This is a genomic window from Bradyrhizobium sp. 179, assembly GCF_023073535.1.
Classification (GTDB): Bacteria; Pseudomonadota; Alphaproteobacteria; order Rhizobiales; family Xanthobacteraceae; genus Bradyrhizobium.
Genome location: NZ_JADPJR010000097.1, coordinates 1 through 56,237 on the forward strand (window position 1 = coordinate 1; position 56,237 = coordinate 56,237).

General features: G+C 62.4%; 55 protein-coding genes and 4 pseudogenes (1 of these 59 running past the window's edge). 33 read left to right on the top strand and 26 right to left on the bottom strand.

Annotated elements, in window-relative coordinates:
- Positions 1–843, bottom strand: an 843-nt coding sequence (locus IVB12_RS21915) for a transposase (protein ID WP_247301763.1), incomplete at its 3' end; no start/stop codon positions are given.
- A 447-nt stretch (positions 844–1,290) separates the two neighbouring features.
- Between IVB12_RS21915 and IVB12_RS21920 the strand changes: the two genes are divergently transcribed.
- Positions 1,291–2,595, top strand: a complete 1,305-nt coding sequence (locus tag IVB12_RS21920; protein ID WP_247301766.1) for a glycosyltransferase family 39 protein — start codon at positions 1,291–1,293, stop codon at positions 2,593–2,595.
- A gap of 183 nt (positions 2,596–2,778) precedes the next feature.
- On the opposite strand, the pseudogene IVB12_RS21925 reads toward IVB12_RS21920, so the two are convergent.
- From IVB12_RS21925 to IVB12_RS21935, 3 genes and pseudogenes are all read right to left on the bottom strand, one after another.
- Positions 2,779–3,101, bottom strand: a pseudogene (locus IVB12_RS21925) (transposase); the annotation flags it as partial.
- 202 nt (positions 3,102–3,303) lie between these two features.
- Positions 3,304–3,456 (bottom strand): hypothetical protein, encoded by a 153-nt coding sequence (locus IVB12_RS21930; RefSeq protein WP_247301768.1) that lies wholly within the window; start codon positions 3,454–3,456, stop codon positions 3,304–3,306.
- 234 nt (positions 3,457–3,690) lie between these two features.
- A complete protein-coding gene (locus IVB12_RS21935) occupies positions 3,691–3,867 on the bottom strand; it encodes a hypothetical protein (protein ID WP_247301772.1) in 177 nt (58 codons plus the stop codon).
- An 843-nt stretch (positions 3,868–4,710) separates the two neighbouring features.
- On the opposite strand from IVB12_RS21935, the gene IVB12_RS21940 reads away from it, so the two are divergent.
- The 3 genes and pseudogenes from IVB12_RS21940 to IVB12_RS21950 all read left to right on the top strand — a co-directional run.
- The gene (locus tag IVB12_RS21940) at positions 4,711–7,842 is read left to right on the top strand and encodes a GAF domain-containing protein (RefSeq protein WP_247301788.1); all 3,132 of its coding nucleotides are present in this window, start codon (positions 4,711–4,713) and stop codon (positions 7,840–7,842) included.
- A gap of 13 nt (positions 7,843–7,855) precedes the next feature.
- Positions 7,856–8,077 (top strand): hypothetical protein, encoded by a 222-nt coding sequence (locus IVB12_RS21945; protein WP_247301790.1) that lies wholly within the window; start codon positions 7,856–7,858, stop codon positions 8,075–8,077.
- A 660-nt stretch (positions 8,078–8,737) separates the two neighbouring features.
- Positions 8,738–8,989: pseudogene (locus IVB12_RS21950) on the top strand (NYN domain-containing protein); the annotation flags it as partial.
- On the opposite strand, the pseudogene IVB12_RS21955 reads toward IVB12_RS21950, so the two are convergent.
- Positions 8,966–9,293: pseudogene (locus tag IVB12_RS21955) on the bottom strand (low affinity iron permease family protein); the annotation flags it as partial. The pseudogenes IVB12_RS21950 and IVB12_RS21955 sit on opposite strands and share 24 nt — an antisense overlap.
- A 1,070-nt stretch (positions 9,294–10,363) precedes the next feature.
- Here IVB12_RS21955 and IVB12_RS21960 point away from each other — a divergent pair.
- Positions 10,364–10,690, top strand: coding sequence for a nuclear transport factor 2 family protein (locus tag IVB12_RS21960; protein ID WP_247301792.1), 327 nt, complete (start codon positions 10,364–10,366; stop codon positions 10,688–10,690).
- A 175-nt stretch (positions 10,691–10,865) separates the two neighbouring features.
- Here the strand turns inward: IVB12_RS21960 and IVB12_RS21965 are convergent, their stop codons facing one another.
- Together IVB12_RS21965 and IVB12_RS21970 are read right to left on the bottom strand one after the other, a co-directional pair.
- Positions 10,866–11,279: a hypothetical protein gene (locus tag IVB12_RS21965; RefSeq protein WP_247301795.1), complete on the bottom strand. Its 414-nt coding sequence runs from the start codon at positions 11,277–11,279 to the stop codon at positions 10,866–10,868.
- Between the two features lie 270 nt (positions 11,280–11,549).
- Positions 11,550–11,696, bottom strand: a complete 147-nt coding sequence (locus tag IVB12_RS21970; protein WP_247301798.1) for a hypothetical protein — start codon at positions 11,694–11,696, stop codon at positions 11,550–11,552.
- A 522-nt stretch (positions 11,697–12,218) separates the two neighbouring features.
- Here IVB12_RS21970 and IVB12_RS21975 point away from each other — a divergent pair.
- The 4 genes from IVB12_RS21975 (at position 12,219) to IVB12_RS21990 (ending at position 15,081) form a co-directional block, all read left to right on the top strand.
- Positions 12,219–12,533: a hypothetical protein gene (locus tag IVB12_RS21975; RefSeq protein WP_247280577.1), complete on the top strand. Its 315-nt coding sequence runs from the start codon at positions 12,219–12,221 to the stop codon at positions 12,531–12,533.
- A gap of 12 nt (positions 12,534–12,545) precedes the next feature.
- Positions 12,546–13,172 (top strand): hypothetical protein, encoded by a 627-nt coding sequence (locus IVB12_RS21980; RefSeq protein ID WP_247301801.1) that lies wholly within the window; start codon positions 12,546–12,548, stop codon positions 13,170–13,172.
- 232 nt (positions 13,173–13,404) lie between these two features.
- Positions 13,405–13,590 (top strand): hypothetical protein, encoded by a 186-nt coding sequence (locus IVB12_RS21985; protein ID WP_247301804.1) that lies wholly within the window; start codon positions 13,405–13,407, stop codon positions 13,588–13,590.
- Positions 13,591–13,794: 204 nt separating this feature from the next.
- Positions 13,795–15,081: a divalent metal cation transporter gene (locus IVB12_RS21990; protein WP_247280574.1), complete on the top strand. Its 1,287-nt coding sequence runs from the start codon at positions 13,795–13,797 to the stop codon at positions 15,079–15,081.
- Positions 15,082–15,148: 67 nt separating this feature from the next.
- On the opposite strand, the gene IVB12_RS21995 is transcribed toward IVB12_RS21990, so the two are convergent.
- Together IVB12_RS21995 and rocF are read right to left on the bottom strand one after the other, a co-directional pair.
- The gene (locus IVB12_RS21995; RefSeq protein ID WP_247301807.1) at positions 15,149–15,433 is read right to left on the bottom strand and encodes a hypothetical protein; all 285 of its coding nucleotides are present in this window, start codon (positions 15,431–15,433) and stop codon (positions 15,149–15,151) included.
- Positions 15,434–15,548: 115 nt separating this feature from the next.
- Positions 15,549–16,526: an arginase gene (gene rocF / locus IVB12_RS22000; protein ID WP_247301809.1), complete on the bottom strand. Its 978-nt coding sequence runs from the start codon at positions 16,524–16,526 to the stop codon at positions 15,549–15,551.
- Between the two features lie 258 nt (positions 16,527–16,784).
- On the opposite strand from rocF, the gene IVB12_RS22005 reads away from it, so the two are divergent.
- A complete protein-coding gene (locus IVB12_RS22005; RefSeq protein ID WP_247301811.1) occupies positions 16,785–17,045 on the top strand; it encodes a hypothetical protein in 261 nt (86 codons plus the stop codon).
- A 153-nt stretch (positions 17,046–17,198) separates the two neighbouring features.
- Here IVB12_RS22005 and IVB12_RS22010 read toward each other — a convergent pair.
- Positions 17,199–17,575 (bottom strand): annotated as a pseudogene (locus tag IVB12_RS22010) (EAL domain-containing protein); the annotation flags it as partial.
- A 229-nt stretch (positions 17,576–17,804) separates the two neighbouring features.
- On the opposite strand from IVB12_RS22010, the gene IVB12_RS22015 reads away from it, so the two are divergent.
- On the top strand, positions 17,805–18,635 hold the full coding sequence (locus IVB12_RS22015) for an alpha/beta hydrolase (RefSeq protein ID WP_247301813.1): 831 nt from the start codon (positions 17,805–17,807) through the stop codon (positions 18,633–18,635).
- Between the two features lie 459 nt (positions 18,636–19,094).
- On the opposite strand, the gene IVB12_RS22020 is transcribed toward IVB12_RS22015, so the two are convergent.
- The 4 genes from IVB12_RS22020 to IVB12_RS22035 all read right to left on the bottom strand — a co-directional run bounded on the left by IVB12_RS22020 (position 19,095) and on the right by IVB12_RS22035 (position 21,420).
- On the bottom strand, positions 19,095–19,436 hold the full coding sequence (locus IVB12_RS22020; RefSeq protein WP_247301816.1) for a phasin: 342 nt from the start codon (positions 19,434–19,436) through the stop codon (positions 19,095–19,097).
- A gap of 139 nt (positions 19,437–19,575) precedes the next feature.
- Complete coding sequence (locus tag IVB12_RS22025) at positions 19,576–19,761, bottom strand: hypothetical protein (protein ID WP_247280633.1); 186 nt, start codon at positions 19,759–19,761, stop codon at positions 19,576–19,578.
- Between the two features lie 503 nt (positions 19,762–20,264).
- The gene (locus IVB12_RS22030) at positions 20,265–20,840 is read right to left on the bottom strand and encodes a hypothetical protein (protein WP_247301817.1); all 576 of its coding nucleotides are present in this window, start codon (positions 20,838–20,840) and stop codon (positions 20,265–20,267) included.
- Between the two features lie 46 nt (positions 20,841–20,886).
- The gene (locus tag IVB12_RS22035; RefSeq protein WP_247301820.1) at positions 20,887–21,420 is read right to left on the bottom strand and encodes a GcrA family cell cycle regulator; all 534 of its coding nucleotides are present in this window, start codon (positions 21,418–21,420) and stop codon (positions 20,887–20,889) included.
- Between the two features lie 168 nt (positions 21,421–21,588).
- Here IVB12_RS22035 and IVB12_RS22040 point away from each other — a divergent pair, with 168 nt between their 5' ends.
- Positions 21,589–22,197, top strand: coding sequence for a S24 family peptidase (locus IVB12_RS22040; protein WP_247280567.1), 609 nt, complete (start codon positions 21,589–21,591; stop codon positions 22,195–22,197).
- Positions 22,198–22,299: 102 nt separating this feature from the next.
- Positions 22,300–22,563, top strand: coding sequence for a hypothetical protein (locus tag IVB12_RS22045; RefSeq protein WP_247302294.1), 264 nt, complete (start codon positions 22,300–22,302; stop codon positions 22,561–22,563).
- A gap of 39 nt (positions 22,564–22,602) precedes the next feature.
- Here the strand turns inward: IVB12_RS22045 and IVB12_RS22050 are convergent, their stop codons facing one another.
- Positions 22,603–23,577, bottom strand: a complete 975-nt coding sequence (locus tag IVB12_RS22050; protein ID WP_247301822.1) for a quinone oxidoreductase — start codon at positions 23,575–23,577, stop codon at positions 22,603–22,605.
- A 224-nt stretch (positions 23,578–23,801) separates the two neighbouring features.
- Here IVB12_RS22050 and IVB12_RS22055 point away from each other — a divergent pair, with 224 nt between their 5' ends.
- From IVB12_RS22055 to IVB12_RS22065, 3 genes are all read left to right on the top strand, one after another.
- Positions 23,802–24,002: a hypothetical protein gene (locus tag IVB12_RS22055; RefSeq protein WP_247301825.1), complete on the top strand. Its 201-nt coding sequence runs from the start codon at positions 23,802–23,804 to the stop codon at positions 24,000–24,002.
- Between the two features lie 146 nt (positions 24,003–24,148).
- Positions 24,149–25,096: a MoxR family ATPase gene (locus IVB12_RS22060; protein WP_247301828.1), complete on the top strand. Its 948-nt coding sequence runs from the start codon at positions 24,149–24,151 to the stop codon at positions 25,094–25,096.
- Between the two features lie 5 nt (positions 25,097–25,101).
- Positions 25,102–26,478: a VWA domain-containing protein gene (locus IVB12_RS22065; RefSeq protein ID WP_247301841.1), complete on the top strand. Its 1,377-nt coding sequence runs from the start codon at positions 25,102–25,104 to the stop codon at positions 26,476–26,478.
- A gap of 25 nt (positions 26,479–26,503) precedes the next feature.
- Here IVB12_RS22065 and IVB12_RS22070 read toward each other — a convergent pair whose 3' ends face one another.
- On the bottom strand, positions 26,504–26,686 hold the full coding sequence (locus IVB12_RS22070; protein ID WP_247301844.1) for a hypothetical protein: 183 nt from the start codon (positions 26,684–26,686) through the stop codon (positions 26,504–26,506).
- 346 nt (positions 26,687–27,032) lie between these two features.
- Between IVB12_RS22070 and IVB12_RS22075 the strand changes: the two genes are divergently transcribed.
- A complete protein-coding gene (locus tag IVB12_RS22075; protein ID WP_247301846.1) occupies positions 27,033–27,254 on the top strand; it encodes a hypothetical protein in 222 nt (73 codons plus the stop codon).
- Positions 27,255–27,378: 124 nt separating this feature from the next.
- Here the strand turns inward: IVB12_RS22075 and IVB12_RS22080 are convergent, their stop codons facing one another.
- The gene (locus IVB12_RS22080) at positions 27,379–28,749 is read right to left on the bottom strand and encodes a hypothetical protein (RefSeq protein WP_247301849.1); all 1,371 of its coding nucleotides are present in this window, start codon (positions 28,747–28,749) and stop codon (positions 27,379–27,381) included.
- Between the two features lie 73 nt (positions 28,750–28,822).
- Positions 28,823–30,106, bottom strand: a complete 1,284-nt coding sequence (locus IVB12_RS22085; RefSeq protein WP_247301851.1) for an allantoate amidohydrolase — start codon at positions 30,104–30,106, stop codon at positions 28,823–28,825.
- Between the two features lie 403 nt (positions 30,107–30,509).
- Here IVB12_RS22085 and IVB12_RS22090 point away from each other — a divergent pair, with 403 nt between their 5' ends.
- Genes IVB12_RS22090 through IVB12_RS22115 form a run of 6 tightly spaced genes read left to right on the top strand, consistent with a single transcriptional unit; the run spans position 30,510 to position 36,382 of the window.
- Positions 30,510–31,622: a BMP family ABC transporter substrate-binding protein gene (locus tag IVB12_RS22090; protein WP_247301853.1), complete on the top strand. Its 1,113-nt coding sequence runs from the start codon at positions 30,510–30,512 to the stop codon at positions 31,620–31,622.
- A complete protein-coding gene (locus tag IVB12_RS22095; RefSeq protein ID WP_247301856.1) occupies positions 31,619–32,731 on the top strand; it encodes an ABC transporter permease in 1,113 nt (370 codons plus the stop codon). The genes IVB12_RS22090 and IVB12_RS22095 overlap by 4 nt, the downstream gene beginning before the upstream one ends.
- Before the next feature lies 1 nt (position 32,732).
- On the top strand, positions 32,733–33,659 hold the full coding sequence (locus tag IVB12_RS22100) for an ABC transporter permease (RefSeq protein WP_247301859.1): 927 nt from the start codon (positions 32,733–32,735) through the stop codon (positions 33,657–33,659).
- Positions 33,660–33,670: 11 nt separating this feature from the next.
- A complete protein-coding gene (locus IVB12_RS22105; protein ID WP_247301862.1) occupies positions 33,671–34,354 on the top strand; it encodes an isochorismatase family cysteine hydrolase in 684 nt (227 codons plus the stop codon).
- A complete protein-coding gene (locus IVB12_RS22110; RefSeq protein ID WP_247301863.1) occupies positions 34,351–35,883 on the top strand; it encodes an ABC transporter ATP-binding protein in 1,533 nt (510 codons plus the stop codon). Before IVB12_RS22105 ends, IVB12_RS22110 begins: the two co-directional genes overlap by 4 nt.
- 13 nt (positions 35,884–35,896) lie before the next feature.
- A complete protein-coding gene (locus IVB12_RS22115) occupies positions 35,897–36,382 on the top strand; it encodes a nucleoside deaminase (protein ID WP_247301878.1) in 486 nt (161 codons plus the stop codon).
- Positions 36,383–36,459: 77 nt separating this feature from the next.
- On the opposite strand, the gene IVB12_RS22120 is transcribed toward IVB12_RS22115, so the two are convergent.
- Positions 36,460–37,563, bottom strand: a complete 1,104-nt coding sequence (locus tag IVB12_RS22120) for a hypothetical protein (RefSeq protein WP_247301881.1) — start codon at positions 37,561–37,563, stop codon at positions 36,460–36,462.
- 503 nt (positions 37,564–38,066) lie between these two features.
- Here IVB12_RS22120 and IVB12_RS22125 point away from each other — a divergent pair.
- From IVB12_RS22125 to IVB12_RS22140, 4 genes are all read left to right on the top strand, one after another.
- Positions 38,067–39,656 carry an ABC transporter ATP-binding protein gene (locus tag IVB12_RS22125; protein WP_247301884.1) on the top strand — a complete coding sequence of 530 codons (1,590 nt, stop codon included), beginning with the start codon at positions 38,067–38,069 and terminating at the stop codon, positions 39,654–39,656.
- Positions 39,640–40,731, top strand: coding sequence for an ABC transporter permease (locus IVB12_RS22130; RefSeq protein WP_247301887.1), 1,092 nt, complete (start codon positions 39,640–39,642; stop codon positions 40,729–40,731). The genes IVB12_RS22125 and IVB12_RS22130 overlap by 17 nt, the downstream gene beginning before the upstream one ends.
- The gene (locus IVB12_RS22135; RefSeq protein WP_247301890.1) at positions 40,718–41,635 is read left to right on the top strand and encodes an ABC transporter permease; all 918 of its coding nucleotides are present in this window, start codon (positions 40,718–40,720) and stop codon (positions 41,633–41,635) included. Before IVB12_RS22130 ends, IVB12_RS22135 begins: the two co-directional genes overlap by 14 nt.
- 78 nt (positions 41,636–41,713) lie before the next feature.
- Positions 41,714–42,790: a BMP family ABC transporter substrate-binding protein gene (locus IVB12_RS22140; protein WP_247301892.1), complete on the top strand. Its 1,077-nt coding sequence runs from the start codon at positions 41,714–41,716 to the stop codon at positions 42,788–42,790.
- A 94-nt stretch (positions 42,791–42,884) separates the two neighbouring features.
- On the opposite strand, the gene IVB12_RS22145 is transcribed toward IVB12_RS22140, so the two are convergent.
- Positions 42,885–44,234 (bottom strand): 8-oxoguanine deaminase, encoded by a 1,350-nt coding sequence (locus IVB12_RS22145; RefSeq protein ID WP_247301909.1) that lies wholly within the window; start codon positions 44,232–44,234, stop codon positions 42,885–42,887.
- Between the two features lie 152 nt (positions 44,235–44,386).
- On the opposite strand from IVB12_RS22145, the gene IVB12_RS22150 reads away from it, so the two are divergent.
- Positions 44,387–45,214 carry an FAD binding domain-containing protein gene (locus IVB12_RS22150; RefSeq protein ID WP_247301912.1) on the top strand — a complete coding sequence of 276 codons (828 nt, stop codon included), beginning with the start codon at positions 44,387–44,389 and terminating at the stop codon, positions 45,212–45,214.
- Complete coding sequence (locus IVB12_RS22155; protein ID WP_247301914.1) at positions 45,211–47,937, top strand: molybdopterin cofactor-binding domain-containing protein; 2,727 nt, start codon at positions 45,211–45,213, stop codon at positions 47,935–47,937. Before IVB12_RS22150 ends, IVB12_RS22155 begins: the two co-directional genes overlap by 4 nt.
- A 179-nt stretch (positions 47,938–48,116) precedes the next feature.
- Here the strand turns inward: IVB12_RS22155 and uraD are convergent, their stop codons facing one another.
- From uraD to IVB12_RS22175, 4 genes are all read right to left on the bottom strand, one after another.
- The gene (gene uraD / locus IVB12_RS22160) at positions 48,117–49,004 is read right to left on the bottom strand and encodes a 2-oxo-4-hydroxy-4-carboxy-5-ureidoimidazoline decarboxylase (protein WP_247301917.1); all 888 of its coding nucleotides are present in this window, start codon (positions 49,002–49,004) and stop codon (positions 48,117–48,119) included.
- Between the two features lie 7 nt (positions 49,005–49,011).
- Positions 49,012–49,947 (bottom strand): allantoinase PuuE, encoded by a 936-nt coding sequence (gene puuE, locus IVB12_RS22165; protein ID WP_247301920.1) that lies wholly within the window; start codon positions 49,945–49,947, stop codon positions 49,012–49,014.
- Positions 49,948–50,361, bottom strand: a complete 414-nt coding sequence (locus IVB12_RS22170) for a DUF3830 family protein (RefSeq protein WP_247301922.1) — start codon at positions 50,359–50,361, stop codon at positions 49,948–49,950.
- An 88-nt stretch (positions 50,362–50,449) separates the two neighbouring features.
- Complete coding sequence (locus tag IVB12_RS22175) at positions 50,450–50,719, bottom strand: hypothetical protein (RefSeq protein ID WP_247301924.1); 270 nt, start codon at positions 50,717–50,719, stop codon at positions 50,450–50,452.
- 460 nt (positions 50,720–51,179) lie between these two features.
- Between IVB12_RS22175 and IVB12_RS22180 the strand changes: the two genes are divergently transcribed.
- Complete coding sequence (locus tag IVB12_RS22180; protein ID WP_247301926.1) at positions 51,180–52,355, top strand: site-specific integrase; 1,176 nt, start codon at positions 51,180–51,182, stop codon at positions 52,353–52,355.
- Between the two features lie 2 nt (positions 52,356–52,357).
- On the opposite strand, the gene IVB12_RS22185 is transcribed toward IVB12_RS22180, so the two are convergent.
- The gene (locus IVB12_RS22185) at positions 52,358–52,957 is read right to left on the bottom strand and encodes a hypothetical protein (RefSeq protein WP_247301929.1); all 600 of its coding nucleotides are present in this window, start codon (positions 52,955–52,957) and stop codon (positions 52,358–52,360) included.
- Here IVB12_RS22185 and IVB12_RS22190 point away from each other — a divergent pair.
- The 3 genes from IVB12_RS22190 to IVB12_RS22200 all read left to right on the top strand — a co-directional run bounded on the left by IVB12_RS22190 (position 52,956) and on the right by IVB12_RS22200 (position 54,529).
- The gene (locus tag IVB12_RS22190; protein ID WP_247301933.1) at positions 52,956–53,249 is read left to right on the top strand and encodes a hypothetical protein; all 294 of its coding nucleotides are present in this window, start codon (positions 52,956–52,958) and stop codon (positions 53,247–53,249) included. The genes IVB12_RS22185 and IVB12_RS22190 overlap by 2 nt on opposite strands.
- Positions 53,242–53,388, top strand: coding sequence for a hypothetical protein (locus IVB12_RS22195; RefSeq protein WP_247301936.1), 147 nt, complete (start codon positions 53,242–53,244; stop codon positions 53,386–53,388). The genes IVB12_RS22190 and IVB12_RS22195 overlap by 8 nt, the downstream gene beginning before the upstream one ends.
- 175 nt (positions 53,389–53,563) lie before the next feature.
- Entirely contained in the window at positions 53,564–54,529 is a 966-nt protein-coding gene (locus IVB12_RS22200; RefSeq protein ID WP_247301938.1) for a cytochrome C-binding protein, read from the top strand.
- 509 nt (positions 54,530–55,038) lie between these two features.
- Here the strand turns inward: IVB12_RS22200 and IVB12_RS22205 are convergent.
- On the bottom strand, positions 55,039–56,237 hold the 3' portion of the coding sequence (locus IVB12_RS22205) for an OpgC domain-containing protein (RefSeq protein ID WP_247301941.1). Its footprint extends 394 nt past the window's final position; 1,199 of the gene's 1,593 nt are visible here — the last part of the coding sequence; the start codon falls outside the window, past its right edge; it ends in the stop codon at positions 55,039–55,041.

Here is a 56,237-nt window from a genome sequence, read left to right on the forward strand (position 1 = left end):
GTGCTCATAGACCAGCCAGGCGAGCATCTCGGCCGAGCCATAGCCGCTGTCACCGAGCAGCCGGCTCGGATAGAGATCAAACCGCTCCAGCGAGCGCTCAATCATGCGCTTGGCGGCCAATACCTCCGCCTGCCGGATTGCCGTCGTTGCCTCAACATCGACGATGATCGCGTTCTCGATGTCGACCAGATAGTTCGTCGAATAGGCGAAAAACGCTTGGCCGCCGTGCGCGCCGGTCCAGCGCGCCGCCGGGTCGGAGGGCGATACGAACTTCGGGGTAACCTCGGTCGCAGCTCCGAAAGCGGCATCATCAAGGACAGCCAGATACTCATCGATTGCTCGGCTGGCAGCCTCCGGCGGAAGTCCCTTATCGCCTTCGATCCCCTTCTGCCGATTGGCATCGGCCTTGATTAGGCTCGCATCGACTGCAAATCCCTCACCGCCGACCACTCGTTCCTCGATGCAGCGCCGCAGCACGCTCTCGAACACGCGAGGGAAGAGGTCGCTCTGCCGGAAGCGGCCATGCCTGTTCTTGGAGAATGTCAAATGATCGGGCACCACCCCGTCCAGACCGAGCCGGCAAAACCACCGGTAGGCCAAATTGAGGTGAACCTCATCGCACAGGCGCCGTTCCGATCGGATGCCGAAGCAGTAACCGATCAGGAGCATCCGGATCATCAGTTCAGGATCGATCGAAGGTCGGCCGATGCTGCTGTAGAAAGGCGCCAGGTCCCGCCGGACCTGTTCAAGATCGACAAACCTGTCAATCAACCGCAGCAAGTGATCAGTCGGGATATGTCTTTCGAGCGAGAACTCATAGAACAACGCGGCCTGCCCCATCATGATCTTCAGTCCTGCCAATTAGACAGACTGAATCACTACTATCCTTGAGTCGCAACTACCGCCTTTAACAACAAAATCGGCCAGTAGCAGACTTGGCGGCGCTTTCATGACCGACCGACACGGCGAGCTGGCTAGCTCGCGCCTCTCTTTCCAAAAGCAAGTGAACTCGTATTCATCCGAAATGACAACGGCCTTTGTTGTCGAGCGGCTTTATCGTAGGGTTTGCCGAGATCGTATTCAACAGCTGCAAAGTTGCAGTGTGAATTCCCGATGAGCCGGTTGCGGAATGTCCTGCGCCTGCCCAGGACGCTTCGAATCACAAGGGAGGTTCGTGTGCTCGGAACCACGGAAGCAACCCAGAGGACGCACGGGGCAACGTTCGCAGCAATTGCTGTAGTTCTCACCGTGGCTGGCTGGCTCCGCTTTCACAGTCTTGGAAGCGAAAGTTTGTGGTTAGACGAAGTAGTATCATGGACGCAAGCCAAGGACGGGCTTGCCGCGTTGATACAACGCACCTCTCAGGATAATTATCCCCCTCTCAACAACCTGGCGCTTTTCGTCGCGATTAAGCTTCTGGGTACTGACGAATGGAGTATCCGCTTTCCATCGGCGATCTTCGGCCTCGCAAACATAGGTGTCCTGTATTGGTTAGGCACAATGACGCTCGGCCGAAAAGCGGCGCTAGTAGGTGCGGCTATGTTAGCCCTTTCACCGTTCAGTATAATTTATTCCCAGGAAGCAAGGATGTATTCGTTATTGGCCCTTGCCGCGACCCTTTATGCAGCTACTTGCTTTTACTATCTGCGGGCACCGTCCATGCTGCGGGGTGCCTGGATATCGCTTTCAGGACTGTCTCTGGTTTACTCGCACCCTTACGGACTACTCGACTGGGTTGTGATCGCATTGGCTTTCGCCGCGCTTTTTCTGCTGCCCATTTGGTTCTCGCGGAGGACCATCCTGGTCTGGGTGGCATCGAACACTATAGTCGCCATCGGGTTTATGCCCTGGGCATTGATACTCGCTGGGCATGCTCGGACAATTGATGCTGGCGGATTCTGGATACCGCCACTTACCACTGCTTTTTTGAGCAAAGAGCTAGGAGCCCTTGCGGGAGGAAGATTGTTTTTTGGCATCACACTGATCGGTGCAGTTGTCGGCGTGGTGGGGGCACGGCGCCGAGATTTGGCCTTCCTATGCGCCTGGGTCGTCGTCCCACTGGTAGTCGGAATTGTCGTTTCGATCCTATGGCAACCCATGTTCCTAGCACGGTACGTAATAGGCTCTCATCCGCCTCTGCTACTACTGTCCGGGTTCGGCTGGACAAAGTATGCCAAGGATTGGCGAAGTGGGATCTTTTCAATTGTGTGTGTCGCCGCCATTGCTTTGGCAAGCCTGCCCTTCTTGCGCCGACCTGTGTACGCCTACCCGAAAGACGATTGGCGCAGTGTGGCATCATTCTTGGACACGCGGATGCAACCAACGGATTGTGTGCTTGTCGTTCCAGCCTACGGAGCGATCCCGCTCCGTTACTACAAGAGGCCTCTATCCTGCGAATTGGGTGCTAAGAAGATCGGTGATCTGCCAGTTACAATGCCGGCTTCCGCTCTGTTTGGCGTATTTGGCCTTCATGATGAGCAACCCACCGAGCTGTCCCGGGTGGTTGACTTCACCGACGAACTGCGACGGCGTGGCTGGCACGAACTTTACCGAACCGATTTTCAAGGCATTCGAGTAGTTTCGTATGCGCGGTGACCCGGTGGTACCCTCTTCCCGGCCGAAGCACTTTGAGTATGAGTCGCCTATGCTCGTGACAATCTCAATCAGAAATTCCATAAACAGCTCAGGTTCCGCTCAGGATCGATTCTGTTGAAAAAGGCCGGCAGTATTTAGTTGTAATAGCTCCGCCGCGACATGGCCCGAACTGCTCAACCGCCTCTATGCGAGCCTCGGCCTGGGCATCGGGATCAGCTTGGCCATGTTTCGAAGGTTTTGGGCGGTGGCTGCGAGGATGAACTCGTCACGCGCGCCGTTTGGACCTCGTAAACGCAAACAGTCGAGCTTGAGAATGCGCTTGAGTTGCGCGAACAACATCTCGATTTTCTTGCGGAGCCGGCGCGAGGTGCCTCCCTCCCACGATGTCGCGATCTGGCGCGCCATGTCGCGAGCGCCCTCTAGATCGAGCGCGCTACTCTCCGTGAAGCCTGCCTGGGGCAACATCGAGCCTTCAATGCGCATCGATCACAATCGCGCTTGCTGGCGCAACCTGCAGGCGGCGCATGGCCCCCTCCTTGAGGGAGCCAAATGCTATGCCTGATTTTCCCGGCCGTCCCCGTTGTCCGTATTTGCACGGAGGCTGAAATCGTTGGGATGGCTAACGTGAAGCGCGCCGATTTGGTCTGCTGCCCTCGCGAAAGGTCGTGATTGAACTCGTCAAAAGAGTGCCGATTCTTCGGATATGATTCACGACGCCTCATCCAACTCGCGCAATCGCCGCATCTGCTTTTCAAGGCTCGGGGGCAACTCGGGTTTTTCTTGCAGCAATGCTCGCAGTCGCTCACCAATCTCGCGAACGATTGCGAAGCTGTGTGACCGGTCGATGTCGATGTTGCGCATGGCTTGGTCCCGCGAGCCAGGTCAAAGCGATCATTACGGACCCTGCCCATGCCTCATTCTCAAAAGGAAGAGGCCGAGACCGCCGCCTTTGGCTATCTACGCGGGTCTTGAAACAGCGGGTCCAGTGACCTTTGGCTATCCCGCGACGTGCGCCGTCTGATCGGTACGGCGAGCGGCGGTCTCAAATGTTAATGCGGGGACCGAGATGTCGTTCCCGGGACCCGGCTTCCATTCTCAAGCGGCGGATGGGATGCTTTGCGGATAGGCGTTCACTTCGATTTCGACCATGTCCTTCGATCGACGTCGAAGCCGGTAAAATGTAAATTCTTGATCCAGCATTGGGCAGTGGAAGCTAACGATCGCCGTATCCGGCAATCGGCACAGTTCATCGATGAGGTCGCCGACGGTCATGACCGGGGGATCCGCGCCTGTCCGACCTTACTCATGGCGGTACTCCTCCTTTCCCTAACCACAGCCTCAATGGTTCAGTTCCAAGCTGTGCGACGGTGGTGTGAAGGTGCTCGGCCTCAATGCTCGTTTTCGTGACCCAGGAGTCTCCGCGTCATTGGTTTGACGAAATGGGTCTTGGCCGCACGCCGGTCCGGCCTCTGCGGTAGTCGTGACTCCGGATCGATGTTTGAGCGGCTATCTCTCGGGCGCCTTCAAAGGACTTTCAAACCAGCCCCGAACAGCCGGATTTTTCATGGGATCAACTTCGTCGCAGCTGTTGCAGCGATGCCCAGCTTTCCCCGACGTTGAGGGAATAGCCTGCATCGGCTTGCCGCAGATAGGGGAGGCCCTTTGTCTTCGGTGCCCGAATGGCATTGTGTCCTTAGCCCGACAGCAATGGCACAGTAGTTCGAAAATGGTCAAGCGCGCTAACTTAGATCGGGGTTGAAGCAACGTACCAATACGGCATGAACAGCGCCCAAGTACGCGGGTAAGAATGTGATGCTGGTCAGACGCTCGGGGCTCGCCGAGCCCATGCCTATTCGCAGCGGTCGCCGGAATGAGTTCTGGTGTCGCCGACACCCCCTTTCGACGCCGTACTGGAACCGAAGGCCCACAATCCGGCGTGGGCAGAGCAGATGACCCGCAGTGTCCACACGGCGCAGGCTTAGTACCCGGATGCGAAGCGCTGATGTCCCTCTGGCTCGGAATGGAAGTGGCGCAGGCAAATTTGCTGCACTGCGAGGGCTTCCGGCTCGCGGGCTCGAGCGGTTAGGATACTTTGACTGGGCACAGAGGAAGACAATGACGCGGCGTCCAAGCGCGGGCTGCAAACCGGGTAAGGAGGCGCGCGACAAGGCGGCGACTCCCCAAGCGAAGCCAAGTGGTCGTTCGGCAACGATTGCTCAACAAAGGCGCTTAAAACGCGAGCGCGATGAAGCGCTGGAGCGGGAGAAAGCCACCGCCGAAGTGCTGCGGGTCATCAATTCATCGGCCGGCGATTTGGAGCCGGTATTCAATGCGATGGTCGAAAATGCGCTCCGGCTTTGTCAAGCCGAGTTCGGCAATTTGTTTCTCTACGATGGCAAGGAGTTCGCCACGGCCGCGCTGCATGGCGCGCCGCCGGCCTATGCTGAGGCGCGACGTCAAGGCGGAGTGGTCCTTCACCCCCATCCGGATGTTCCCTTAAACCGCGTCATCCGCACGAAAGAGGTTATTCATACTCCGGACGTCAGAAACGAACAAAGCTACATCGATCGCGATCCACGATTCTCCGAGCTAGTCGACATCGCCGGAGCGCGTACCCTTTTACTCGTACCAATGCTCAAGGATGACAAACTGATCGGTGCCTTCGCCATCTACCGCCGGGAGGTCCGGCCTTTCGGAAGCAAACAGATCGAACTGGTCCGGAATTTCTCCGCGCAAGCTGTCATTGCGATCGAGAACGCAAGGCTGCTGAAGGAATTGCACCAGCGCACGAATGATCTCAGCGAAGCCCTGCGGTACCAGACAGGCAGCGCCAACATACTCCGCGTGATCGCCTCCTCCCCCACCGATTTCGAGCCGGTCCTCAGCGCGATCGTTCAAAGTGCCTGCGAGTTCTGTGAAGCCTATGATGCCGTCGTAGTGTTGAGGGACGGCGACGAACTGCGCCTGGGCGCCCATCATGGTCCGATTCCGATGAGCCAGCAGTGCTGGTCCAACGACCGGGCGTCGATCTCGGGCCGTGCCATGGCCGATAGGCAACCGGTGCACGTCCACGACGTGCTTTCCGACGAAGGCACGGAATTTGCGATCGCTCGCGAAATGTCGCGGGTCGACGGCTGCCACACTCTCCTGGGTGCGCCGTTGCTACGTGATGGCGAAAGCATCGGCGCGATCGTGCTTCGTCGGGCGGAGGTCAATTCATTCAGTGAGAAGCAGATCGCCTTGCTGCAAACCTTCGCCGATCAGGCGGTGATCGCCATCGGCAATGTCCGCCTATTCGAGGAGGTGCAGGCGCGGACGCACGAGTTGACTGAATCGCTCGAGCAGCAGACCGCGACATCGGAAGTGCTGAGCGTCATCAGCCGATCGGCCGGCGATCTCGCGCCGGTGTTCGACGCGATGCTGAGCAAGGCTATGCAGCTCTGCAGCGCCAGCTTCGGCGTGCTCAACACCTACGATGGCGAGCAATTCCATACAGCGGCAACTTATGGCTTGCCCGCCGCTTACGATGAGTTCCGGCGCAAGCAACCCCTCAACTATGGTCCTGCCACCGCGCCCGCGCGCCTCTTGAAAGGTGAAGCGTTCATCGAAATCGCCGACCTGCTCGAGTCGGACGCCTATCGCAGCGGAGAGTCCAACCGTCGAGCGCTGGTCGACCTCGGCGGCGCACGCTGCCTACTAGCGGTGCCATTAGTCAAGGACGAGCGAGTGGTCGGCAACGTCATGATCTTCCGGCAGGAGAACCGGCGTTTTTCGAAAAAGCAGATCGCGCTACTGCAGCAATTTGCTGCCCAGGCGGTCATCGCCATCGAGAACACTAGGTTGCTCAGGGAATTGCGCGAGCGCACCGAGGATTTGAGCGAGTCGCTGCAACAGCAGACGGCGACCGCCGATGTGCTCAAAGTGATCAGTCGCTCGGCGTTCGACTTGCAGGCCGTGCTCAATACGCTGGTGGAATCGGCGGCACGACTATGCGAAGCCGATATGGCGGCGATCACCCGCAAGGCTGGCGATCTTTATTTCCGAGCGGGTTCGTACGGCTTTCCAGCCAAATTCGCCGAATATGTGAGAGACCTCCCGGTCGAACCCGACAAGCGCACGATCACGGGCCGGACTTTGCTCGGCGACAAGGTGGTCCACGTTACTGATGTGCTCGAAGACCCTGACTACTTCTTTGAAGGCCAGGAATTGAGCGGCAATCCGCGCAGCTTTCTCGGCGTACCGTTGCTGCGCGAAGGCAGCCCGGTCGGGGCCATTGTCCTCGCCCGTCGCGACGTCCGACCGTTCAGCGAAAAGCAGATCGAACTCGTTGCGAGCTTCGCCGACCAAGCAGTCATCGCGATCGAGAATGTACGCCTGTTCGACGAAGTGCAGTCCCGCACCCAAGAACTTGCCGCCTCACTCGACGACCTCCGCGCCGCGCAGGACCGGCTGATCCAGACCGAAAAGCTCGCCTCACTCGGCCAGCTCACGGCCGGCATCGCGCACGAGATCAAGAACCCGCTCAATTTCGTTAACAATTTCGCTGCACTCTCATCGGAACTGACGGGCGAGCTCAATGACATTCTGAAGTCCGCCAGTCTCACCAGAAATATCCGCGACGAAGTCGATGAACTGACGGGCCTCTTGAAGGACAATCTGCAGAAGGTGGTTCAGCACGGCAGGCGCGCAGATTCCATCGTCAAGAACATGCTACTGCATTCGCGCGAAGGCAGCGGCGACCACCGGCCGACCGACGTGAACACCCTGGTCGAAGAGAGCCTCAACCTCGCTTATCACGGTACCCGCGCCGAGAAGCCACAGTTCAACGTCACGCTGAAATGCGAGCTCGATCCCGCGGTCGGCATGGTCGAAGCATTTCCACAAGAGATCTCGCGCGTCCTCCTGAATGTGCTCAACAACGGCTTTTACGCGTTGACCAGGCGACAGGCAGAAGCAGGCGGCGAGGCCTTTGAGCCGGTTCTCACCGCTGCCACTAGGAATCTCGGGAAGACGATCGAAATCCGAATCCGAGACAACGGTACCGGCATCCCACCTGAGGTCCTAGAAAAGATCTTCAATCCTTTCTTCACCACTAAACCGACCGGGGAAGGAACAGGACTCGGCCTCTCGATGGCTCATGACATCATTGTAAAACAGCACGGCGGCAGGATTGACGTTCAGACCAAGCTCGGCGAGTTCACCGAGTTCGTCATTAACCTGCCGCGCGCCAAGGGCACGCCCTCCTAAGCCGAAGCGCGGAATGACTGCTTATGGGCCTATAGTCTACCGCGGCTACTGCTCTGGCAGCGCGCCCGATCGCGCCTTCGGCATTTCGGCTGCCGGACATGGCGACGGGACCGCAGGATGGCCGGATGGCGGCGAGTTCGACGTGATCCTGGTTTCGTCCGCCGGCGCGCAGACGCCCGCGGCTCTAAAGACCCAACTAGCTCCATCGGGACGACTTCTCGGCCAGCTGCCGTAGCGCCGCGCCGGGCGGTCCCGGTCGAAGGCGCCGTCTGACCGATTCCCGGGGGGAGGCCGCGACGAGGACGCCGTCGGCGCGGATGGCCAGTCCTTCAGCGGCATCAACGCGAGTTTGAACGAGCTAGGGCATCTTGCCGGTGAGCGGGTCCCGCTGCGCTCGACCGGCCGAGTGGCTCCGGCGCGAGACGTGGCGGCTCGGCTCCGGCTCGCCGCGCCGTACGGACCGATGGGCGGCCGACAGCAGCGTCAGCAGAAGCGCGCGATTGGATGGTACCTCGCGGCCCGCCTCCTGCTCTCAGCCCCCTGCATGACCACCTCGCCGTCAGTCGTGCACACGTACCATTTCCAGATGCGGCCACGCTTCTTGAGATGGGTCTCGAAAATGGGCAGCTGGTCGGGCATTGCCACCGTAGGATCGGCCAAAGGGACTTCCATTTGTGCTCTGTCTTCCCTCCGCGTGGCAGGTTCAAGCGCGGGAGGATCAAACCGATTGAAAGCCCAATCGATTAAAGCTACCTTCACACGCGTCGGAGCCGACGTGCCTCGCGTAGGCACTGCGAGTGAGCGGCAGCATCGAAGCCGCCCCAGCCCCGCCTTCAGCTACCAATAACCAGACCTCGTGCGGGAGCGCGTTGCTCCGCGTGGGGCAAGCCGAGATGTGCTCACGTCGCCCGTCCCTAGCAGGCTCGCTCTCTTCATCGACGGCGCCAACCTGCATGCCACTTCGAAGACCCTGGGCTTCGACATCGACTACAAGCGGCTGCTGATCGAATTCCAGAGCCGCGGGCCGCTCGTTCGGGCGTTCTACTACACCGCAATCATCGAGGATCAGGAGTTCTCCTCGCTCCGGCCTCTGGTCGACTGGCTGGACTACAATGGAGTCCGCGGAGAGATGCTCAATTCCGACAAATGAATTCTGGACGGCGCCGGTGCGGATGAGCTCGTCCAATTTAACCTGGATCGCCGCGCTGTCCCGGTTTTGCGAATTCTGGATCAGAAAGACCATCAGAAACGTGACGATGGTCGTGCCAGTGTTGATGACGAGTTGCCAGGTGTCAGAGACACTTGAACAGAGGTCCGGCGAACGCCCAAATGACGATCACCAAGCAAGCCAATAAAAACGTGGATGCGCGGCCGGCTGCCTGCGAGGCTTTGTTGGCAATGGACGCGAAGAATCGCGGGGTCGTCTCGCGGTGATGCTCATTTTGTTGCATATTGTTCTCCGTTCGTGTCTTCCTTGGGCCGGGTCGAGTTTGGCATACTTCCCACGGCACAAGTCCGGTCAGGGAGCCATGACTAAGTTCCCGTGATTCTTTGCTGTTGAGAGTAGGCTCGCCAGGTTCCAACAAAGATCGTGTGACAGCACCGCGTTCGGACGATCAGGGACGGGGCATCGCTGCCGCCACCCATCGCTCGGGTCCCGATGCTCGGCCGACGGTCACAGCCCCAAGCTTGGTGACTACGTCCGAGCATATGCGCTGCCCCGGCAACGCTTGAGCCTGGAGATCTGAGCGGGTGGTAGGGCTCAGGAGTTGCAGGTATCCGAGACAAGCAGTGCGCTGATCGGACTCTTTAAAGTTTACGCCCTGAAAGGCAGTTCAGCGGTTCTGGTTTCGCATCCACACCGGACATTGCGCGGATACGTGTGTCATCTCCTCGTTCCGACGGGCAAACATCGACGCTGTTGCTGAGCCCCGGCGCTTGGATCAACGGACGTCTCGCTGCGGGTTAGCTTCCGGATATGGTGGACCGAAGTCACTCTCTTCTTCTCTGCTCTTCTCTGCGCTCTTCGATTTTCTGGTCTAATTTGCGGTTGAGGTCACGGATTCTGTCCGCTCGCGTCACCTGCTCCGACTTCTCTCGCCGCGATGCGATCGTTCCCATGCTGAACTCTCCTGCTCGGGGGCCTCTGACGGTGGGCTTCTCACGAACAGCGCCAGCACCAACGCGACTTCTTCCTTCGAACCGACCTGGATCATGATTGTCTCCTTTTCGCAGGGTTGGTCAGAGGCGACGGCTGTGGAGTTCAGGACAATCGGGTTTGAGCATTGTTTCAGGCGCGTTTCGTCGGGGGCGCCGCCTGGCCACGCGACTTGTGTGCACAATTGAACACCGCAATGCGCGAAGCCGCCGGGCGCCGTCTGCACCCGGCATAGACTAATGCGGCAAGCTCCTGTTCACCCTTCCGACAGATAGGTGAACGGCCACCCGCCACGACTTTCACGTCGCATTCATTGTGCCTGTCCTAAACCGCCGGCCGACGAAACGGCACGTAGGTAGGACGATGTCCTTTGACCCGATGGCCGCTGCGGTCGACTGGCTTGATGCCTACCGCGCCGGCGATATTGAGACCATCCTGGGAATGTATGCCGATGACGCGGTGATTCACTGCGGCTGCGGCGGCATGAAGACGTGCTCCGGCAAGGATGGCCGACGCGCCTATTGGCGCGATCGTCTGCGGGACTATCCCGCCACAAGCCTGAACGACCTCAAGCCGTCGGGAGATACGACGGTCATTTCATATATCGCGAGCGGCGGCGTCGTCAGCGCAAGCCTGAGCTTCAACGCGCAGGGGCAGATCGCCTCGCACGTTTGCGGTCCTTCGAACTAAGGCCGTACTCATGAAAGCACCGTCGGCTCCTTGGTAAGTGATCGCCGTCGCCATGCGATCCTCCGCCTCCGTCAGCCCTCGCGCCATTCCGATGGTCTCGCCGATGCGCTCTGCAAGCGCTAAATAGAGGGGCCGCGCCGATGTAGCGCGGCCCCACGTCAACGCTGCGGAGTTTCTAAATCCCGTTTGGCGTACAGGCCATTAGCAACTTGGCCGTCTCAAGAAGATTTGTTCCGTTCACGCGTGAAGCTTTTGGAAGCACGAAGACCACATCTTCGTCAGTTTCCATCGTGTATCCACTATCGTGCTCGTCTTCCGAGATTATTACGGCCCGCATTAAACCGTATCCCGGTGCCGCTGCATTGATTGCCGCTGTGGCTTGCGCGACGGCATCTGCCGTGGCCATTCCTTTGTTCGGTCCGGCCGTGGTACGGTCCAGTATCTTGTCGAGGCTTGGATCGCCTTGCCATGCATTGACGATCACTTGCGCAATGCCGGGAACAGCACTTGCCGGCATCGCAAATTCCGGGACCGTCATCTCTCCGCCACCCTTCTTCTTTTTGATACCACCTGGTGCCGTTGGTGCCATTGTTAGGCCCTCCCTGATGAAAGCTGCCACGGCACCTGACCGCCTGGCCAGGTGCCTGGCATCATCTCACACCTGAGCCCGGAGAACCGCAAGGCCCAGCGAGGCGCGCCCCATTCACCAACTCCGCTTTGGGCAAAGCCTTATGTTCGGTGTGGCCCATCGGCGGCGTTCAACGATGTCGGCCGTTTGTGCCGCTGTCGAGGGATGAGCGGACATCATCTGGAGCGCTCAAGCTCAACGCATGATTTGTGAGTAGATGTCTAGCTGCGCTCACTTGCCGCGCTTGAGGCGCAGCGCAATGCCGTGCTGCCAGGCGCGTATCCTGACGGCCGCTTCACTGCGATTGAGCTCTTTCGCAATCTCGTCCGGTTGCCGGCCCGCTTCAGCCATGCCCTTTAATTGCTCATGCTCTTCCACTGTCCATTCTTCAACAACGGATAGCGGGATTGCATAGGTCGCCTTGGAGAGTCGAAGCGTTCGAGAAGGGCAACTTCCCTACCCAAGTTCCTACATCACTCCGTTCGAGCGCACGCAGGTGGTCCAGCAGCTCGGCCTCCAGCTCACGGATATGCTCGGCCGTGGGCCCGCTCGGAAAATCACGCGAGAGCTTCCGGCAGCGCTCCAGCAGTTCCTGAAGAATCCGCTTGTCTCTGTCTCGGTCCATGCTGACCTTGATTCAACAGAGCACAGACGGCTTCAAGGGAATGTCCAAAAGTGCACGCCGCCATGGGGCGCAATTGAACAGCGGTCGCGTGTTGAAGTGGCGGCCGGATCGAAAGGTCGGCCAACGGGACAAAGTGGCAGAAGTTCCTAACTTCAGCGCCTTCCCAAGCTCGGTCGCAGCAAGATCGTGCTGCGGCACTCCGTGCCTTCGATCGCAGGCAACCAATTCGAAGCTCGCTTGTTGTCGCCGGCACAATCCATAGCAGGAGACAAAACATGTCACGTCTGACTTTGCTGGCCGCAACCTTGTTGCTGCTCGCATCTGCGCCCGCGGGCGCCCAGCCCGCGCAAAGCGGACCGGGCAACAATGCCGTCAACAGCTCCGACCAGAACAATTCGAACGCGCCGGTCGCCGGCCGCAACAGCTTCACCGAGGGACAGGCGAAGTCGCGGATCGAGAACGCGGGATATTCCAACGTCTCCGGCCTGCAGAAGGACAACGAAGGCGTCTGGCGAGGCAAGGCCGATAAGGCCGGCACCAAGACCGATGTCAGCGTTGACTTCCAAGGCAACGTCAATCCCGCGAAGTAAGGAGGAAACAGCATGACCATCACCATTTCTCGTCTCTACGACAATTATTCCGATGCCGAGCAGGCCGTCACCCGGCTCCAGAGCGCCGGCGTGCCGCACTCCGACATCAGCATCGTCGCCAACAATTCCGACAATTGGTACGGCTCATCGCGCGGCAAGATCGATCGTGACCGCGACGGCGTCGACGATCGCGCCGAAGGCGCCGGCACGGGTGCCGGCATTGGCGCCGGCCTCGGCGGCGCAGCAGGCCTTCTCGCCGGTCTCGGCCTGCTCGCCATTCCCGGTCTCGGACCGGTCGTGGCTGCGGGATGGCTCGCCTCCACGGCTGCCGGCGCGGCCGCGGGCGAGGCCACGGGCGGCATCGTCGGCGCACTGACCCAAGCAGGCATCTCCAAGGAAGACGCCTCGCGCTACGCTGAAGGCGTCCGCCGCGGCGGCACGCTCGTCTCAGCGAGGGTCCCTGACCAGGATCGCGCACGGCTCGATGCGCTTCTCCATGACAGATCCGTCAACCTTCAGGAGCGCAGCTCTGCCTGGCAGAAAGCCGGATGGACCGACTTCGATGCCGCAAGCCCGCCTCTCGCTCCCGACGACATCCGCCGCGAGCGCGAGCTTTACGGCATGGGTGGGCGGCGATAGGTCCCGGCCGACCCGACAAGACAAAGGCCCCGCGCTGGTGGGGCCTTTTTTTGTTGGTGGAGCGGGTCTGCCTTACCGAAGCCGCGTCGGGAAAAACAGGAACCACGTGTCAAACTTTATCTAAAAGGCGCCGAATCGGTTTCGGCGAAATGAAAGCTTTTCGCGCCATGCTGGGCATGTCGATTTGCTCTCGTTGAAGAACGCAAACGGGACCGCTTTGGAGACACCACCGATGTACTTCGTCGCCGCTGCATTGCTGGGGCTGTCGGGACTGTTCTACTCCGCCAGCCGTCATGAGCTCGGCCAGTTCGGAGCAGACGTGTGCCGCTATGGCGGCGCGTTCTGCGACAATCCGGTGGTCCTCTTCACGGGCGCAGCGCTCGCCGCCGCCTGGGGCATGTTCGTTAGCGTCAAGTAGCATCGCGCTGGCCGAAAGACGATCTTGCGAAGCCGGCGAGGATCTAGATCGACGGCTCTTGCGATGGTCCGTTTCTAACACTGTTTTGCCCGACGATCAATCGAAATTCGCCTTATCCGAAGTGGCGGCCGGGAGCTCCACTGGGGAACTTCTGTTCCCCCATTAGCATTTGCTATGAAGTTCTCATAGCAAGGGCCTTCCTTCATGCGCGACAGCGCTCACGCTTCCAAGACGTCCGCGCCGTCGCTTTTGAAAAGGCTGGGGCCCGGTCTGATCACCGGCGCGGCCGACGACGATCCGTCGGGCATCGCCACCTACTCGCAAGCCGGCGCGCAATTCGGTTTCGCGCTGCTCTGGACGGTGTTTCTGACCACCCCGTTCATGATCGCCATTCAACTCGTCAGCGCCCGGATCGGCCGGGTCACCGGCAAGGGGCTCGCCGCCAACGTCATGCGGCTCGCGCCTCGCTGGGCGGTGCTCGCGCTCGTGTCCATGCTCGTCGTCGCGAACACGTTCAACATCGCGGCCGACATTGCCGCGATGGCGGAGGCGCTTGGGCTCGTGATCGGCGGGCTCCAGCACGAACATGCGCTGATCTTCGCCGCCGGCTCGACCCTGCTCCAGATCTTCCTGCCCTATCGCCGCTATTCGCCGGTGCTGAAATTCCTCACTCTTGCGCTGTTCGCCTATGTCGCCACCGCTTTCACCGTGCAGATTCCGTGGAGCACGGCGCTGCTCGCCGCAGTGTGGCCCAAGGCGAATGTCAGCGCCGACTATTTCCTGATGGTCGTCGCCGTGCTCGGCACCACCATCAGCCCTTACCTGTTCTTCTGGCAGGCCTCGCAGGAGGTCGAGGAGATGAACCAGGGCAAGCGCGACAAGCCGCTGCGCGATGTTCCGAGCGGCGGCAATCCGGAGCTCGCGCGCATCAGGGCCGACACTATCTCCGGCATGTTGCTGTCCAACGGCATCGCCTTCTTCATCATCCTGACCACCGCATCGGTGCTGAATGCCAACGGCGTGACCAAGATCAATTCGGCGACGGAGGCCGCCGAAGCGCTGCGGCCCCTCGCCGGCGACTTCACCTTCGCGCTGTTCGCGCTCGGCATCATCGGCACGGGTCTCTTGGCCATCCCGGTGCTGGCGGGCTCGGCGGCTTACGGCGTCGCCGAGATCTTCGGCTGGCACGCCACGCTGGAGGCGAAACCTGAGAAAGCAGTCGGCTTCTATACGATCATTGCGGCAGCAACCATCATCGGCTTCGGCCTCGGCTTCACGGGAATCGACTCGATACACATGCTGGTGTGGAGCGCGGTGCTCAACGGTATCGTCGCCGTCCCCATCATGACGATGATGATGCTGATCGTCTCGAGTCGCGCCATCATGGGCCACTTCAGGGCCCGCTCATGGCTGATCGCGCTGGGCTGGCTCGGCACTGCACTGATGGCGCTCGCCGTCCTCGCTCTGCTCGGCTCGTCCGTGATCGGCTGATGAGAAACGAAACGAGTCGGAAGGGCCTCCCGGCCGCGCACCCATGCCGGAGATCAACGTCGATAGGCTACGGTATGACGGGATTAACGGTTGGCGACGTCTTCGGCCCCGGCCGGGCCGGCTCTATCGGCGATTTCGGTTCGGTCGGAAGCACGGCGGCCCCTGCGGCGCGCGCAGCTTCCCCCGTCGTCGCATACATAGCGACGTGGGCCGGCTGGGTCTTAGCGCGGTTCCAAGGTCCGTGGTCGACGATCAGCATCGCTGCAATCGTCACGCCGGCCACGATCAGCGCGATCACGCCGGGATGACGAAGTGCCGTAGAGATGGAACTCGCGAAACGATCAGCCGTCATCAGAAGCGTCCGCAATTATCCTATTGCAGGTTAATTCAATTGCGTGCCCCCGGTTCCGCTCCGGCTTCGGTAAGGTCCCGGCGAAGGCGGGAACAGCCCGTCATGCTTTACCGATTCACTCGCCCGGCGCGATGGCATTGCTCGGGGTCGGCCGGTCCGCGATCTGCTGACCGAACAGACTGCCGATCAGCTCGACCGCTGTGCGTGCCGTCCGGCCACGTTCGTCCAAGAAGGGATTGAGTTCGACGATGTCGACCGATCCCACAACGCCGGAATCATGCAGCAGCTCCATGATAAGATGGGCCTCGCGATAGGTGGCGCCGCCGGGCACGGTGGTGCCGACGCCTGGCGCCACGCAAGGGTCGAGAAAATCGACATCGAAGCTGACATGCAACACGCCATTGCTTGCCTTGACCCGCTCGATGACGCGCCGGATCAAGACAGCGACGCCGAATTCGTCGATCTGCCGCATGTCGACAACCCTGATCCGGCGCGCGCGCATCAAGTCCTTCTCGAGCTTGTCGATCGAACGCGCGCCGAACAGATCTAGCCTCTCAGGGGTGATCGAAGCGCGGGGATCGTCACCCAACAGTCCGTCGAGGCCGGGCTCCCCGCACAGGAACGCGGCCGACATACCGTGCATATTGGCCGTGATCGTCGTTTCCGGCGTGTTGTAGTCGGCATGGGCATCGAGCCAGAGCACAAACAGGTCGCGGCCGCGCTCCTTCCAATGACGCGCCATCGCATTGACCGAGCCCATCGACAGCGTGTGATCGCCGCCGAGGAAGATCGGCACTGCGCCGCTTTTCGCGATCTCATAGCCTCTGAGACTCAGCACGCGCGTCCAGCGCTGGATTTCCCGGTAATGATTGGCTTTCTCGGGCGGCCTGTCGGCGAGGTCACGGACCTCGGCCACGGAAAGATCGCCGTAGTCGACGACCTCAAAATCGAGGCTATCGAGCAGTGTCGCAAGGCCTGCGGTGCGCAGCGCAGCAGGGCCCATCAAGGTGCCGCGCTGCGAAGCTCCCATATCGATGGGAGCGCCGAGCAAGGCGATGCGCCGGGTTCGACCCGTCGCGGTCCGATCGGTCACGGCAATCTCCTGATATCAGCAGGGCTACCGCCAGCCTAACAGAGATTCGCATCCGTCGTTTCCCGGGGGGCCGCCGTGAGCCTATTGTCCCGGAACAAAATCCCGCGCGCTGAATTGCCCATTCCAGGGCCGGCACCCGCCGTAAAGCCACGGCGCCTGTCGCGGATAGCCAAAGGTCGTCAGACCCGCTGTTCAAAACGAGCGCTCGCGCGGATAGCCAAAGGTGCCGGCCTCCATCATCGGGCCTGGAGGTCGCGCTTGAGCACGGAGATACCGCAGTCCAATCCCCAGCCCGGCATGGCCGAACGCGCCATCGATGCAGCGACGGATGTATCCCGCACGATCGGTGAAGTCGCGGGGGGCCTGCATGCAGCGGTCGATCGTCTTACCTCTGCGATCGAGGAAGCGCGAAAGCCGGGCCGGCCGCTCTCGACGATTGCGGCGATCACGCGCGAAGCGCCGCTCGCCAGCCTGTTCGTTGCTTTCCTGTTCGGCGTCGCGGTTGCGCGTCGACGCTAGAACATGATCCGAAAAGCTATCGAGCGGTACTCCGAAGAGGTCATGCTCAAACAATAACCCTAAATCGAAGCGGGCCCGTCAGGCCGCAGTGACGGCGGCGGCGCACTCAGCGCCAGGAACTGCCGATCGACGCTTCCACCGGCACTGGACGACAAAGAAGTACCCCTGCCCTTCCTCGCATCCCATGCTCACCAGAAAGTCCGCCGTGGCGCGGTTCTCGATACCTTCAGCCACGACTGTGAGACCGATCTGCTTGCTAAGCCGGATAGTCGAGCTGACGATCGCAGCATCGTCAGAAAGGCAAGCAGATCGACCACGAACGAACGATCGATCTTGAGCCCGTCGAGCGGAAACTTCTTCAGGTAGCTCAGGCTTGCATAACCGGTACCGAAATCGTCGAACAGAACGCGGACGCCCAGCTCTTGGATCCGTTTGAACCTGTCGAGCACGCGGCTTTCGTCATGGAGCAGGATGTCTTCGGTGACCTCCAGCTCGAGCAGCGACGGCGTGAGTCCCGTCGCTTCGAGCAACGCCGCACCGTCGGAAGACCGCCGCTCCGCCGCCGTGATCAGACCGATGAGGCTCGCATGCAGCATGCTGCGGTTCGCAAGACCTGTCAGCGTATCATGTTCCGCGCACGGCGCTTATGTGGCCTTTGCTCACAGACTTGCCTAAATTTAATCCCGTAACCTGCTCATGATCGCTCGATCCAGCGGTTGCCATTGACCATGTTCAGCCAAAGGTGATTGAGACGGAGTCATGAAGAGGGTGTTTGCAATCCTGGCGTTTCTCTGCGTCCTCGGGTTCGGCCAGTATTTCGTCGTCAGCCGGTTCGCGATCCGCCATGAGGCTTTGGCCCTGTTCGACGCTTCTCGCCAGCGGCCGATCTCGGTTGAGATCGCGGTGAGACGCGACTACGAGACCAAGGCCAATCTCGGCCTCTGGAAGCTTCCGCTCGCCGTCATCAGCAACGGCAACACTGTCAAGGCAACCGAATATTCCTTCCTGGCCAACGTACTCGCCGCACGCGGCTATCTAGTTGCCAGCATCCAGCAGGATCTACCGAGCGATCCGCCGCTGATGACCCATGCCGGCCAGCAATATGTCGGCCGGCGTGAAGTCTATATCCGCTGCGAGGCCAACATTCTGTTCGTGCTGGGCGAGTTGAAGAGGCGGCAGGTGAACGTCGACTACGACCACATCACTCTCGTCGGCCATTCCAACGGCGGCGATGTCTCGATGTATGTCGCCCATCAACACCCGGAGCTGGTATCGAAGGTGATCACGCTCGACAATCTGCGGGTGCCTTTGGTACTCAGCGAGAACATGAAGATCCTGTCGTTCCGCTCGAAGGATCCGCATTTCGTGGCCGATCCCGGCGTGTTGCCGACGCCGGAAGAGGCAAAAGCGCGCGGTATCGATATCGTCCATACCGGCGCACAGCACACCGAGATGAGCGATCGCGGTCCCGATTCGGTTAAGGCGAAGATCCAGGAGACGCTCGACCGGTTCCTGCGTGACAGCGCCAGCAGCGCGCTCGCGCCCGCCGATACGAAGAGCCCGATGATCATGAACCCCGGCGACTATTAGCCAGAACCCCCTTTGCGGCAGGTCAAGGCAGCTCCGAGCCGCCACGATAGGAGGGTCCCGCGATCTCGGAGGGACACCGCGGCACGGGCGCCCGCATTCGTAGATCTATCGTTCAAGGCGCAGGCTGCTGCAGTCGATCATCGCGCGCATCGGTCTCTCGCAATCCCAGAATACTCGATTTCTTCCTGCTCGACGGCGCGAAGATGCCGAGCTTCCCCTGAGCCGCACGGAAGCCGGCGACATCATGGCCTATACCGCATCGCTGCGCCGGTAGAACGCCGGGCCAACGTGACAGGTGGAACTGCAATTCCCTGCCGGAAGACCGACAGGATCAGCAGAAAAGGATGATGGACGGCGAATGAACCCATTAAGTGCCCATCATGGACCTGCCCGGCATCAGAATGCGCACTCGCCGGCGCGCAAAATCAATTTGTGGCATGCAGCGCCGCACCAACAGAATCAGGACTTGTCCTTGCCCGGTTGCATGAAGCTGCCAGTCATCTGGCGCATGTGATCCCCTGCGTTGGTGAACTGACTGCGCAGGAAGTCGGACTGAATTCGCATCGCTTCCTGAAGGTCTGTGGCGTGAACGAGCTTGCGTGCATGCTCGAACGCCGACTTCATGTTCTGTTCGGTGAAAGCGAGCGCCTGCTTCGACACTTCCGTCCCCGCACCCGGAACGGTCGTCATCGATTTGGTGGCGGCTTCGAAAAACATGCCGAATGCCTTTTCCGCCTGGTCAATCGTCTTCTCGGCCAGGTCGCGCAGTTCGGCCGGAACTTCAAGCTTCGGGTCGATCATGGTCGCACTCCTCCCTTTTCCCGACTGAATACCACACTTACCGGATCGCCTTCCAGCGGGCCGGCCCTGACGAGGGCTGCCTGGTGGGCCGAATCTGGCAGGAAACGAAGGCGAAGGCGTAGGGCCGGTGCGGCCTTACTCAGGACAGGGGATGTTCGGGAAGAGCTTCTTCGGTGGCGAGGTCTTCGACGAGCTTGATGACCTCGAAACGCTGCCGAGGCTCGAGCTTCAGGAACGCACGGAGCAGGCGCAGGCTTTCGACGGTGCCGCCCGCGGGCGCGCCGAGCTTGAGGTGCAGTTCAGCCGCGAAATTAAGATTCTTCATCTCGCACCTATGAGAAGCATCGGCCTTCATATTCTTGCGTCGAAGTCGCACGCGAGGGACCGAACGCCACAACCCGATTCTATGGGGATCAGCTCTCGGCCGCAGGCCCGGCGGTCTAGCCTGGCCCAACCGAACAGGTTGCAATTATGCCAAGGAACAACTCATCCGGCAAGCCCAACAGCCGCTGTAGCAATGCTTCGCCCGGATCGCGCCACGGCAATTCCGGATAACAGGAATATCGACCGCCGTCACCTACCTGCGTCAAGAAGCGGCATCGATCACGCACACAGCCGAGATCGCTGTCAATCGGCCCTGCATTTCGACTTGTTTCCGATATGAACAGAGATGGGCTGACACGAACTGGCGCTTCGGCAGCATATACACGCAGTTGTTGAGTCGCGTCTCACCGGTTGCATCGTCAGCGATAGTAAAGCCAGTGGCCCGTACCGCATCCGTGAGCAGCCGATCGCATGCCCGCGGGCGAAGCCGCGGGCATGCGATCGTTATTTGCGCTGCCCTGCCCGTGGCGTCCCCGTCGTCGTGGCGAAGCCGTAGATCAGCGCCAGCCGGTCCAGGCATTCACGGAAACGCCGCGCAAAATAGTCGTTCCAGCGCTGCGTACGAACGGCGCGGCGCTGCCCGATCTGATCTATGGTCAAGCCCAGCACGAGCACGTCGTGCACCAGCGCTGCGCCGTCGATACCGAGCTCGCGCTCGACCCGATTCAGCCGCAGCACCGCCTGGCGCTGGCTCTCGGTAATCGGCTCGCGCGTGCGAGCGCCATCGACATATTCACGGGTCGGGTCCATGGCCTGGGGCCCCCGCTCCGCCCTCTCCCAATCGCTCTGGAAGGCGCGCCCGCCGCGGTATTGTGCCTCGTCGATCTGATGGTGCGCGTGCAGCCGGCCGAGCGGATCGCTCCGGACCGACCGGATGGCCACGATCTTCTCGCCGGGATCGACCGCCAGCGGATTGTCGACCTCCACTTCCGCCACCTCGGCGTTGAACGGCACGTCGCGGGACCGCCGGTCGTAGATTCCAGCCAATTTGTAAGATTTGTTGCGTCGGGCACGTGCCACTCGGAAAGTCCTTTGCGAAATCAACGATAAACGGCTGGCCGCCGGTTCAGGCAGCGCAGATCAGCCTGAGCACGACGGGACGGCTGGCACGGGCGGACTCAGCTCCAGAACGGCGCGTCAGACCCGCATGCGGCGTGCAATAGCTGGAACCCGGCTGGCGCGGATGGCCACAGAAAGTGATTTCCTCCCCGTCCCTGTCGCCGCCATAGGGGTAGCGGCAGTCGTCGTCCGCAAGGTCCACCAGTGGGACCAACCGCGGCTGGATGCCGACGCAGCGCAATTTGGCGCGCGCAGCAGGCTTCATGGCGGATTTCGGCGGCACATTCAGGTTCGGCAACGCCGACCGGCGCGGCGACGGCGGGCAAGCCTCGCCGGGCAGCGACGGCACGACCGAGGGACTCGTCATCCAAGCCGGTGTGACGAGACCGAGCCGCTTGGCGCGGCCGGCCACCGCGCTACGTGTGTAAACCGTACCAAACCTTGCATTAATCTCTCGGCCGATGGCTGCATAAGACATCCCCTTCAGAAAATAGTCGCGAAGCGCGTCGGAGTGCTCCGACGACCAATGGCCCGGTTCCATGCTGCTGTCCTGTGATGCACCCCCTCCGACCGCATGATCGCGAGGCGGAAGATACATTCCGGTATTCCGAATCTAAAGTCAAGCGACCCAATTCTGATATTCATAATTGCATCAATTCCGAATTTCGGATTATAAGAGGCAAGACCATGCGCAATCGAGGGAATCACCATGTTGGACGTTGCAATGATCGAGCGGGGCCTGGAAAAGACCGGCAAGAGTAAGGGCGGCCTGGCGGCGGCCATGGGCGTGCGACCCGGCGCGGTCTCGGAGATCCTCGGCGGCGAACGCCTAGTGAAGGCTTCGGAGATCATTCCGATCATGGAATATCTCGAACTCAACCTCGCGCCGATCATGGGTCGCGTCGGCGCCGGCGCCGTGATCGAGCCCGATTATGAACAAGTTCCGCCGGAGGGACTCGGTGACATCACGCTGCCCTTCCCCATCATGGAAGAGACGGTCGCCTTCGAGATCGTGGGCGATTCGATGCTACCCAAGTACGAGAGCGGCGACGTGATCGTGGTCTACAAGGACCAGCGTCATCCGCTGTCGAGCTTCTATGGCGAGGAGGCCGTGGTCCGGCTCAAGACCGGCGAGCGCTATTTGAAGACCATCGAGCGTGGCAAAAGCCCCTCCGTGGTCAACCTCACCAGCTTCAACGCCAAGCCTATCGTCGGCGTGAAGCTCGAATGGGTCGGAGAGATCTGCCTGTCCATGCCCAAGGGACAGCTCGAGCGGCTGCGCGCCAAGTCGGCCCGCCCCCGCAAGAAGGGCAGGTAGCGCCGATTTCCGTTTTTGGAAGTCGCTCTTGACTTATTTCTGATTTTCGGAAATACTCTGTCGCACTCTCGACTTCCGGGTGCGGCAGGTTCGTTCTATGCAATATTTCGTCGTGACTATGGGCGGCGCGGCCGCGAGGCGGTCGTCGACCCCGAAATCACGAGGCGTGAGATCGTCTCCCGCATCGTTTCGGGCGAATACCGGAACGTCTCGTTCATCCACGAAATCGCCGACAATTCGGTCGAGGATGTGACCGAGGCCATCCTGTCCGAGGCCGCCCTGCCCCAGATCCCGCCTGAAGATATCGACCTCCAGGCATGCCGCCTCGATCACGCCCGCGATCTGCGCAAGCACGAGCGGACGTGACGAAGCTGGCAGCCTGCATCGCGCCGTCTCGAATGAACGTTACACCGTAAGCACGGTCGACCCCGTGGTCTTGCGCGCGGCGAGATCGGCATGCGCCCTGGCGGCGTCCTTAAGCGGATAGGTTTGGTGCACCTCGATCTTGACTGCACCGGACTTGACGACCTCGAACAGCTCGCCTGCCATCGCGACCAAACTTTCGCGCTTGGCGGCATAAGTGAACAGCGTCGGCCGCGTGACGTAGAGCGAGCCCTTCTGGGCCAGCAGGCCGAGATTGAGCGGATCGACGGCGCCGGAGGACTGACCGAACAGCGCGGCAACGCCGAGCGGCGCGAGGCAGTCCAGCGATTTCAGGAACGTGTCCTTGCCGACGGAATCATAGACGACAGGCACCTTCTTGCCGCCGGTGATTTCGTCGACGCGCTTCACGAAATCCTCGCGCGTGTAGATGATGACATGGTCGCAGCCATGCGCCTTGGCGAGCTTCGCCTTCTCGTCGTTGCTGACGGTGCCAATCACGGTGGCGCCGAGGTGCTTGGCCCACTGGCTCAGGATCAGACCGACGCCGCCGGCCGCGGCGTGGAGCAAGATGGTGTCGCCGGACTTCACCCGATAGGTCTGCCGGATCAGATACTGCGTCGTCAGTCCCTTGAGCATCATCGCCGCCGCAGTCTTGTCATCGACACCGTCAGGCAGCTTCAACAAGCGGTCGGCGGGGATCAGCCGGGCCTCGGAATAGGCGCCGAGCGGCGAGGCGCCATAGGCGACCCGGTCGCCCGGCTTCAGATCGGTGACGCCTGGGCCGACTTCCTCGATGACGCCGGCCGCCTCGCTGCCGAGCCCGCTCGGCAGCTGCGCCGGATACAGGCCCGAGCGGTTGTAGATGTCGACGAAATTGAGACCAACGGCGGTGTGCCGGATGCGTGCCTCGCCCGGTCCGGGCTTGCCGACGCTGACCTCCTCCCAGACCAGGACCTCCGGGCCGCCGGTCTTGTGAAAGCGAATGGCATGCGTCATGGGCGTTACTCCCTTATCGTTGCAGTGAAGTTCAGAGAACCTGATCGCACTGGGAAGTAGGCATTTGGTCCGGCGGTTACAGTACCGACGCGTAACAAGAATGTCACAGCGGCCGATAAATGTCCGCCGTTCCGCCTCTGTTCGGAAGATTTGATGACCGGCGTGGGGCGAGTGGCGGTAGCCTTCAGCGGGGGTCTGGTGGTCGCCTGCGAAGGAGAGCCGAGATGCCAGCTTATGTTCAGCATCATCAGGATGTCGAAATCGCGCCAGTGACTTGCCCCACCTGCATGGGGTTCCTGCCGATGTATGTCCGCGAGGTCGAACCGCATTGGAGCCTTGCCAAGATCGACCTTGTCTATGAATGCGCCGATTGCGGCGCCGAGGTCAGACAGACCATCCGCAAGCCGAAGCTGCTGCGGCACTGATCGCGCGCCGGCGCACCGTTCAACTATTTGCGTTAAGCGGAAAAAACGCCGCTCCCGCGGGTCTGGTGGCTCCCAAACGAGGCTTGTTCTTTGCCCGGAACGCAGGCAGAACAAGCCTCAAGCAGGACCTTTGGGAGCGCCGTTTCGTGGCTGATCAGAAGGCCTCGACCTCGATCGAGGCAGTGGAGAGCGGCCTCGCCGCGCAAGGCTATATCGCGAGCCGGCAGATCGCGACCGCCGTCTATCTGTCGCAACAGATCGAGAAGCCGATCCTGGTCGAGGGCCCCGCGGGCGTCGGCAAGACCGAGCTTGCCAAGGCGATTGCCGCTTGGCGCGGCATGAAGATGATCCGCCTGCAATGCTATGAAGGCCTGGACGAGGCCAAGGCGCTCTACGAATGGAAATACGCCAAGCAGCTTCTCTATACCCAGATCCTGAAGGACAAGCTCGGCGAAGTCCTGGGTGGCGCGCAGACGCTGCATGCAGCGCTCGACCAGCTCCACGATTTCGGTGACGTGTTCTTCTCGAAGGAATTCGTCGAGCCGCGGCCCCTGCTCCAGGCGCTGGAGCAGCCGGGCGGCTGCGTGCTCCTGATTGACGAGATCGACAAGTCGGATGCGGAATTCGAATCGCTGCTGCTGGAGATCCTGTCCGACTTCCAGGTCACCATCCCCGAGCTCGGCACCGTCTCGGCGATCACGCCGCCGACCGTGATCCTCACCTCCAACAGCGAGCGCGACCTCGGCGACGCCTTGAAGCGACGCTGCCTGCATCTGCACATCGGCTTTCCCGAGCACAGGCTGGAAGAACGCATCGTCGAGAGCCGCGTGCCTGGCATCTCGCAGGCGCTGCGCCGGCAGATGGTCGGTTTCATCCACGAGATCCGCTCACTCGATCTGAAGAAGCTACCCTCGGTCAGCGAGACCATCGATTGGGCGCGCGTGCTGGTGCTGCTTCAGGCCACCGAACTCGATACCGAGATCGTCAAGGACACGCTCAACGTGCTCCTGAAATACGAAGCCGATATTGAAGCCGCGTCGCCGCAAGTTACGACCTTCATTGCCAAAGCGGCGCGGTCCAACGTCTTCGGTTGAGACCGATGCGCGAGAACCTCCATCGTTTTTTTCGGGCGGCCCGCGGCGCCGGCGTTCATGTCTCGCCCGCCGAAAGCATTGATGCGATGCGTGCGGTCAAGCAGGTCGGTTTCTCCGACCGCGCGATCTTGCGCGACGCCCTGCTGCTGACGCTCGCCAAGTCGCACGACGAGAAGCTCGCACTCGGCGATTGTTTTGATCTCTTCTTCAGTCAGCCGGAACAGCGGCAGGATCAGCCTGAGGCCAGCAGCGATGACGCTTCGCAGGACCTGGATCAGTCGCCCTCATCGGACGCGGGCAGCGAAGCCGGTGAAGGTCAGCCTCCCCAGGAACTGGGCGCTCTTGCGCAGATGCTGCTGTCGCAGGATCGCAATGCGATCGCGGCGGCGATCGCCAGTGCCTCCGGTGTCGCCGCGCTGTCCGATATCCGCTATTCCACCCAGCGCGGCATCTTCTCCAGCCGCATCCTCGACGCCATGGGCCTCCAGCGCCTGCGGGACGATCTGGACCAACTGACCGCGACCAACCCGTCACTGGCCGAGCGTCTGCGCGCTGCGCTCGATGCCTTGCGCGAAGCGGTGCGCGACACGGTCTCCCAGGGGCTTGCGCTCTACGCCCGCGAGGAGGCCGAAAGCCTCCGCAACGAGATCCTGCGCAACGCGCCGCTCGCGCGCATCGAGCGGCGCCAGGTCGCCGAGATGCGTGCCCTCATCCGCCAGATCGCGCGCCGGCTGCGCGAGCGCTACTCGAAGCCGCGCAAGCGCCAGCGCCGCGGCCATCTCGACGTTCGCCGTACGCTCCGCCGCAACGCGGCCTGGGGCGGGGTGCCGTTCCTCACCGCCTGGAAACGCAAACATCGCGACCGGCCCAAGATCGTGGCCCTTTGCGACGTCTCCGGCTCGGTCGCCCAGGTCTCCGACTTCTTCCTGCTGTTGATCCACTCGCTGCATGAGGTGGTCGACGACGTCCGCTCCTTTGCCTTTTCCTCGCATCTGATCGAGGTCAGCGAGATCCTGGAGAACAACTCGCCGGAAGAGGCGATGGCCGAGATCATGTCCAAGGTCGGTTTCGGCTCGTCCGACTACGGCTCCTCGCTGGCCGATTTCGAGAAGGAGTTCATGAGCGCGCTGACGCCGCAGACCACGGTCATCGTGCTCGGCGACGCCCGCAGCAATAACCTCGACCCGCGCGCCGACATCCTGCGCCGTATCTCCGAGCGCTCAAAGCGGCTGGTCTGGCTCAATCCTGAAGGACGGCTCGCCTGGGGCTTTGGCGATTCCGAGATGCCGCGCTATGCGACCTTTTGCAGTGTCGCGCGCCAATGCGCCACCGCGCAGCAGCTCGAGCGCGCGGTGTCCGATATCGTGGCCACTTATCAGTGAAGGCCTAACACGCCCCTCTCTAAGGTTAGGCGGCGGTCAACTCGGCCCGGGCGATATTGCACTCCCGAAAGTGATACCCAATTTCGTCGAGCGCGCGCTGTTCCCATTCCTGGGCTTGCGCGAGCCAGAAAACCCGCCGCTCAAAATCGAGCGCGGCACGCTCGCGGCACAGAGATTCCTGACTGCGAATTTCCGCCAGCCTGTTCATGCAGTCCACTCCTGCCTGTGAAGCCATTCCCCGCGAACCTAACAGGGCCCCGAGCGCTCCGTCTCATCATTTCTGTGCATATTGCGACGCAGAATGGGACAGTAGCTGTTCCCGTGCAGCGCAGCAGTTCGCGCCGCAACACAAGCCTAAATCATCAATATATGATCGAGGTCTGGGACAATATTTGCGCTCAAACGATCTTAACTCCTATGACGCAATGAAGTGCGGCAATTCGGTGAAGAGACGTTCTAAACAACTCACCGAATTCCCGACTCATTGTCGTCGCATGGTGTTCATGCAGCGCCGCTAACAGAGGCGCGCAAACGTTACTATCGCTTGAGGCAGCATGAGCAACGATGTCGAATTCGATCTTTCGCCGGATCAATGGGAAGCGCTACGCACGCTTCGCAATCCGGCATCGAACGGTCGCCTCTCGAAAGCCTATCTGGTCGAAAGCCTCATCAAGCTCGGCCTTGTTGTCGTCAATGGCGGCGTGCCTGAGATGACGCCCACCGGACGCAAGGTGCTGGTCCGCGGATCGTGCCGGCTGCTGGATCTCGCAGCGTAGTGCGAACGGCGATTGGCCGCCCTCACCCGAACATCAATTCTCGCCGAAATCGGATCAGATGACCTTGGCAGCAAGAGTGCTCGAGGGTGGCCCCGTCGACTGCTTAACCGAAGTTGCGGATCAGTCATTCCCATTGGAGGAGCGGCGATCCATACGCCCTCCTCAAGACCGACAGGAAACGCGGGAACCAGGAGTGCGCCACAGCACCCTTGTAGGCCCAGGTGCGATATTTGAGGCCCCGCTCGGACAGCAATTCCTGATAGCCGCCATGGACCTCGGTTGCGGTCCGAATGTCCTTCAATATTCCCTGGGCGCAGGCCCGGTAGGTGTCGCTCCCCGAGAATTCGTCGTAATCCAGCATGCGATCCGCAAACTCGACGTTGAATGTCGACCAGGATGAGCGTCCCTGGTAGGCGGGAGCCGCGATCTTGTGAATCATCTTGGTCTGCGGATTATCTGCCGACACCAGGAAGTGGAACGTGTTAGGGATGCGGAAGCGCGGCTCCGCAATGATTAAATCCGCCGTGGCCGCGAACAGCGCCCGCTCGCACTCCTCGTTCAGGTCCCAGAAGCCGCGATGCACGCTGACGAAATCCAGCGCAACCGAGGACGCCGGCGGAGCCGCCGGGCCGTCCAGCGAATGTCTGATATAGCCGTCCTTGCCGAACAGCCGGAGCAGGTCCTTCTTGTACTGCCCGAGGTGACGTCCCAGCAGCCGCTTTAGCTCATTCTCGTCCACGACTCCGAGCTGAATGCCCCACACGAACGTCGTGTACACACAGGCATTTGTGACGAACCGCTGTCGCTCGGCGCGGGTGTCGGTGGCTGCAGAGCGCGGGACGCGGGCATCGCATAACAAATATCTGGTGCCGCCATTGTCGAATGACTCCAGCTCGCTTGCGAGCTGCAGGATCGCCCGCTTCAGGTCGGCTCCGTATTCGGCCAACAGCAGACGGCCGGCATGCGCGCATTGCGACATCGCCAGATAGGACGATGCCCTGTCCTCCGCGGAAATCATCTGCTGTAGACCGGCAAGGATGCCGAGCAGCGTATCCGAAGGACGCGAGAAATAATTCACGCCGAGATACCGCCCGCGTCCCGCCGGCACGATGGTCGTGGTGACGACGCCAGCGCGAACCGCCTCCAGCAACAGATGCACGCTCTTTTCGAGCAGACGCGCCCGTCGCACCGCGTCCTGCGCATCCATGATGGTTTGGGGATCGAGAATTTCGGGATAGAACCAGGCGAAGTCGCGCGGATAGTACGCGCAGGCGTGCGGCGCCCCCGTGACCAGGAAAGCCTCCGTCGCCGAGAAGGCGCTGTCCATCGAGTGCCGGTAAAGGTCCGCGATGGCCGAGAGTGAATGAGGTGACTGCCTCAGGAATCGATCGCCGAGAAAATTCACCGCCTGAAGCGCGTTGGCAACGAAGGTCGCCGTCAGGCCCTGATAAAACCGGTTCTCACGACGTGATCGAAAAGAGGTGCCCCTGTTCATAGGTGTCTTCGAATTGTGTCTCGTGATCCCGGCAATAACGCCGCCACTTTCTAGAGCTGTCTGATTCGTGTCTCTATCGGGTGACTTGCGGGCTCGACTTACCTTCCCAGGGCCTGAAATTCTCGATCACCCGCAGCAGCACGCGGGCGCCAGCTTCGGCATCCGCCAGCTCGACATGCTCGTCCGGGTGATGACTGATGCCGCCGCGGCAGCGCACGAAGATCATGCCGACATCGGCAATGTCGATCATCGCCATGCCGTCGTGGCCTGCTCCGCTCGGCAGCTCGAATACGGAAAAGCCTTCCGCTCCGATCGCGTGAGCGATCTGCTCCTTGAGCCAGGGCGCACAGGGTGCCGTGCCGTTCTCGTGCGTGACGTCGAGCTGAAGCACCAATTGCCGTCGCTTCGCGACCGCCTCGATCTGGCGGACGATTTCGGCGACTGCACGCTTGCGATGCATGTCGATTGGCGCGCGCATGTCGATGGTGAAAGACACCTCGCCCGGGACGACGTTGGTCGCGCCGGGCCTTGCCTGGATGTATCCGACGGTCCCGACCAGCCCGCCGTCGTCGGTCCGGCAAAACTGCTCGATCGCGCCAATGCATTCGGCCGCGCCGGCGAGCGCATCACGCCGAAGCGCCATCGGCACCGTGCCGGCGTGCCCGGCCATGCCGGTCAGCCGCGCGGCAAGACGCGTCGCGCCCGCAATCGCGGTGACGACGCCGACAGGCAGGTTCTGTGCTTCCAGCACCGGACCCTGCTCGATATGTAATTCAAGGTAGGCAATTAGCTCGCGCCGCGTCCGTGCAGCCGCGCCGATATGATCGGGGTCAAGGCCGAACGTGATGAGCGCATCGCGCATCGACACGCCGTCACGGTCGCGCGTGTTCAGGACGCTCTTGTCGAATGTGCCGGCCACCGCACGGCTGCCCAGCAGGGTCGAGGCGAAACGTACCCCCTCTTCATCGGCAAAGCCGACGACCTCGATCGCGAACGGGAAGCGCCTGCCGCGGCGGTTGAGATCTGCGACACAGGCGATCGCGGTGATCACGCCGAGAGGCCCGTCCCATTTGCCGGCATCGCGCACAGTGTCGTAGTGCGAGCCGAGCATCAGGCAGGGCGCACCCGGCCGCTCGCCTTCGTAGCGGCCACAGACGTTGCCGATCGCATCGAGATGCGCGCTCATGCCGGCCTCGCGCATCCAGCCCAGGATGAGGTCCGCGGCTTCGCGCAACTCCTTGCTCAGATAGATGCGGGTGAGCTTGCCGGCCTCTTCCGAGATCGCACCGAGCTCGTTGATGCGACGCACGATTTCTTCGCCGAGCGATGTCGTCTGAACGGCGTTCCCAGCAACCATCTCGGCGGGCTTTCCATCTTTCGGGGACCGCAGCAGCGGCGGTCCTGATGACAATCGATACAAGTTGGATGCGAGCGAAAATCGCGCACTGGCGCTGTCCCAATCCGGGCGTGATTAGCATGAACGCGAGTAGCCCGCCGGCAGTCTCCCGGCATGCACACCCACGGACAGGTTAAAGCTGCTTAACTACATTGCATACAATTGGGAGTTACTGCCCATAAATTAATCTGTCGATATCCTGATCAGAATTCAGGCAGCATAGAGACTCCCATACTTTCAAGACGTTATCCGCAATTGAACGCTCGGCAGCCTGTGGCACGAAGCTTGCGACACTTGTCCCGAGCTCCGCCAGATCGGCGGCAGCCGCGAGATCGAAGCGGGCATCCGCCCAGGGGAGCAAGCAATGGATTTTGGCAGGATTTCACGACGGCATTTGTTGCAAGGCGGTACGGCCCTGACCCTCGGCGCCGCGGCTGGCCTCCGCCCGGCCTTCGCAGCCGAGACGACCATCGGCTTCATCTATGTCGGCTCGCGTGACGACTACGGCTACAACCAGGCGCACGCGCAGGGGGCAGCGGCGCTGAAGAAGATTCCCGGCCTCAAGGTCATCGAGGAAGAGAAGGTGCCGGAGACCGACGCGGTCGAGAAGACGATCGAGTCCATGATCAATCTCGACGGCGCCAGCCTGCTCTTCCCGACCTCGTTCGGCTACTACAATCCGCACACGATCAAGATGGCCAACAAGTACCCGAAGCTCCGTTTCGAGCATTGCGGCGGCCTGTGGAGCGACAAGGATCCGAAGAACGCCGGCAGCTATTTCGGCTATATCGACGAAGCTCAATACATCTGCGGGATCGTCGCCGGCTACACCTCGAAGAGCGGCAAGCTCGGCTTCGTTGCGGCTAAGCCCATCCCGCAGGTGCTGCGCAACATCAACGCTTTCACGCTCGGGGCCAGGCTCGCCAATCCCAAGGCGACCACGCAGGTCATCTTCACCGGTGACTGGTCGATGCCGGTCAAGGAAGCCGAAGCCACCAACAGCCTGATCGACCAGGGCGTTGACGTGCTCACCTGCCATGTCGACGGTCCCAAGACCATGGTCGAGAATGCGGCACGACGCGGCGCCTTCGTCTGCGGCTATCACACCAACCAGTCGCCGCTCGCGCCGAAGGCGTATCTCACCGGCGCGGAGTGGAATTGGGAAGCGCTCTATCCGAAGTTCGTGAAGATGATTGCCGCCGGCGAGAGCATCCCGAACTTCTACCGCGGCGGCCTCAAGGAAGAGATCGTCAAGACATCGCCCTATGGCGAAGCGGTTTCCGCAGAGGCCCGCAAGCACGCCGACGACGTAAAAGCCAAATTCCTGTCGGCTGAAGGCTACGCCATCTTCAAGGGAGGGCTGGTCGACAACAGGGGCAGGACCGTGATCGCGGCCGGCACCGATCGCGGTCAGAAGGATCCCGAGCTCGAGAAGATGGACTATCTCGTCGAGGGTGTGATCGGAGCCACTTCGTGACAACGGAAGCTGCGGATCCCCTTGACGCGGCCGGGACGATCGCCCCGGCCGCCGATCCCGGCTTTCTCCAGCGCCACGGCGCAACAATTGAATACATCCTCATCCCGTGCGCGGCGCTCGTCGGCGCGCTCGCGGTCTTCGGCATCTTCGTCGCGATGTTCGGCAAGAATCCGCTCGACCTCTATTTCTACATGTACTACGGCGCGTTCGGCACCTGGTTCTCCTGGCAGAACACGCTCACGCGCGCTGCTCCCTTGATCCTAACAGCACTCTGCACGGCGCTGCCCGCGCAGCTCGGCATGGTCATCATCGGCGGCGAAGGCGCGCTCCTGATCGGCGCATTGTCGGCAACCAGCGCCGCATTGGCGCTCCAGGGCCTGCCGCCGCTTGTCGTCCAGACTTCCATGGTCATCGCCGGCGTGATCGGCGGAGGCTCGTGGATCATGCTGTCGGGCGGCTTGCGACAGTATCGCGGCGTCAACGAGACCATATCGAGCCTCTTGCTCGTCTACATCGCGCTCGCAATCCTCAACCATCTCGTCGAAGGCGCGATGCGCGATCCCGCGAGCCTCAACAAGCCCTCGACGCGCGAGATCGGCGCCGCCAACATGATCGGCACCATTCCCGGCACCGATGTGCATTGGGGCCTGGTGTTCGGCCTGATCGCCGCGATCGCCGCCTACGTCCTGGTCTATCACACCGTGTTCGGCTTCGCCGCGCGGATTGCCGGCGGCAACATCCGCGCCGCGAAGATCGTCGGCCTCGGCGTCGACAAGCTGATACTGACCGTTTGCTTCCTTGCCGGCGGCGCCGCTGGCCTTGCCGGCATGGTCGAGGTCGCCGCCGTGCAGGGACGCACCAATGCCAACCTTGCGGCCGGCTACGGCTTCACCGGCATTCTCGTCGCCTTCCTTGCGCGGCAAAATCCGCTCGCCATCATCCCCGTCGCCATCCTGCTCGGCGGTATCAGCGCCAGCGGCGGCCTGCTGCAACGGCGCCTGGGACTGCCGGATGCGTCCGTGCTGGTGCTCCAGGGCATCATCTTCGTCTTCGTGCTGGCCAGCGATGCGCTCTACGGCCGCACCGGGTTCCTGAAGGGAAAATCCTGAGATGGCAGACGGATCGATCGGACTGTGGACCGTCCCGCTCGCCGTGCTCGGCGGCGCCATTCGCGTCTCCACGCCGTTCCTGTTCGTGAGCTTAGGGGAATGCATCACCGAGCGCTCCGGCCGCATCAATCTCGGCCTCGAAGGCACGTTGGTGATGGGCGCGATGAGCGCCTATGGCATCTCCTATCTCACGGGCTCACCGTGGCTTGGCGTGCTCGCCGCCGGCATCACCGGCGCGCTTTTGGGCGCGCTGCACGCCGGCATCTGCTCGCTGCCGCGCGTCAACGACGTTGCAGTCGGCATTGCGCTGATGCTGTTCGGCACCGGGCTTGCCTTCTACCTTGGAAAGCCGCTCATCGAGCCCACCGCGCCGCGGCTGCCCGCCATCGATTTCGGCTGGTGGAGCGACGTCCCGCAGGTCCGCGCTGCGCTGCGTGTCAACGTCCTTTTCCTGATCGGCCTCGCGCTTGCGCCGATCCTGTACTGGGCCTTCCGCACCACGCGCTGGGGCTTGCTCATCCGTACCGCTGGCGAGAGCTCGGACGCCGCGCGCGCGATGGGCCACTCCGTGCTGCTGATCCGCCTGCGCGCCACCATGGTCGGCGGCTTCCTCGCCGGCATCGGCGGCTCGTTCCTCTCGCTGTTCTATCCCGGCAGCTGGAACGAGGGACTCTCCTCGGGCCAGGGCATCACGGCGGTCGCGCTCGTGATCTTCGCACGCTGGGATCCTCTGCTGTGCCTATGGGCCTCGCTCGCCTTCGGCGGCGCCGCGGCGCTGGGGCCGGCGCTGCAATCTGTCGGCGTCACCTCCGGCTATCACCTCTTCAATGCCGCGCCCTACATCCTGACGCTGGCGATCATGATCGTCACCTGCTCGCCCAAACGCACACTGACCGGCGCCCCGGCCGAATTGTCGATCGCCCGCTAGAGAGCAGGATTATGCCCGAGCGCCACATCAAATCCGAACCCTATGCCTGGCCCTACAACGGCGATCTTCGTCCCGAGAATACGGCCCTCATCATCATCGACATGCAGACCGATTTCTGCGGCGTCGGCGGTTATGTCGACAAGATGGGCTACGACCTCTCGCTGACGCGGGCACCGATCGAGCCGATCAGGAAGCTGCTCGCTGTGATGCGCAGCCAAGGCTTCCATATCATCCACACCCGTGAAGGCCACCGCCCCGATCTCTCCGATCTTCCCGCTAACAAGCGCTGGCGCTCGCGCCAGATCGGCGCCGGCATCGGCGATCCCGGGCCCTGCGGCCGCATCCTGGTGCGTGGCGAGCCCGGCTGGGACATTATCCCGGAGTTGGCACCGCTGCCGGGCGAGCCGATCATCGACAAGCCGGGCAAGGGCTCGTTCTGCGCCACCGACTTGGAGCTGATCCTGCGCGTGCGCGGCATCGATAATATCGTGCTGACCGGGATCACGACCGACGTCTGCGTTCACACTACGATGCGCGAGGCCAACGATCGCGGCTTCGAATGCGTGCTGCTGCACGATTGTTGCGGTGCGACCGACAAGAGCAACCATGACCACGCGCTGAAGATGATCAAGATGCAGGGCGGCGTGTTCGGCGCGGTCTCAACCTCCGATGCCGTCATCGGAGCGATTTCGTGATCATCGGCGAAACCCCACCGCCGTCAGGCGCCTTCGGCGTCGACGCCGTCGCCATGACGATGCGCTTCGGCGATTTCCTGGCGCTGGACAATGTCGAGCTGAAAGTGCGGCCGGGCTCCTTCCACGCGCTGCTCGGCGAAAACGGCGCCGGCAAGTCGACCCTCGTCAAATGCATCATGGGCTATTACCACGCGACCGAAGGCGGCATCCTCGTCGGCGGGCGCGAGCAGGCGATCGGCAATCCGAAGGAGGCCCACGCGCTCGGGCTCGGCATGGTCTATCAGCATTTTACGCTGGTGCCCGCGATGACCGTCGCGGAAAACCTCGTGCTGGCCCGCGACGACGTGCCGGCCGTGGTGAACTGGCCGAAGGAGATGAAGGAGCTCGAAGCGTTCTTGAGCCGCATGCCCTTCAAGGTGCCGCTCGGCGCGAAAGTCGCGGACATCTCTGCCGGCGAACGGCAGAAGTGCGAGATCCTCAAGCAGCTCTGCCTCAAGCGTCGCTTCTTGATCCTGGACGAGCCGACCTCGGTGCTCACGCCGGCAGAAGCCGACGAGGTGCTCGGCATGCTCCGCGATATGGTCGTACGGGGCGAGCTGACCATCCTGATGATCACGCACAAGTTCCGCGAGGTCATGGCCTTCGCCGATGACGTCACGATCCTGCGTCGCGGAAAGCTCGCCGGAGCCGGCAAGGTCGCCGAGCTCACGCCGGACGCGATGGCACGCACCATGATCGGCGCCGAGCAATTGACGGTGCAGCCGCCGCGCACCGGCGCGGCTGGCCAAGCCAGGCTCGAGCTGCAAAAGCTTCGCGCACTCGACGATGCCGGCGCAGTCGCCGTGCATGACGTCTCGCTCACCGTCCGCGCCGGCGAGATCGTCGGCATTGCAGGTGTTTCTGGCAACGGCCAACGCCAACTGGTCGAGGTGCTGGCGGGCCAGCGCGAGGCCGAAAGCGGCGAGATCCGTGTTGCCGGCGATCCCTACCGCGCCAGCCGTGAGGAAATGCGGCGGCACAAGATGTCGCTTCTGCCCGAGGAGCCGCTGAAGAACGCCTGCGTCGGCGGCATGAGCGTCGCCGACAACATCGCCTTCCGTGAATTCGACCGTGCACCCTTCGCCCGTGGCGGCTGGTGGCTCAATCGCGGCGCCTTTCGCGACGACGCCAGGGCGAAGATCGCGCAGTACAAGATCAAGACCCGCACGCCGGACACGCCGATCTCGGCCCTGTCGGGCGGCAACGTGCAACGCGCCGTGCTCGCCCGTGAGCTAGGCGGCGATGTCGAGGTTCTGATCGCGGCCAATCCCTGTTTCGGCCTCGACTTCGCCGCGGTGGCGCAGATCCACGCCGAGATCATGGCCGCGCGCAACCGCGGCGCCGCCGTGCTGCTCGCCAGCGAGGACCTTGATGAGCTGCTCGAACTGTCCGACCGGCTGGTGGTGATGTTCCACGGCGAATTCGTGTATGAAGCACCGACCAGCGAGGCCGATCTCACCGTGATCGGCCGGCACATGGCGGGACACTGACCAGGGACTAGCGATGAGCGGCGCATCCGAGTGGGACGAGCACTTTCTGCGTCTAGCCTTCGCGGTCGCCCGCCGTTCCCTCACCCATGGCAATCATCCCTTCGGCTGCATCGTCGTCGATGCCGACGGCAACGTGCTGATCGAGACCGAGAACGGCTATCTGCCGGATCATGACGGCACCGCGCATGCCGAGCGCTTGGCGGCGACGCAGGCCTGCCGCACGCTCAGTCGCGAGGTGTTGGCGATGGCGACGCTCTATTCCTCCGCAGAACCCTGCGCGATGTGTTCTGGCGCGATCTACTGGGCCGGCATCGGCCGCGTGGTCTACGGTCTCAGCGAGCACCGCCTGCGCGGCCTTACCGGCAACCATCCGGAGAATCCGACGCTCGACCTACCCTGCCGCGAGGTCTTTGCCAGCGGACAGCGCCCGACCGAGGTGGTCGGGCCTTTGCTGGAGGACGAGGCCGAGGCGCTGCACGAGGGCGTGTGGACGAAGTAGCAGCATATCCAAAAGGGGATGACGCCGCGGAGGTTCGACGCGGCGCCATCGTCTTTCACCTGGAGAGCGTCAGATGACTAGAACTTTACGGTGATACCGGAGTAGAGCGAGGACTCGGTGCAGGAGCCGGTGCTCACCGTCCGGCCACCGACGGCCGTGGTACAGCCGACGGCAAGATTGTGATCGAGGCCGAATTTGTTCTGCCAATAGCGATAGGCCACCCAGACATCCACGAAGTGGGAGTACTTGTCACCCCAGGCTGCCTTCGAGGCATCGAAGGTCAGACGGATCGGTTCTGAGTTTAGCTCAACCGCGGTGTTGTAGACGCCATCAGCCGGGCTGTAGGGCAGCGGCTCGGTGTCGGTGCCCTTCTTGCCGTACCATCCGGCACGGCCGCTGATCGAGAAGTACTGCATGTTCGGCGGCAGGAAGCCGAGGTCCATGTAGTAATTGACTTCGACAGCCCAGGTTGGCTTGAACGACGTGTTGCCGTCCGCCAGACACGTGATTCCGGGAACGCCTGGGCCGAACAGGCCACACTGGCTGAAGGAATTGTGGTTGGCGAACTCCCAATAGACCAGCGGCGCGACGTTGATGTAGCCCTTGTAGGGCAGGTCGAACGCGAACTGCAGACCGCCGACGACGTCGCGCTTGGCGGCGCCGAAATACCTGTTCTCGGTATTGGCGTCCATGCCGACTTCGAACGAGATGTTGTGCAGCGGCCCCGCGCTGAAAGCCTTGGTGTCGAAGAGCTCGTTCCAGCCGAAAGTCGAACGGAACAGGCCATAGATTTCGGTCGCCCCGGCGCAGGATGCCGGCGTGCCGAAGATCGTGCCCGCATTGGGGCACGGCCCGGCCGGGTCATTGTGATCCGACTTGTACATCGAGATGGTGAAGAAGTTCGTGCCGTACGCCCAGGCGTCGAAATGGGTGAACGAGTAGACCTGCTTTGTGGTCTTGCTGTTGATCGACCCATCCGGCCGGAACGACCACGCGCCCGGCTGCGAAGCGTTGAAGATGTACGAGAAGGTGACGCGGTTATCGATGACCAGGAAGAACGGAAGGTCCGGCGCCTTCTTGGCCGCCTTCACCGGCAGATCCGCCGCCTGAGCTAGGCCACCGCTGGCCAGCGTAGCAAGTGACAGCGCCGCTGCTGCCATTGCCGTGTAACGAAACGACATCCTGAATACCCCCAAGTTTGGACGTTTAAAAATGAACGTCCCTGGGTGCGACACTTGCGCCGATCTCCCGGAGTGCGAAGCCTCAACTTTTCACATGGCGTGCCGTTTGTTTCGGCAGCACGCGACGAATCAGGGAGGAGATTTCAAAGTGCCCGCACGCGGTAAGCACGAGCGGCGAGGATCGCTATTGCCGAACATTCCCGATTGTTTTTATTCGGATTTTCTGATCGCGCCCCGAGTTGAAGCAGCCGTCGCGACCGCTGTGCTCTGAGCGATGGATGGACGGCCCTACGATTGCTCAACATGGCGTCAAGCTTGCCCAGAGGGTTCCGATTTGGCGTGAACCGTCACAAAATTGCAACAGGCACCGCAGCGATCGTCACTCGATACCCATGGACCGGCACACGGCACTGCCACGCCTGCCGCGGCGTTGAGCAAGGCATGACGCTTTTTCGCATCTTACGCGGCGGGTCAAACTAGCTCAGTATTGAGGCACTTCATCCATGCCGATGCATCAGCGAATGTTCGATCCGACGCTTCAAGGCCTGCATTCCAGCGAGCCCCCGCTGCTTCAAACGGTTGGGCTCACCAAACGCTATGGGGACTTCATCGCCAACGATTCCATCGACATCGAGATCCGGCCGAGGGAAATCCACGCGTTGCTCGGCGAGAACGGCGCCGGCAAGTCGACGCTGGTCAAGGCAATCTACGGATTGATCCAGCCCAGCGCGGGCGAGATCCGCTGGCACGGCGAACCAATCGTGCTGTCCGGTCCCTCCGACGCGCGCAGCCGCGGCATCGGCATGGTGTTCCAGCATTTCTCGTTGTTCGACAATCTCACCGTCGCCGAGAACGTCGCGCTCGGCCTCGATGGCAAGGAACCCTTCAAGGACATGTCGGCGCGGCTGGAGCAGGTGTCGAAGACCTACGGACTGCCGCTCGATCCCCGGCGCGAGGTCTGGCAATTGTCCGTCGGCGAGCGCCAACGTATCGAGATCGTCCGCGCGCTGATGCAGGATCCGAAATTCCTGATCCTGGACGAGCCCACCGCGGTGCTCACGCCGCAGGAGGCCGACCAGCTCTTCATCGTGCTGGAGCGGCTCAAGGCCGAAGGCCGCGCCATCCTCTATATCAGCCACAAGTTAGACGAAGTGAAGCGGCTGTGCGACACCGCAACGATCCTGCGCGGCGGCAGGAAGATCGAGACCTGCAATCCCCAGCGCGAGACCGCCGCCTCGCTCGCGCGCATGATGGTCGGCGGCGAGATCAAGCAAGTGAGGGCCCCATCCGGTCGCAAGACCACTGTGCCGCGGCTCGTCGTCAACGATCTCTCGCTGGCCCCTGCCGAGGCGCATGGCGTGCGGCTCGAGCACATTTCGTTCGAGCTGAAGGGCGGCGAGATCCTGGGCATCGCCGGCGTCGCCGGCAACGGCCAGGATGAGCTGTTCGCCGCACTCTCCGGTGAGCGCCTGTCGAGGGACCCCGGCACCGTCGTGATCGAGGGTATTGCCGCCGGCCATCTCTCGATCACGCAGCGGCGCAAGCTGGGCGCCGCCTTCGTTCCCGAGGAGCGGCTCGGTCACGGCACTGCACCGCGCATGAAGCTGTCCGAGAATGCGCTGCTCACCGGGCATGCCGCCAGCGGCATGGTTCGTCACGGCTTCATCGATACCGCGGCGACGCTCAAGACCGTCGACCGCGCGACCGAAACGTTCGACGTGCGCAAGGCCAGGCGCGATCCGGAAGCAGCATCGCTTTCCGGCGGCAATCTGCAGAAATTCATCGTCGGACGCGAGATCCTGCGTAACCCCGCGGTGCTGGTGGTGAGCCAGCCGACCTGGGGCGTCGACGCCGGCGCCGCCGCAATCATCCGCCAGGCGCTGCTTGATCTCGCAACCGCAGGCGCCGCGGTGCTCGTAACCAGCCAGGACCTCGACGAGCTCGCGGAGATCGCCGACCGCATCGCCGTGATGTTTCACGGCCGGCTGTCGGCCCCACTTGCCGCCAGCGAGGCGAGCCGCGAAAAGCTCGGCCTTCTGATGGGCGGCAGCAGCCTGGAGCCGAAGGAAGCCACGCATGCAGTTGGTGCTTGAGGAGCGCGCCGAGCGCTCCAACACGATCGCGCTGATCTCGCCGCTGATCGCGATCGGCCTGACGATCGTGACGATGGTCATCCTGTTCGCGATCCTCGGCAAGAATCCGCTGCTCGCTTTGCATGCCTATGTTATCGCGCCCCTGACCGACGGCTATTCGCTCCAGGAGATCGCCGTGAAGGCGACACCGCTGGTGATGATCGCGATCGGGCTCTCGCTCTGCTATCTCGCCAATGCCTGGAATATCGGCGCCGAGGGACAATTCCTGATCGGCGCCGTCGCCGGAAGCTGGATCGCGGTGAAGACGCAAGGTACTGACGTCGGCCCTTGGGTTTTGCCGGCCATGCTCGTGCTCGCCGCTGCCGCGGGCGCGCTCTATGCGCTGATTCCGGCGATCTGCAAGGTGAAGTTCGGCGCCAGCGAAATCCTGACCAGCCTGATGTTGGTCTATGTCGCCGACCTCTTCCTCGACTATCTCGTGCGCGGGCCCTGGCGCGATCCGCACGGCTTCAACTTCCCCACCACGGCCGAGTTCGATCCGATAGCGACGGTGCCGCTGCTGATCGAAGGCGGCAGGCTGCATCTCGGCGCGATGATGGCCCTGCTCGTCGTCGCAGCCGTGGCGATCCTGCTGGGGCGCACCATCAAGGGCTTTGAGATCCGCGTGGTTGGCGCAGCGCCGCGTGCCGCGCGGTTCGGCGGCTTCAATGCCAACCAGCTCGTCATCCTCACCTTCGCCATCTCCGGTGCGCTGGCGGGCCTCGCCGGTATCATCGAGGTCGCGGGCCCCGTCGGGCATCTCCAGCCTGGCATTTCGCCTGGTTACGGCTTTACTGCGATCATCGTGGCCTTCCTTGGCCGGCTGAACCCGCTTGGAATATTAATTGCAGGCCTGTTCCTCGCATTGACCTTTATCGGCGGCGAGCAGGCGCAGATCGCGATGAAGATTCCGTTGGATGTCACCAAGGTTTTCCAGGGCATTCTGCTGTTCTACGTGCTCGCCTGCGATTCCCTCATTCTCTACCGTTTCAAGCTGCTCTTCCCGAACCGACAGGTGACCCGTGGAGCTGGTTGAGGCCATCATCCTCGCGGTGCTCGCGGCGTCGACGCCGCTGCTGATTGCTGCGACCGGTGAGCTCGTGACCGAGCGCTCCGGCGTGCTCAATCTCGGTGTTGAGGGCATGATGATCGTCGGTGCGGCCTGCGGCTTTGCCGGCGCGTGGCTCACCGAATCCACCTTCATTGGTGCGCTGTTCGGCATCGTCGCGGGCACGTTGATGTCACTGATCTTCGCGCTGATGACGCTCGGGCTCGCCGTCAACCAAGTTGCGACGGGTCTCGCGCTGACCATCCTCGGCATCGGGCTCTCCGGCCTGATCGGCGCCGGCTTCGTCGGAGAGCGCATCACGCCGGCAGTGCACCTCACCATTCCCGGCCTCACCGAGATCCCGCTGATCGGGCGCGTGCTGTTCGGCGAGGACGGTTTCGTCTACTTCTCGGTCGCACTGATCGTCGGCGTCTGGTGGTTCCTGCACCGCACGCGTGCGGGATTGATCCTGCGCGCCTGTGGCGACAATCATGCCTCCGCGCATGCGCTCGGCTATCCCGTGCTGCGCATCCGCACCTTTGCCGTCATGTTCGGTGGCGCCTGCGCAGGGCTTGCGGGCGCTTATCTGCCGCTGGCCTATACCCCGTTCTTCATTCCCGGCATGACGGCAGGCCGCGGCTGGATCGCACTGGCGCTGGTCGTGTTCTCGTCCTGGCGGCCGGGCCGGCTCGTCGTTGGTGCTTATCTCTTCGGCGCCGTGACGATCCTGCAATTGCACGCCCAAGGCTGGGGCGTCGGCATTCCCTCGCAGTTCATGTCCGCGCTGCCCTATCTCGCAACCGTTATCGTCCTGGTCCTGCTCTCCCGCGCGCGCACCGGCGGCTCGACCGCGCCGGCCGCGCTCGGCACCGTGTTCGTGCCTGACCGCTGAGTTTTCATTTCCGCAGCGTGCGCGATGGGGCGCGCGCGTTGCGGATCATGGCTTTCCCCTGATGTTTGGAGACTGATGATGAGGAAATCACTTCTTGCGCTGGCTGCCGGGCTTTTGCTTGGCGGGAGCTTCGGTGCAGCGTCCGCCGCCGACAAGCTGAAGGTCGGCTTCATTTATCTCGGTCCGATCGGAGACCTCGGCTGGACCTATCAGCATGATCTCGCCCGCCAGGCGCTGGTGAAGGAATTGGGCGATAAGATCGAGACCACCTATCTCGAGAACGTGCCCGAAGGCCCGGACGCCGAGCGCTCGATCGAGCAGCTCGTCCGCGCCGGCAACAAGCTGATCTTCACGACGTCATTCGGCTACATGGACCCGACGCTGAAGGTCGCCAAGAAGTACCCGAACGTGCATTTCGAGCACGCCACCGGCTACAAGCGCAACCCGAACATGTCGACCTATTCGGCGAAATGGTATCAGGGCCGCTACATTCAAGGCCTGATCGCGGCCAAGATGTCGAAGTCCGGCGTGCTGGGCTATATCGGCTCGTTCCCGATTCCGGAAGTCGTCTCCGGCATCAACGCGACGATGCTGGCGGCGCAGACCATCAACCCGAACATCAAGGTCAAGATCATCTGGGCCAACACCTGGTTCGATCCGGGCAAAGAGGCCGACGCCGCCAAGGCGTTGATCGATCAGGGCGCCGACGTCATCATGCAGCACACGGATTCTCCGGCCGCGATGCAGATCGCGAGCGAGCGCGGCAAGCTCGCCTTCGGCCAGGATTCCGAGATGATCAAGTTCGGACCCAAGACCCAGCTGACCTCGATCCTCGACACCTGGGGCCCCTACTACATCGAGCGCGTCAAGGCCGAGCTCGCCGGCACCTGGAAATCCGAGGACACCTGGGGCGGCCTCGACAGCCACATGTTCGCGATGGCGCCCTATACCAACATGCCTGATGACGTGAAGAAAATGGCCGAGGATGCCCAGGCCGCGATCACAGCCGGCAAGCTGCACCCGTTCAAATGCCCGATCATTGGGCAGGACGGCAAGCCGGTCGAGTGCAAGGGCGGCGATCACCTCGATGACGGCCAGATTCTCGGCATGAATTTCTACGTGAAGGGCATCGACGACAAGCTTCCGGGCAAGTAGCACGCTTCTTGCTTTGACCAGATCACCTGCTCCTCCCGGAGGAGGTTCGGAGGGGGTGGCCAGAAGCACCCGGCACTTGTGGTCGCCCCCTCTTTTATCTCAGATGCATGCTGCGCGCCGCCGAGCTGTGGCGGCGGATGAGGTCCGCCACATCGAGGCCCGGGATGGCGCCATCAACCACGGCCCATCGTCCCGCAACCATCACCCGATCGGCCCGATGCGCCCCGCACAGCACCAATGCCGCCAGCGGATCGCCATGGCCGGAGAAGCGCAGCTCGTCGAGCTTGAACAGCGCGAGATCGGCGGCCTTGTCGACCGCGATCTCGCCGAGTTCCGGACGGCCCACGCACGCCGCCGAGCCCCTGGTGGCCCAGCGCAGCGCGTCCTTGTGGCTGACCTTTGTCACGCCGTAACGGGCCCGTTGCAGCAGGAACGCGGCGCGCACCTCCTGCATCAGGTTCGACCCGTCGTTGGAGGCTGAGCCGTCGACGCCGATGCCGACGCCGACGCCGGCCTCCTCCATCTCGCAGACGGGACAGCAGCCGGACGCCAGCAGCTGGTTGCTGCACGCGCAATGGCTGATCGTCGTCCTGGCCTTACCGAGCCGCTTGATCTCGTCGGCTTTGAAGAAAATTCCGTGAGCGAGCCAGGTTCGCGCATGCAGCCAGCCGCATTGTTCGAGATAGTCGAGCGGGCGGCAGCCATACATCTGCTCGCAGAACTTGTTCTCGTCCTCGGTCTCGGCGAGATGGGTGTGCAGGCGCACATCGAGCTTGTCGGCGAGCTCGGCAGTGGCGCGCATCAAGGATGTCGTCACGGAGAATGGCGAGCACGGCGCGAGCGCGATCTGCACCATCGCATCCGCACCGCGCTGATGATGCTTGGCGACCACGCGCGCGCTGTCGGCGAGAATGGTGTCCTCGTCCTGCACGACGCTGTCGGGCGGCAGGCCGCCGTCGCGCTGCGACAGGTTCATCGAGCCGCGCGTGAGCAACACGCGCAAACCGAGCCGCTCCGCCACCGCCACCTCGATATCGACAGCGTCTTCGAGACCTGCCGGGAATACGTAATGGTGATCGGTCGTCGTCGTGCAGCCCGACAACAGCAGTTCCGACATCGCGACGGTGACGCCGAGCTCCAGCGCCTCCGGCGTCAGCTTCGCCCACACGGGATAAAGCGCCTGGAGCCAGGGAAACAGCTCGCGATCCATCGCCGCCGGCAGCGCCCGCGTCAGCGTCTGGTAGAAATGGTGATGTGTATTGATGAGGCCGGGCAGTACGACGTGTTCACCGGCATCGAACACCGCGACATCCGCGGTCGCAGGCGTCCCGCCAGCCGGCACCAGTTCGACAATCCGGCCATCCTTCACCACGACCCCGCGCTCGGCCCCGTCGGCGAGGACGGCCAGGGGGTCCCTGATCCAGATCGCACTTGCGTCGGTCATGATTGCCGCTTCTCCTCACATCCCTGATGGCGGGCCTGCAAGGCCGAGGCCAGGCCCATTGCGTTCCGGCTGCGACTTGTTGTTGCGACTTGGCTCCGGTCTTGCAAGACTTTCTCTTGCCCGATTCACCCGGCGGAAGCGTTGGCGCAGCCATGGATTTGAATACCATCACAGCAGTCGCCCATCCGCAAACACGCGCACAGCTGCCTGCCTGGACGGCAGGCGACGCTTGGCTCGCGGGCGGCACCTGGCTGTTCTCGGAGCCGCAAATACACCTGAGGCGGCTGATCGATCTCACCGACCTGAAATGGCCGGCGCTGACGATCACCGAGAGCCATCTCAGCATCGCCGCCACCTGCACCATCGCAGAGCTCGATAGTCTCGCCTGCCCGTCCGACTGGCTCGCGGCGCCGCTGATCGGCCAGTGCTGTCGGGCCTTCCTTGCTTCGTTCAAGATCTGGAAGACGGCAACGGTCGGCGGCAATCTCTGCATGTCGCTGCCCGCGGGACCGATGATCTCGCTCACATCAGCGCTCGAGGGCATCTGCACCATCTGGAAGGCCGACGGCGGTGAACAGAGGATCTCCGTCCCCGACTTCGTCACCGGCAACCAGCGCAACCGCTTGACGTCAGGCGACCTGGTCCGGCAGATCGATATCCCGATTGCCGCGTTGAGGCGCCGTACCGCGTTTCGCCAGATCTCGCTGGCGCCTGTCGGCCGCTCAGCGGCGCTTCTGATCGGCAGCCTCGATCCGGACGGCACGCTGACTTTGACGGTGACCGCATCGACGGTGCGGCCGATCCAGCTCACCTTTCGCAACAGCCCGGACCCGAATGCGCTTCGCGATGTGATCGCGCAGCAGATCACGGACGACCTGTACCATACCGACATCCATGGTAAGCCGCTCTGGCGCAAGCACATGACGCTGCGGCTCGCGGAGGAGATCCGCGGCGAGCTCCTGGGGGGATCGCCATCATGAGCTTCGAAGTCAACGGCAAGGCGTTTGCGCAGGAGCCGCGCGCCGGCCAGTGCTTGCGCACGTTCCTGCGCGAGCTCGGCCACTTCGGCGTGAAAAAGGGCTGCGATGCCGGTGATTGCGGAGCCTGCACGGTGCTGCTGGATGGCGAGCCGGTACATAGCTGCGTGATCCCGGCGTTCCGCGTCCAGGGGCGCACCGTCACCACGATCGAAGGTCTTGGCGGGGACCACGGCGTCCATCCGATGCAGCAGGCGTTCCTCGATGCGCAAGGCTTTCAATGCGGCTTCTGCACCGCCGGCATGATCCTGACCTGCGCCTCGCTGAACCAGGCGCAGCGCACCGATCTCGGCATAGCGTTGAAGGGCAATATCTGCCGCTGCACCGGTTATCGTTCGATCGAGGATGCGATCCTCGGCAAGACCAATGTCGAGGCGAGCGTCGAGGCCGGCGCCGCATTCGGCCGCAGCCTGCCGGCCCCTGCAGGTCCCGACATCGTGCGCGGCAAGGCGCGCTACACCTTCGACACCGCCATCGACGGACTGCTGCACATCAAGCTGCTGCGTTCGCCTCATGCCCACGCCAGGATCGTTGCGATCGACAAGTCGGGCGCCCTTGGCGTCCCCGGGGTCCAGGCCGTGCTGACGCATGAGGATGCGCCGCCTGTCCTGATTTCGACCGCGCGGCATGAGAAGGAGTGGATGGATCCCGAGGACACCCGCATCCTCGACGACGTCGTCCGCTTCGTCGGCCAGAAGGTTGCCGCCGTCGTTGCCGAGAGCGAAGCGGCCGCCGAGGAGGCGTGCCGTCGGCTGAAGGTCGATTACGAGATCCTGCCCGCGCTGATTGATCCGGAGCAGGCGATGGCGCCGGGCGCGCCCGTCGTTCATCCTGCCCGCACCATCGCGAACCGCGTCGCTGACGCCCAGCGCAATCTCGTCGCGGAGACGCATGGCGAATTCGGCGACGTCGCCGCTGCGCTCGCGACCTCCGCCGTCACCTTCGAGGGCACCTTTCACAGTCATCGTGTGCAGCACGCCGCATTGGAGACCCATGGCGGCCTGGCCTGGCTCGACGACGCGGGCGTGCTCAACGTCCGCACCTCGACGCAGGTCCCGTTCCTGACCCGGCGTGCGTTGGCCGATATCTTCAGGCTTCCCATGGACAAGGTCCGCGTGTTCTGCGAGCGCGTCGGCGGCGGCTTTGGCGGCAAGCAGGAGATGTTCGTCGAGGACGTCCTGGCGCTCGCTACGCTCAAGACCGGGCGGCCGGTGAAACTCGAGCTGACCCGCGAGGAGCAGTTCATCGCGACCTCGACGCGCCACCCGATGCGGGTCCACATCAAGGCCGGCGCGGATGCCGCAGGCAAGCTCACCGCGCTCCAGCTCGACGTGCTCTCCAACACGGGCGCCTATGGCAATCACGCCGGCCCCGTGATGTTCCACGCGCTGGCGGAATCCATCAGCGTCTATAATTGTCCGAACAAGCGCGTCGACGGCGCCGCCGTCTACACCAACACGGTGCCGGCGGGTGCGTTTCGTGGCTACGGCCTGCCGCAGGCATTGATCGCGGTGGAGGCCGCGATCGACGAGCTGGCGAAGCAGCTCGGCATCAGTCCCTACGAAATGCGCCGGCGCAACATCGTCAGGCCCGGCGATCCCATGCTGTCGCCGCCGCCGTCCGAATATCACGACGTCGTCTATGGCTCCTACGGGCTCGACCAGTGCCTCGACCTCGTCGAGCGCGCGATGCAGGCCGATGGCCCGCAACCGGACCTGTCGCCGGAATGGCTGATCGGCGACGGCATCGCGCTGACCATGATCGACACGGTGCCCCCGGCGGGCCATATCGCCGACGCTATGATCGCGCTCAACGACGACGGCAGTTTCGACCTGACCGTCGGCACTGCCGAGTTCGGCAACGGCACCAGCACCGTGCACCGGCAGATCGCGGCAACGACGCTTGCGACCACCGTCGACAGGATCCGCCTGCGCCAATCCGACACCGCCCATGGCGGGCACGACACCGGCGCCTATGGCAGCGCGGGCATGTTTGTTGCCGGCAAGGCGACGCATGCGGCGGCCATCCAGCTTGCGACCGAGCTGAAGGCGACGGCCGCAGACGCCTGGCTGTGCGATGCTGGGAGCTGCGCGCTTGAAGCTGACGCCGTCGTTAGCGGCGTACGGCGCATGCCTTTTACGGAGCTGGCGAAGCTCGCGCGCGAACGGAGACAGCCGTTGGCAGGCATCGGCAATTCGGACGGCACCCCCCGCTCGGTCGGCTTCAACGTGCAGGGTTTTCGCGTTGCCGTGAACAAGGGCACCGGCGAGCTCAAGATTCTCAGGAGCGTGCATGCGGCCGACGCCGGCGTCGTCGCCAATCCCATGCAATGCCGCGGGCAGGTCGAAGGCGGTGTCGCGCAGGCGCTCGGCGCCGCGCTCTACGAGGAGATGGTGATCGACGCAGACGGCCGCGTCAGCAACCCGAAGTTCCGCGACTACCACCTGCCCTCCTATGCCGACGTGCCCCGCACCGAGGTGTTCTTCGCCGAGACGTCCGACACGATCGGACCGCTGGGCGCGAAATCGATGAGCGAGAGTCCGTACAATCCGGTCGCGGCCGCGCTCGGCAACGCGATTGCCGATGCCACCGGCATCCGCTTCACCGCGCCGCCCTTCAAGCCGGACCGGCTGTTTCCAGCGCTGCTCGAGAAGTTTGGCGGCTAGAGCGGGATGGTTCGCTTCACCTCTCCCGTAGGGAGAGGTCGGAACGCATCGAAGATGCGATCCGGGTGAGGGGTTTGGGTCTCACTGAGTCCCACCGCCCCTCACCCGGATTGCTCGCAATCCGACCTCTCCCCGTCGGGGAGAGGTGAACCAACGACAGCCCATCGAACTTACATGCTTTAGCTGCCGCGATAGGTCGAATAGCTCCACGGCGTGACCAGGAGCGGCACGTGATAGTGCCCCTCCGGCTCGCTGACCGCAAAGCGCAGCGGAATTTCGTCGAGGAACGGCGGGTCGGACAACGGCACGTTACGCTCGGCGTAATATCTGGCAACGCTGAACCTGAGCTCGTAGCGGCCGATCGGCACGGGGCGACCGCTGATCAGCGGCTGATCCGTGCGGCCGTCCGAGTTGGTCACAGTGCGCGCAATGACACGGCTCTCGCCGAGGCTCGCAAGCTCGACCAGCTCGACCGGGATGCCGGGCGCGGGCTTGCCCGTGTGATTGTCGAGCACATGCGTCGACATCCGGCCGTGCACCTTCAGCTTGTCGCGGGCGACGATGAGCTGATCCAGCCGCAGCGCGGAGATGCGGCCGATCTCCTCGATCGCACGCCTTGTCTCGGTCTTGACGATGTTGAGCAGCCGCGTCTCGAAGTCACGCAAGATCGAATCCCTGCTGTGACGGCGCACGCAGACGATATAGGGGAAGCCGAACTTGTCCCGATAGGCATTGTTGACGCGCTCGAACGCCGCGAATTCGGCGTCCGACAGGCGGTCGAGGCCGGCGCTGTTTTGCTCGTCGGTCGATTCCGCCGTGAGACCGGCGGCGCGCTGCGTCTTGTTGGCAAGATCGGGATGCGCACGGATCAATGCCAATTGCACGTCCGGTTCAGCGCTCTGGATCGCCGCCATCAGCGCGGCGTGCAACTGGTTGATGCCCGCGAACGGCCGCTTGCCGGCGAGCTGCTCGGCGATCCATGGCGAATATTCGACGACGTTGGCGAGTGCCGCGACGAAATCGGCTTTGCTTGCGGCGTTGAGGTCGGCCAACGAGATCTGCGACATCACCCTCTCACTCGATCTCGAATGCGTCGGCCGCAAGGTGCGCGTGCTTGTCGTGCCAGTGCTGCGCGATCTGCAATCGCGTCGGCACCCAGACGCGCTCGTGCCTGCCGATGTAATCCAGGAAGCGCATCAGCCCCGCAGCGCGGCCAGGCCGGCCGGCAAGGCGGCAGTGCAGACCGACCGACATCATCTTCGGCGCGGTCTGCCCTTCGGCATAGAGCACGTCGAAGGCATCCTTCAGATAGGTGAAGAACTGCTCGCCGTCGGCAAACCCTTGCGGGTTGATGAAGCGCATGTCGTTGGCATCTAACGTGTAGGGAATGATTAGCTGCTTGCCGCCTGCGCGCTTGACCCAATAGGGCAGATCGTCGGCATAGGAGTCGCAGAGATAGAGGAAGCCGCCCTCCTCCATCAGGAGACGGTTGGTGTTGATGGAGGAGCGCCCGGTGTACCAGCCGAGTGGCCGCGATCCGGTCGCCTCGATGTGGACGCGGATGGCTTCGGCGATCTCGGCGCGCTCCTGCGCCTCGGTCATGTCCTTGTGCTCGATCCACTTCAGGCTGTGGCTGGCGATGTCCCAGCCCGCCTCCTTCATGGCAGCTACGATTTCCGGATTGCGTTTCAGCGCGGTCGCGACTCCGAACACGGTGGCCGGCCAGTTGCGTTCGCCGAACATCCGCCACAGCCGCCAGAAGCCTGCGCGCGAGCCATATTCGAACATCGATTCGATGTTGGCGTGGCGCTGGCCCGGCCAGGGCTGCGCCCCGAGCACGTCGGACAGAAAGGCTTCCGAGGCGCGGTCGCCGTGCAGAATATTGTTCTCGCCGCCTTCCTCGAAATTGACGACGAACTGCACCGCGACCCGCGCGTTGCCGGGCCACTCGGGATGCGGCGGATTGCGGCCGTAACCGCGAAGATCGCGCGGGTAGCTTGCGTCGGTCACTCAGACTTCCTCGAAGCGGATCGGTAGAGCGCCCTTCCACAGCACGCTCTTGCCGAGCGTCGCCAGATTCTCCAGGCCCGAAGTCATCGTGATGAAATGGTTGCCGGCGAGCTGGCCCATCTTGCTCGCGAAATGCACGCCACCATAGGCGAGCAGGATCTCGGTCTCGCTGATGCCGCCGGGATAGAGGATGATCTGGCCGGGCGCAGGATAGCTCGTGTGGTTCTCGTAGCCGACGCCGAAATCGAAATCGCCGAGCGGCATCCACACCCCTTCGCCACTCCAGCGCACATGGATGATGTGACTTTCGAACGGCAGCGCCTTGCGGAAGGCGGCGACAGTCTTGGGTGCCAGCTGCTCCTCGAAGCGGGCATCGAAGGTGAAATCGCCGGCGCGGATAACGAGTTTGCTCATCTCATCTCTCTGGGTCGGGGGCGTAGCCCACCGTGGACTCCTCGGCAAAGAGCATTCCGTCGGGCTTCGCGCAAGGGGCGTAGCCGCATCACCGGCGGTCGTAGGACCAGCCGAAAATGCCGCTCCGCCGGATCTCCGGCTCCGCGGCAGGCAGCGGCGCCTCCTTCAGTTCCGTGTGCGGCGACGGGGGCGGCGCCGGCAGGGTCTCGCATGTCATGGAGTAGACCAACTTGCCATCCGCCGTACGCCCGATCAGGGCACAGGGGTCCGGATGCGCCGCCGTGGTCTGCGGCTTCATCTTGACTTGCGCAGCCGCCGGCGAGGCGATCAGCAGCAGAACCAGCAGATATCTCGACATCGTTGTCGCCTGAAAACTCAACGCGACCATTGAACCGGATTGCGGCGGGCAAGTCCACCGGCGCCGCGGGCGCGATTGCGGAATATTTAGCCGAATGCGCACACCGCCTTCGCATTCTCGCGGCGCGTTTCGCCCGAGCTTTGCTTCGTCGCTCCACCCTCTCAAGCGAAGAGGGCGCAGGGAAAAATAAATATGCGCGTGGGTGCGCAGAGACCCCAGTGGAATGCCTACGCCATTGATCTAGCGACGATTTCTAACACATAGTGCCATGAGCTTCTTTATGCCTCCCCACACACCATTGGGACAAAACCGGGACACTCATGGCACGCAAGGTCCGCCACAGCGCGCTGGAATCGCGTAGCGCTCGATTGAAACTGCAGGTTCGCCGCAAACCCTACAGAGGCCCGTCACTCGCGCGCGGAGTCTCGCTGCTCTACCGACGTAACAAGGGCAGCGGCGCTTGGGTGGTCAAAACTTCGAACGGCCACGGCGCCTACTGGACCAAGGCGTCGGGGTTGCCGATGACTATGGCGATGCAAACGGCAAGGACGTGCTTCAAGCGCAGGGCGTCGCGAAACAACTCGCGCGTGGCGGTGATGGCGCTGGCGACAATGCACCCATCACGGTTGACGTCGCGCTGAAGGACTACAAGCGCGATCTCGAAGCGCGCGGAGCCAATCCTTACAACGCTGAAAGCCCGCGCGTGCATCTCACGGCCGTGCTGCTGGCCACACCTGTGTTGCTACTCACCGCGACCGAGTTGCGGAAATGGCGCGATGGCCTGCTTGGCAAGATCAAGCCCGCCACGATCAACCGGGTCTGCAGGTGCTTGTGCGCAGCGCTGGAACAGGCAAGGCAGCACGACGAACGCATTCAGAATCGGCAGGCGTGGGAAGTCGGGCTGGTCCGCTTGCCGGATGCGCAGGAAGCACGCAACGTCATTCTCTCCGACGACAAGGTGCGTGACTTCGTCAGCACGGCCTACGCACATGACCATCAGCTCGAGCTCTTGGTGGATACGCTGGCGGTCACCGGCGCGCGCCCGTCACAAGCCGTCCGGCTACGGGTCGAGGATTTTCACGACGATCCGCTGCGGCCAAAACTGATGATGCCGAAATCAGCCAAGGGCGGCGGACGCAATCGCGCCAAGAAGAAACATGAACGCTATTCGGTGCCGACCACCGTGCAGCTCGCGACGAACCTGCGCCAAGTTGCAAAGGGCCGCGCCGATGATGCGCCGCTCTTGCTGCAGAGCAGTGGCACGCCATGGGGCGCCAATCCGGGCCAGACCTATCATCGCCAGATCGACAAGATTGTCGCCGCGATCGGTCTCGACCCGAGCGTCGTGACGATCTATGCGTTGCGTCACAGCTCGATTGTTCGGATGCTGTTGCAGAACATTCCGATCCGGCTGGTCGCGAGTTTGCATAACACAAGCGTTCAAATGATCGAGCGCACGTACAGCAAGTACATCACCGAGCACTCCGACGACATTTCCCGCAAGGCGCTGCTGCGGTGTGTTCCGCCGATCGGCGACAACGTGATTGCGATCGCAGGTCGATCTACAGAAACTGTAGGTCGAGCGAATGAGCTTGCTACCGCGGAGTCGAGGCGACAACCGTCAGTGGCTAGTTAGACCTACACCAATAGGTGGTTGATTGACGCCTTCGGCATTTCTATTTCAAAGGATTCAGCCGCCAACGGCCGCTGCGCTGGGCTCACAAAAGTGGAACAGCCGGCTGAATGCTCTGGAATCAAGTCTACAGGACCATGGCCAAGAAGAATTCCAAGAAAGCCGCTCTCTGGCTGAAGGCCGGACAGCAAGCGCCGCTGTTCTATCCTGACCAGTTCTTCCGCGAGATGGTAGAGGCCCGCGAGGAACTGTTGCAAAAATTGGCCGGCGAGTGCGATGCGGAGCCGCTCACTAGAGGTAGGACTTGGCAGCTCGACCGGCTGAGAGGCGTGCTGCGCGTCGTGTTCCCACCAGACGGTCGTATTCCAGCCAATCTCACCCACGGTGCAGTCCAACGCCATGTTGTGCCCGTGTATAAGGAAATGGGTTGGAAAGAACCCTGCATCGATACCATCGCGCGTGTACGCGGTCGCCGCAAGACGTAGCTGCTGATCACGCAAACACGCAAACACGCATTTGCGCGGCGCGTGTCTGCGTGATGGCTTAGAAGCCCACCTGGCTTCGTTACTCCATATCGTTTTGCGGATATGGAGATAGACACGCATGGCACGTCCTGAAGTAACCGGCCGGAAATCGCCCCACTCCTCAGCAGAAAACCCTGACGCCTACAGCGTTGACGAATTTTGCGCGCGCCACCGCACCTCCGTGCAGCTCTTCTACAAGAATCGCAAGCAGATGCCCCGCACGTTCAATGTCGGCGCGCGCGTCTTGATCAGTAAGGAAGCCGCTGCTGCGTGGCGTCGCGAGCGTGAGCAGGCGGCAAGGCTGCTGCGCGCGTGGCCTAGCCGCAGGGAAGTTTGCCGGGCGCTGGCTCGTCAGTGTACCGCGAATGCTTGATGATCTTGAAGAAGGCACTCTTGATCGGCGGCGCCGTGGGCCGGGCGAGCGGGCGCGCGCCGAGGAGCGGGCGAAGAAATACGAGGACTGGGCACGGCCGCAAGAGCCGCTGGTGGAGGTGCCGGCGTTGGAGACGTGAGCTGTTTCGTCGCTATGCGCCCGAAAGCAGACGGTGCTCATCTTGAGCTTTTGTCGTTCGTGACCCAACTCGGACCTCAGGACGGCAGCCTGAGTAACCAGCAAGCCGATTGCTCGAGCTCGGATTCAGCGCTAATTTGCTTGTCCTCGTCTGGGCAGATAAGCCGGAGGCGAACATGGCGCGATTGGGACCTGCCGCTCAAGCGGCAGGTGCACTCACCATAATTCTGGTGTGTACGACGGGCGCGCACGCGCAGATCACCGACAAGCCTCCATTCTGGGCCTACACTTACAACCCGCCCGACTTCAAGCCGCCGCCCGATGACGGTCAACCTCGCCACGTTCCCGAAAGCACGGCGAGCTATACAGTCCCACAAACGCGTGATCGCTTCCTGGCACCGGACTGGCACCCAGATGACCATCCGCCGATGCCGGCGGTCGTGGCGAGCGGCCGCAAACCTGACGTCTACGCCTGCGGCTTTTGCCATCGTGCTTCTGGCACGGGTGGTCCGGAGAACGCTGACATCGCCGGCCTGCCGGTAGCCTATTTTATTCAGCAGATGCACGACTACAGGAGCGGCAAACGTTCGACAGCACTGCCCGACCGCATTCCGCAAGCATGGATGATCTCCGCCGCGAAGGCGGCGAACGACGACGAGATCAAGGCGGCGGCTGAGTATTTTGCCGCCATCAAGCCAAACAAGTTGGTCGAGGTGGTGGAGACTGAGACCGTGCCGAAACCAACGGTCGCAGGCTGGTTCTTTGTCACTAAAAACGATGAACGCGAGCCGATCGGCCTGCGCATCATTGAGACGCCGACGGATGTCGGCCGCTTCGTCAACCGCGACTCGCGCGTCCGCTTTACCGCCTACGTGCCGCCCGGCAGCGTCGCTACCGGCCACGGGCTGGCCGCGAAGCAGGAGATCGCCTGCGCCGCCTGCCATGGCGAGAAGCTGACCGGCACCGACGTCGTTCCGGGCATCGCCGGGCGCTCGCCGACCTACATCTTCCGCCAGCTCTACGAATATCGGCACGGCTTCCGCGCTGGGCCGGAGAGCAAACCGATGATCGACGTGGTCAAAGCGCTCGACGAGGCAGACTTTTTGTCACTTGCTGCCTATCTCGCCACGCTGGAGCGGTGAAGCGGCCGACGGTCACCCGCTTGCTTATGTTTGGGGCGGGTGCGCAACGACGGGATCAGCGCCCGAGCCGGAATACTGACGTTTGCTTTGCCCTCGAAAGCGGGCGTCATTTGCGTCTGTCGTTGGCCCATCGCGTCAGTTGGCGGATGTAGCGGCACGTCCGATGTAGCGACATGTCCGGAGTGTGGGGTAGACCGGAAGGGGCTGGCAGAGCGCCAAATCGGCGCTGGTGACCCGTAGCGGACTCGGCCAGTGGTTGCGAATGGTCAAGACATCCCTGCCGAGTTCAGCAGCGCCGCTGGGGCCGTCATACATGCCAAAGGGAACCTACGACAGCGCCATGGATTCTTGAGTCTGCCTAGCTGAAATCCCGTGCCGGAGAGGGATGCGGACATTTCAGGTGTGACAGATCCTCCGGGCAAGATGGCCGATTCGCGGAGTGGTTCGATCACCACGATTCGGCAGGTAGCGGTTCCACCGCATCAATTCCACTTCCATCTGGCGCGACATCAGCCGTTCGATGGCCTGACCGGAGACGCGTTACGGCGTGCATCCTCTGCAATGAAATCGGATGTCATGAGCGGTTGTCGCTGCCTGGGTTTGGTCCTGATCGAGCTGAGCATCGTTGCAGCCGCAATCATCACCAGGATGCCGACGAAACTGAGTGCGATCTGCATTGCAAGCTCATCTGAGATTTTGACCAGCGCTATGTGGCTGGCAAGCGCCAGCAGAACGCCGAGGCAATAGATTGCCAGGGGGTTCTCGCCGCAGCGGATCGCCCCGCGCATCGCCGGCGTCGACAGCCCTCGCCAATTGCGAGGCACGAGCCATACCACCAAAATCGCAAGGGCAATAAAATGCAGCAATCGCAAAGGATCGAGGTCCGATTTGCCCGCCAGGTAAGGCAACTTCGCCAGGATCTGTGGGACAAGCACCTCCGGTGGTCTGATGCTCCAACCCAATGCGATAGTCAGGCTGAAAGCCAGATAGAGAACGGCAAGTCCAAGCGCCAAGCGTGAACTCAACCGCGGCCAGAACTTCTTGCCCTCCGTGACACACCACGCACCAAGCACAACCAGCAACTGCCAAGCGAGCGGATTGAAGAACCAAGCGTTGTTCGGCCACGCCGGAACGGTCCAGCCGAAAAGATGCACCGACGCATAAAGCAAGAGCGAGGCGCCGAGCGCCACGTTCGGCACTCGGAGCATCAGCCACAGCAGTGGCGCGAACAAAAGATGGAAAATCACGAAGAGAGGCAAGACGTCGGTGTTGACAGGACGGTATTGCAGGATTGCCGCTTGCGCTAGCGTCGCTCCCGGATGTTCCAAGAGAATGCGCGTATTGGTCTCGTCGGCAAGCCGGCCGCCGCCTGCGAGGTAAACCACCACGGCGCAAGCAAGAATGAGCAGCAAAAAAGCGGCGTAAATGTCCCAGCTACGTTGCAGCGTACGGCCGAGCACGCCGGTCCATCCGCCGCGCTCGTGCGCCTTGCCGTAGGCGATCGCGCAGGTCACACCCGAGGCGAACATGAACACTTCCGCGCTATCGCTGAAGCCGTAATTCCGCAGCGTCAGCCAGCTTCCGATGTTGTTGGGAATATGGTTCAGAAAGATGCACCAGAGCGCGATGCCGCGGCAAACATCGATCCGTAGGTCGCGGCCGGGCACTTTCAGCTCCGGAAGCGCGCTCGTCCTTGGCTTCGCAGGTG

Bases quoted from the DNA above. Each gene is read 5' to 3' on its own strand.
- IVB12_RS21930 (WP_247301768.1), bottom strand. From the start codon at position 3,456: ATGCGCAACATCGACATCGACCGGTCACACAGCTTCGCAATCGTTCGC.
- IVB12_RS21935 (WP_247301772.1), bottom strand. From the start codon at position 3,867: ATGACCGTCGGCGACCTCATCGATGAACTGTGCCGATTGCCGGATACG.
- IVB12_RS21940 (WP_247301788.1), top strand. From the start codon at position 4,711: ATGACGCGGCGTCCAAGCGCGGGCTGCAAACCGGGTAAGGAGGCGCGC.
- IVB12_RS21945 (WP_247301790.1), top strand. From the start codon at position 7,856: ATGACTGCTTATGGGCCTATAGTCTACCGCGGCTACTGCTCTGGCAGC.
- IVB12_RS21960 (WP_247301792.1), top strand. From the start codon at position 10,364: ATGTCCTTTGACCCGATGGCCGCTGCGGTCGACTGGCTTGATGCCTAC.
- IVB12_RS21965 (WP_247301795.1), bottom strand. From the start codon at position 11,279: ATGGCACCAACGGCACCAGGTGGTATCAAAAAGAAGAAGGGTGGCGGA.
- IVB12_RS21975 (WP_247280577.1), top strand. From the start codon at position 12,219: ATGTCACGTCTGACTTTGCTGGCCGCAACCTTGTTGCTGCTCGCATCT.
- IVB12_RS21980 (WP_247301801.1), top strand. From the start codon at position 12,546: ATGACCATCACCATTTCTCGTCTCTACGACAATTATTCCGATGCCGAG.
- IVB12_RS21985 (WP_247301804.1), top strand. From the start codon at position 13,405: ATGTACTTCGTCGCCGCTGCATTGCTGGGGCTGTCGGGACTGTTCTAC.
- IVB12_RS21990 (WP_247280574.1), top strand. From the start codon at position 13,795: ATGCGCGACAGCGCTCACGCTTCCAAGACGTCCGCGCCGTCGCTTTTG.
- IVB12_RS21995 (WP_247301807.1), bottom strand. From the start codon at position 15,433: ATGACGGCTGATCGTTTCGCGAGTTCCATCTCTACGGCACTTCGTCAT.
- IVB12_RS22015 (WP_247301813.1), top strand. From the start codon at position 17,805: ATGAAGAGGGTGTTTGCAATCCTGGCGTTTCTCTGCGTCCTCGGGTTC.
- IVB12_RS22020 (WP_247301816.1), bottom strand. From the start codon at position 19,436: ATGATCGACCCGAAGCTTGAAGTTCCGGCCGAACTGCGCGACCTGGCC.
- IVB12_RS22025 (WP_247280633.1), bottom strand. From the start codon at position 19,761: ATGAAGAATCTTAATTTCGCGGCTGAACTGCACCTCAAGCTCGGCGCG.
- IVB12_RS22035 (WP_247301820.1), bottom strand. From the start codon at position 21,420: ATGGAACCGGGCCATTGGTCGTCGGAGCACTCCGACGCGCTTCGCGAC.
- IVB12_RS22040 (WP_247280567.1), top strand. From the start codon at position 21,589: ATGTTGGACGTTGCAATGATCGAGCGGGGCCTGGAAAAGACCGGCAAG.
- IVB12_RS22050 (WP_247301822.1), bottom strand. From the start codon at position 23,577: ATGACGCATGCCATTCGCTTTCACAAGACCGGCGGCCCGGAGGTCCTG.
- IVB12_RS22055 (WP_247301825.1), top strand. From the start codon at position 23,802: ATGCCAGCTTATGTTCAGCATCATCAGGATGTCGAAATCGCGCCAGTG.
- IVB12_RS22065 (WP_247301841.1), top strand. From the start codon at position 25,102: ATGCGCGAGAACCTCCATCGTTTTTTTCGGGCGGCCCGCGGCGCCGGC.
- IVB12_RS22070 (WP_247301844.1), bottom strand. From the start codon at position 26,686: ATGAACAGGCTGGCGGAAATTCGCAGTCAGGAATCTCTGTGCCGCGAG.
- IVB12_RS22075 (WP_247301846.1), top strand. From the start codon at position 27,033: ATGAGCAACGATGTCGAATTCGATCTTTCGCCGGATCAATGGGAAGCG.
- IVB12_RS22080 (WP_247301849.1), bottom strand. From the start codon at position 28,749: ATGAACAGGGGCACCTCTTTTCGATCACGTCGTGAGAACCGGTTTTAT.
- IVB12_RS22085 (WP_247301851.1), bottom strand. From the start codon at position 30,106: ATGGTTGCTGGGAACGCCGTTCAGACGACATCGCTCGGCGAAGAAATC.
- IVB12_RS22090 (WP_247301853.1), top strand. From the start codon at position 30,510: ATGGATTTTGGCAGGATTTCACGACGGCATTTGTTGCAAGGCGGTACG.
- IVB12_RS22100 (WP_247301859.1), top strand. From the start codon at position 32,733: ATGGCAGACGGATCGATCGGACTGTGGACCGTCCCGCTCGCCGTGCTC.
- IVB12_RS22105 (WP_247301862.1), top strand. From the start codon at position 33,671: ATGCCCGAGCGCCACATCAAATCCGAACCCTATGCCTGGCCCTACAAC.
- IVB12_RS22115 (WP_247301878.1), top strand. From the start codon at position 35,897: ATGAGCGGCGCATCCGAGTGGGACGAGCACTTTCTGCGTCTAGCCTTC.
- IVB12_RS22120 (WP_247301881.1), bottom strand. From the start codon at position 37,563: ATGTCGTTTCGTTACACGGCAATGGCAGCAGCGGCGCTGTCACTTGCT.
- IVB12_RS22125 (WP_247301884.1), top strand. From the start codon at position 38,067: ATGCCGATGCATCAGCGAATGTTCGATCCGACGCTTCAAGGCCTGCAT.
- IVB12_RS22130 (WP_247301887.1), top strand. From the start codon at position 39,640: ATGCAGTTGGTGCTTGAGGAGCGCGCCGAGCGCTCCAACACGATCGCG.
- IVB12_RS22140 (WP_247301892.1), top strand. From the start codon at position 41,714: ATGAGGAAATCACTTCTTGCGCTGGCTGCCGGGCTTTTGCTTGGCGGG.
- IVB12_RS22145 (WP_247301909.1), bottom strand. From the start codon at position 44,234: ATGACCGACGCAAGTGCGATCTGGATCAGGGACCCCCTGGCCGTCCTC.
- IVB12_RS22150 (WP_247301912.1), top strand. From the start codon at position 44,387: ATGGATTTGAATACCATCACAGCAGTCGCCCATCCGCAAACACGCGCA.
- IVB12_RS22155 (WP_247301914.1), top strand. From the start codon at position 45,211: ATGAGCTTCGAAGTCAACGGCAAGGCGTTTGCGCAGGAGCCGCGCGCC.
- uraD (WP_247301917.1), bottom strand. From the start codon at position 49,004: ATGTCGCAGATCTCGTTGGCCGACCTCAACGCCGCAAGCAAAGCCGAT.
- IVB12_RS22170 (WP_247301922.1), bottom strand. From the start codon at position 50,361: ATGAGCAAACTCGTTATCCGCGCCGGCGATTTCACCTTCGATGCCCGC.
- IVB12_RS22175 (WP_247301924.1), bottom strand. From the start codon at position 50,719: ATGTCGAGATATCTGCTGGTTCTGCTGCTGATCGCCTCGCCGGCGGCT.
- IVB12_RS22190 (WP_247301933.1), top strand. From the start codon at position 52,956: ATGGCACGTCCTGAAGTAACCGGCCGGAAATCGCCCCACTCCTCAGCA.
- IVB12_RS22185 (WP_247301929.1), bottom strand. From the start codon at position 52,957: ATGCGTGTCTATCTCCATATCCGCAAAACGATATGGAGTAACGAAGCC.
- IVB12_RS22195 (WP_247301936.1), top strand. From the start codon at position 53,242: ATGCTTGATGATCTTGAAGAAGGCACTCTTGATCGGCGGCGCCGTGGG.
- IVB12_RS22200 (WP_247301938.1), top strand. From the start codon at position 53,564: ATGGCGCGATTGGGACCTGCCGCTCAAGCGGCAGGTGCACTCACCATA.